55 protein-coding genes (1 of these 55 cut by a window edge) are annotated in these 48,837 nt (G+C 35.0%); 11 read left to right on the forward strand and 44 right to left on the reverse strand.

Annotation, left to right across the window (positions count from 1 at the left end; all coding sequences use genetic code 11):
* Positions 1 to 899 carry the 5' portion of an ATP-dependent nuclease gene (locus tag DRF59_RS12670; RefSeq protein ID WP_115960527.1) on the reverse strand. 757 nt of this gene lie to the left of the window's left edge, so only the first 899 of its 1,656 coding nucleotides appear in the window; the start codon lies at positions 897 to 899; its stop codon lies off the left edge, out of view.
* Positions 900 to 1,546: 647 nt separating this feature from the next.
* Entirely contained in the window at positions 1,547 to 2,032 is a 486-nt protein-coding gene (locus DRF59_RS12675; protein ID WP_115960530.1) for a GNAT family N-acetyltransferase, read from the reverse strand.
* Positions 2,033 to 2,216: 184 nt separating this feature from the next.
* On the opposite strand from DRF59_RS12675, the gene DRF59_RS12680 reads away from it, so the two are divergent.
* Entirely contained in the window at positions 2,217 to 2,660 is a 444-nt protein-coding gene (locus tag DRF59_RS12680) for a hypothetical protein (protein WP_115960533.1), read from the forward strand.
* 208 nt (positions 2,661 to 2,868) lie between these two features.
* Here the strand turns inward: DRF59_RS12680 and DRF59_RS12685 are convergent, their stop codons facing one another.
* From DRF59_RS12685 to DRF59_RS12695, 3 genes are all read right to left on the reverse strand, one after another.
* The gene (locus tag DRF59_RS12685) at positions 2,869 to 4,116 is read right to left on the reverse strand and encodes a hypothetical protein (RefSeq protein ID WP_123873686.1); all 1,248 of its coding nucleotides are present in this window, start codon (positions 4,114 to 4,116) and stop codon (positions 2,869 to 2,871) included.
* A gap of 178 nt (positions 4,117 to 4,294) precedes the next feature.
* Positions 4,295 to 5,269 carry a hypothetical protein gene (locus DRF59_RS12690; protein ID WP_115960539.1) on the reverse strand — a complete coding sequence of 325 codons (975 nt, stop codon included), beginning with the start codon at positions 5,267 to 5,269 and terminating at the stop codon, positions 4,295 to 4,297.
* A complete protein-coding gene (locus DRF59_RS12695) occupies positions 5,266 to 5,583 on the reverse strand; it encodes a hypothetical protein (RefSeq protein ID WP_115960542.1) in 318 nt (105 codons plus the stop codon). The genes DRF59_RS12690 and DRF59_RS12695 overlap by 4 nt, the downstream gene beginning before the upstream one ends.
* A gap of 203 nt (positions 5,584 to 5,786) precedes the next feature.
* Here DRF59_RS12695 and DRF59_RS12700 point away from each other — a divergent pair, with 203 nt between their 5' ends.
* Positions 5,787 to 6,272 (forward strand): hypothetical protein, encoded by a 486-nt coding sequence (locus DRF59_RS12700; RefSeq protein ID WP_115960545.1) that lies wholly within the window; start codon positions 5,787 to 5,789, stop codon positions 6,270 to 6,272.
* Positions 6,273 to 6,538: 266 nt separating this feature from the next.
* Here the strand turns inward: DRF59_RS12700 and DRF59_RS12705 are convergent, their stop codons facing one another.
* The 5 genes from DRF59_RS12705 to DRF59_RS12730 form a co-directional block, all read right to left on the reverse strand.
* Positions 6,539 to 6,913 (reverse strand): hypothetical protein, encoded by a 375-nt coding sequence (locus tag DRF59_RS12705; RefSeq protein ID WP_115960548.1) that lies wholly within the window; start codon positions 6,911 to 6,913, stop codon positions 6,539 to 6,541.
* A 519-nt stretch (positions 6,914 to 7,432) separates the two neighbouring features.
* Positions 7,433 to 7,846 (reverse strand): hypothetical protein, encoded by a 414-nt coding sequence (locus DRF59_RS12710; RefSeq protein WP_115960551.1) that lies wholly within the window; start codon positions 7,844 to 7,846, stop codon positions 7,433 to 7,435.
* Positions 7,847 to 7,848: 2 nt separating this feature from the next.
* The gene (locus DRF59_RS12715) at positions 7,849 to 8,103 is read right to left on the reverse strand and encodes a hypothetical protein (RefSeq protein WP_123873687.1); all 255 of its coding nucleotides are present in this window, start codon (positions 8,101 to 8,103) and stop codon (positions 7,849 to 7,851) included.
* Between the two features lie 982 nt (positions 8,104 to 9,085).
* A complete protein-coding gene (murI, locus tag DRF59_RS12725; protein ID WP_115960560.1) occupies positions 9,086 to 9,994 on the reverse strand; it encodes a glutamate racemase in 909 nt (302 codons plus the stop codon).
* A gap of 158 nt (positions 9,995 to 10,152) precedes the next feature.
* Positions 10,153 to 10,872: a DUF6796 family protein gene (locus tag DRF59_RS12730; RefSeq protein ID WP_115960563.1), complete on the reverse strand. Its 720-nt coding sequence runs from the start codon at positions 10,870 to 10,872 to the stop codon at positions 10,153 to 10,155.
* A 195-nt stretch (positions 10,873 to 11,067) separates the two neighbouring features.
* Here DRF59_RS12730 and DRF59_RS12735 point away from each other — a divergent pair, with 195 nt between their 5' ends.
* Positions 11,068 to 12,060, forward strand: a complete 993-nt coding sequence (locus DRF59_RS12735; protein ID WP_115960566.1) for a helix-turn-helix transcriptional regulator — start codon at positions 11,068 to 11,070, stop codon at positions 12,058 to 12,060.
* A gap of 43 nt (positions 12,061 to 12,103) precedes the next feature.
* Here DRF59_RS12735 and DRF59_RS12740 read toward each other — a convergent pair whose 3' ends face one another.
* A complete protein-coding gene (locus tag DRF59_RS12740; protein WP_167456675.1) occupies positions 12,104 to 12,952 on the reverse strand; it encodes a lysylphosphatidylglycerol synthase transmembrane domain-containing protein in 849 nt (282 codons plus the stop codon).
* The gene (locus DRF59_RS12745; protein WP_115960572.1) at positions 12,933 to 13,904 is read right to left on the reverse strand and encodes a glycosyltransferase family 2 protein; all 972 of its coding nucleotides are present in this window, start codon (positions 13,902 to 13,904) and stop codon (positions 12,933 to 12,935) included. The genes DRF59_RS12740 and DRF59_RS12745 overlap by 20 nt, the downstream gene beginning before the upstream one ends.
* Positions 13,905 to 13,990: 86 nt before the next feature.
* Here DRF59_RS12745 and DRF59_RS12750 point away from each other — a divergent pair, with 86 nt between their 5' ends.
* A complete protein-coding gene (locus tag DRF59_RS12750) occupies positions 13,991 to 15,610 on the forward strand; it encodes an ArnT family glycosyltransferase (protein ID WP_157967456.1) in 1,620 nt (539 codons plus the stop codon).
* A gap of 106 nt (positions 15,611 to 15,716) precedes the next feature.
* Here DRF59_RS12750 and DRF59_RS12755 read toward each other — a convergent pair whose 3' ends face one another.
* On the reverse strand, positions 15,717 to 17,225 hold the full coding sequence (locus DRF59_RS12755) for an amidohydrolase family protein (protein ID WP_115960578.1): 1,509 nt from the start codon (positions 17,223 to 17,225) through the stop codon (positions 15,717 to 15,719).
* A gap of 303 nt (positions 17,226 to 17,528) precedes the next feature.
* Complete coding sequence (locus tag DRF59_RS12760) at positions 17,529 to 18,365, reverse strand: cyanophycinase (RefSeq protein ID WP_115960581.1); 837 nt, start codon at positions 18,363 to 18,365, stop codon at positions 17,529 to 17,531.
* 283 nt (positions 18,366 to 18,648) lie between these two features.
* Between DRF59_RS12760 and DRF59_RS12770 the strand changes: the two genes are divergently transcribed.
* Positions 18,649 to 19,074 (forward strand): hypothetical protein, encoded by a 426-nt coding sequence (locus DRF59_RS12770; protein ID WP_115960587.1) that lies wholly within the window; start codon positions 18,649 to 18,651, stop codon positions 19,072 to 19,074.
* Positions 19,075 to 19,082: 8 nt separating this feature from the next.
* Here DRF59_RS12770 and DRF59_RS12775 read toward each other — a convergent pair whose 3' ends face one another.
* The 3 genes from DRF59_RS12775 to DRF59_RS12785 form a co-directional block, all read right to left on the reverse strand.
* Positions 19,083 to 19,847, reverse strand: a complete 765-nt coding sequence (locus DRF59_RS12775) for a hypothetical protein (RefSeq protein WP_115960590.1) — start codon at positions 19,845 to 19,847, stop codon at positions 19,083 to 19,085.
* 124 nt (positions 19,848 to 19,971) lie between these two features.
* Positions 19,972 to 21,375, reverse strand: coding sequence for a retropepsin-like aspartic protease (locus tag DRF59_RS12780; RefSeq protein WP_115960593.1), 1,404 nt, complete (start codon positions 21,373 to 21,375; stop codon positions 19,972 to 19,974).
* Between the two features lie 95 nt (positions 21,376 to 21,470).
* Positions 21,471 to 22,595, reverse strand: a complete 1,125-nt coding sequence (locus tag DRF59_RS12785) for an acyltransferase family protein (protein ID WP_115960596.1) — start codon at positions 22,593 to 22,595, stop codon at positions 21,471 to 21,473.
* Positions 22,596 to 22,782: 187 nt separating this feature from the next.
* Here DRF59_RS12785 and DRF59_RS12790 point away from each other — a divergent pair, with 187 nt between their 5' ends.
* The 5 genes from DRF59_RS12790 (at position 22,783) to DRF59_RS12810 (ending at position 26,756) form a co-directional block, all read left to right on the forward strand.
* A complete protein-coding gene (locus tag DRF59_RS12790) occupies positions 22,783 to 23,844 on the forward strand; it encodes a sensor histidine kinase (protein WP_115960599.1) in 1,062 nt (353 codons plus the stop codon).
* Positions 23,837 to 24,532 carry a LytR/AlgR family response regulator transcription factor gene (locus DRF59_RS12795; RefSeq protein ID WP_115960602.1) on the forward strand — a complete coding sequence of 232 codons (696 nt, stop codon included), beginning with the start codon at positions 23,837 to 23,839 and terminating at the stop codon, positions 24,530 to 24,532. The genes DRF59_RS12790 and DRF59_RS12795 overlap by 8 nt, the downstream gene beginning before the upstream one ends.
* Positions 24,533 to 24,908: 376 nt before the next feature.
* Positions 24,909 to 25,460 (forward strand): hypothetical protein, encoded by a 552-nt coding sequence (locus DRF59_RS12800; RefSeq protein WP_115960605.1) that lies wholly within the window; start codon positions 24,909 to 24,911, stop codon positions 25,458 to 25,460.
* Positions 25,461 to 25,540: 80 nt separating this feature from the next.
* A complete protein-coding gene (locus DRF59_RS12805; protein WP_115960608.1) occupies positions 25,541 to 26,254 on the forward strand; it encodes an ABC transporter ATP-binding protein in 714 nt (237 codons plus the stop codon).
* Between the two features lie 61 nt (positions 26,255 to 26,315).
* On the forward strand, positions 26,316 to 26,756 hold the full coding sequence (locus tag DRF59_RS12810; protein ID WP_115960611.1) for a hypothetical protein: 441 nt from the start codon (positions 26,316 to 26,318) through the stop codon (positions 26,754 to 26,756).
* A gap of 82 nt (positions 26,757 to 26,838) precedes the next feature.
* Here the strand turns inward: DRF59_RS12810 and DRF59_RS12815 are convergent, their stop codons facing one another.
* From DRF59_RS12815 to DRF59_RS12825, 3 genes are all read right to left on the reverse strand, one after another.
* Positions 26,839 to 27,639 (reverse strand): patatin-like phospholipase family protein, encoded by an 801-nt coding sequence (locus DRF59_RS12815; protein WP_115960614.1) that lies wholly within the window; start codon positions 27,637 to 27,639, stop codon positions 26,839 to 26,841.
* 230 nt (positions 27,640 to 27,869) lie between these two features.
* Entirely contained in the window at positions 27,870 to 29,258 is a 1,389-nt protein-coding gene (gene lpdA / locus DRF59_RS12820) for a dihydrolipoyl dehydrogenase (RefSeq protein WP_115960617.1), read from the reverse strand.
* Positions 29,259 to 29,484: 226 nt separating this feature from the next.
* Positions 29,485 to 29,748 carry a hypothetical protein gene (locus DRF59_RS12825; protein WP_115960620.1) on the reverse strand — a complete coding sequence of 88 codons (264 nt, stop codon included), beginning with the start codon at positions 29,746 to 29,748 and terminating at the stop codon, positions 29,485 to 29,487.
* 350 nt (positions 29,749 to 30,098) lie between these two features.
* On the opposite strand from DRF59_RS12825, the gene DRF59_RS12830 reads away from it, so the two are divergent.
* A complete protein-coding gene (locus DRF59_RS12830; protein ID WP_115960623.1) occupies positions 30,099 to 30,980 on the forward strand; it encodes a hypothetical protein in 882 nt (293 codons plus the stop codon).
* 67 nt (positions 30,981 to 31,047) lie between these two features.
* Here DRF59_RS12830 and DRF59_RS12835 read toward each other — a convergent pair whose 3' ends face one another.
* From DRF59_RS12835 to DRF59_RS12955, 24 genes are all read right to left on the reverse strand, one after another.
* Complete coding sequence (locus DRF59_RS12835) at positions 31,048 to 32,493, reverse strand: alpha-L-fucosidase (protein WP_115960626.1); 1,446 nt, start codon at positions 32,491 to 32,493, stop codon at positions 31,048 to 31,050.
* A 46-nt stretch (positions 32,494 to 32,539) separates the two neighbouring features.
* Positions 32,540 to 33,439, reverse strand: a complete 900-nt coding sequence (locus DRF59_RS12840) for a TIGR01777 family oxidoreductase (protein ID WP_115960630.1) — start codon at positions 33,437 to 33,439, stop codon at positions 32,540 to 32,542.
* Between the two features lie 85 nt (positions 33,440 to 33,524).
* Complete coding sequence (locus DRF59_RS12845) at positions 33,525 to 34,229, reverse strand: YqjF family protein (RefSeq protein WP_115960633.1); 705 nt, start codon at positions 34,227 to 34,229, stop codon at positions 33,525 to 33,527.
* A 23-nt stretch (positions 34,230 to 34,252) separates the two neighbouring features.
* On the reverse strand, positions 34,253 to 34,726 hold the full coding sequence (locus tag DRF59_RS12850) for an SRPBCC family protein (RefSeq protein ID WP_115960636.1): 474 nt from the start codon (positions 34,724 to 34,726) through the stop codon (positions 34,253 to 34,255).
* Positions 34,727 to 34,745: 19 nt separating this feature from the next.
* The gene (locus DRF59_RS12855; protein WP_115960639.1) at positions 34,746 to 35,558 is read right to left on the reverse strand and encodes a DCC1-like thiol-disulfide oxidoreductase family protein; all 813 of its coding nucleotides are present in this window, start codon (positions 35,556 to 35,558) and stop codon (positions 34,746 to 34,748) included.
* A gap of 148 nt (positions 35,559 to 35,706) precedes the next feature.
* Positions 35,707 to 36,210: a GbsR/MarR family transcriptional regulator gene (locus DRF59_RS12860; RefSeq protein WP_115960642.1), complete on the reverse strand. Its 504-nt coding sequence runs from the start codon at positions 36,208 to 36,210 to the stop codon at positions 35,707 to 35,709.
* Positions 36,211 to 36,488: 278 nt separating this feature from the next.
* Positions 36,489 to 36,950, reverse strand: coding sequence for a hypothetical protein (locus DRF59_RS12865; RefSeq protein ID WP_115960645.1), 462 nt, complete (start codon positions 36,948 to 36,950; stop codon positions 36,489 to 36,491).
* Between the two features lie 15 nt (positions 36,951 to 36,965).
* Positions 36,966 to 37,517: a hypothetical protein gene (locus DRF59_RS12870; RefSeq protein ID WP_115960648.1), complete on the reverse strand. Its 552-nt coding sequence runs from the start codon at positions 37,515 to 37,517 to the stop codon at positions 36,966 to 36,968.
* Positions 37,501 to 38,484: an RHS repeat domain-containing protein gene (locus tag DRF59_RS21220; RefSeq protein WP_317126574.1), complete on the reverse strand. Its 984-nt coding sequence runs from the start codon at positions 38,482 to 38,484 to the stop codon at positions 37,501 to 37,503. The genes DRF59_RS12870 and DRF59_RS21220 overlap by 17 nt, the downstream gene beginning before the upstream one ends.
* A 132-nt stretch (positions 38,485 to 38,616) precedes the next feature.
* A complete protein-coding gene (locus DRF59_RS12880) occupies positions 38,617 to 39,318 on the reverse strand; it encodes a hypothetical protein (RefSeq protein WP_123873688.1) in 702 nt (233 codons plus the stop codon).
* Positions 39,319 to 39,563: 245 nt separating this feature from the next.
* A complete protein-coding gene (locus DRF59_RS12885; protein ID WP_123873689.1) occupies positions 39,564 to 39,932 on the reverse strand; it encodes a hypothetical protein in 369 nt (122 codons plus the stop codon).
* A 170-nt stretch (positions 39,933 to 40,102) separates the two neighbouring features.
* Complete coding sequence (locus DRF59_RS12890) at positions 40,103 to 40,615, reverse strand: hypothetical protein (RefSeq protein WP_115960657.1); 513 nt, start codon at positions 40,613 to 40,615, stop codon at positions 40,103 to 40,105.
* Positions 40,616 to 40,617: 2 nt separating this feature from the next.
* A complete protein-coding gene (locus DRF59_RS12895; protein WP_262510634.1) occupies positions 40,618 to 41,490 on the reverse strand; it encodes an RHS repeat-associated core domain-containing protein in 873 nt (290 codons plus the stop codon).
* Between the two features lie 44 nt (positions 41,491 to 41,534).
* Positions 41,535 to 41,978 (reverse strand): hypothetical protein, encoded by a 444-nt coding sequence (locus tag DRF59_RS12900; RefSeq protein ID WP_115960663.1) that lies wholly within the window; start codon positions 41,976 to 41,978, stop codon positions 41,535 to 41,537.
* A gap of 239 nt (positions 41,979 to 42,217) precedes the next feature.
* A complete protein-coding gene (locus DRF59_RS12905; protein WP_241505586.1) occupies positions 42,218 to 43,081 on the reverse strand; it encodes an RHS repeat domain-containing protein in 864 nt (287 codons plus the stop codon).
* A gap of 132 nt (positions 43,082 to 43,213) precedes the next feature.
* Positions 43,214 to 43,909, reverse strand: a complete 696-nt coding sequence (locus tag DRF59_RS12910) for a hypothetical protein (RefSeq protein ID WP_115960669.1) — start codon at positions 43,907 to 43,909, stop codon at positions 43,214 to 43,216.
* Between the two features lie 18 nt (positions 43,910 to 43,927).
* Positions 43,928 to 44,920 (reverse strand): RHS repeat-associated core domain-containing protein, encoded by a 993-nt coding sequence (locus tag DRF59_RS21290; protein ID WP_115960672.1) that lies wholly within the window; start codon positions 44,918 to 44,920, stop codon positions 43,928 to 43,930.
* A complete protein-coding gene (locus DRF59_RS12920) occupies positions 44,907 to 45,545 on the reverse strand; it encodes a hypothetical protein (protein WP_123873690.1) in 639 nt (212 codons plus the stop codon). The genes DRF59_RS21290 and DRF59_RS12920 overlap by 14 nt, the downstream gene beginning before the upstream one ends.
* Position 45,546: 1 nt before the next feature.
* On the reverse strand, positions 45,547 to 45,960 hold the full coding sequence (locus tag DRF59_RS12925) for a hypothetical protein (RefSeq protein WP_123873691.1): 414 nt from the start codon (positions 45,958 to 45,960) through the stop codon (positions 45,547 to 45,549).
* 245 nt (positions 45,961 to 46,205) lie between these two features.
* Positions 46,206 to 46,643 carry a hypothetical protein gene (locus tag DRF59_RS12930; RefSeq protein ID WP_115960681.1) on the reverse strand — a complete coding sequence of 146 codons (438 nt, stop codon included), beginning with the start codon at positions 46,641 to 46,643 and terminating at the stop codon, positions 46,206 to 46,208.
* Between the two features lie 19 nt (positions 46,644 to 46,662).
* A complete protein-coding gene (locus DRF59_RS12935) occupies positions 46,663 to 46,914 on the reverse strand; it encodes a hypothetical protein (RefSeq protein WP_115960684.1) in 252 nt (83 codons plus the stop codon).
* A 127-nt stretch (positions 46,915 to 47,041) separates the two neighbouring features.
* The gene (locus tag DRF59_RS12940) at positions 47,042 to 47,494 is read right to left on the reverse strand and encodes a hypothetical protein (RefSeq protein WP_115960687.1); all 453 of its coding nucleotides are present in this window, start codon (positions 47,492 to 47,494) and stop codon (positions 47,042 to 47,044) included.
* Positions 47,495 to 47,959: 465 nt separating this feature from the next.
* Entirely contained in the window at positions 47,960 to 48,334 is a 375-nt protein-coding gene (locus DRF59_RS12950) for a hypothetical protein (RefSeq protein ID WP_115960693.1), read from the reverse strand.
* Positions 48,335 to 48,377: 43 nt separating this feature from the next.
* Positions 48,378 to 48,837, reverse strand: a 460-nt coding sequence (locus tag DRF59_RS12955; protein ID WP_133297273.1) for an RHS repeat domain-containing protein, incomplete at its 5' end; no start/stop codon positions are given.

The following is a 48,837-nucleotide window of genomic DNA, read 5'->3' on the forward strand; positions in this document are numbered from 1 at the left end:
TCGGGTTCTTCTAGTAATATTATATTTGCTTCTTTTGCTTTTTTATGACCTAAAGCAAGCTTTGTTTTTACTAAACATTGTTCACCTTTGCCAATATAATGAAAGGGAATGTTCTCTAAATAGGTAACTAGACTGTTTTCCCATGCATTCTTAGATGATAGTTCTACGGATAGTTCTACTTTTTTATCTGAAATTTTAGACACCGTTCTTATCTTCTCATTTATTTTTTTGATGGCTTCTGTACCCATGAAAAATTCCTTCATTTGCCTATGAGCTTGAGAAATTTCTACAACTTCATTTGAACTCAAAAATTCTTTTATAATTCTTGAGATGTAAATATCCGAGCCATTTTGAAACTTGTTACTGGCCGAGTCTATAAGAGCAGATTTTATAGGAATAGACCTAGTTGTTATTCCTTCGTCACGAGAAAAGGTTGACCATAGGATGTTATAATATTCAATTGGTAATGTTTTAATTCCTCCAATCTTTACAAGTTCTTCATATTCGTTTTGAAATTTATTATCAAAGCAAATTTTTAGTGAAAAACCGCTTGCTTTATTTGGCTTTTCTCCATGATAATCTCCCTCAAATTCTGCAATATCATCTCCTTCAATAAAAATTTCAATTACTACCTCTGGTAAGCTTTGTGCAGTGTTTCCCTCTTCTAAGCTATTGATATATTCTTCTACGACTTCATTATTAAAAATATATTGGGATAATTCGTTTTTTAAATACTTACCATTGTATAAGCCTGTTAGAGCAAGATGAATAGCTTCAATAATTGTAGATTTACCAGCCTCATTATTACCAACTAGTATATTAATCCCTTTATTTAATATTATATGAAATTCCCCTTTGAAACTTTTAAAATTTTCAATATATACTTTTCTTATGTGCATTTTTTCTCAATTGTTAATTTAAATTTTTTGGTTATTGTTTAGTTGAAATCAAATTTACAAACTTTTTTAACTTTTATCATTATCATCTATATTCGTATTACAATATCATTAAAATTTGTGACTTGGCTATCCGTATTTTTACTATATTTTATTACATAAATAGATCACATTATTCAAAGATTTTGTATAACAACCTAACAAAAAAAGCCTTGACCAGTTGTTCAAGACTTAATTATTTTGAAAAAAATATACTCATTAGTTTTTAGAAATAGCCAACCCACATGTAGCCCTCAAAATAGCCTGATTGGACTTTATAAGTGCTGTCATTATACTTTTCGATAACAATTACTTTATTATTAATTGCATATCCAGTTTGTTTGCCATTCTCAGGGTTTAGACAGCAGCGTTAATTTATAATGCCGAGTACAGGAACCATCCTTACCTTGGCAAACGTGATGCTATAATACGTACCGTTACCCGCAACCAAGGATATGGTTTCGGGCATGTGAAGCGGGGACACAACCAGGTTGCTGCGGAGACCACAATCACACTCATGATAAAACAGATTGTACAGGAAATTATTGATGGTATATGCACAAGTTCTTCCGTGTAGTTACCAGTATGATCAGTGGTTGGGGAAGGATACCCTAGGTGAGCTTATAAATAATTTCGGTGATCTCTTCTTTTCGGGCATTTGCATATCCGGAATCTGAACCTACGACTTCAAAGCCATTTTTTTCCAACACCCTTTGTGAACCATAATTATCAAATGCTACCCTTCCGAATAACGGCCTGGTTTTTTCTAAATGCAGGAATTCCTGTAAGGCCTTTGTTCCTATGCCCCTACCCCAAAAACCTTTATCCAGCCAATAGGTAATCTCCGCATCACCTTCCAGAATGAATTTTGCAATGCTTCCCACAATAACATCATCTGCCAGAATAGTCTGATTATTGATCGTAGGGTCTGCCAGCAATTTTTTGAATTTGGTGAAGTAGGCAGTTTTGTCTGTTGAGTCTTTCGAGGTAAATGCAGCCAGATGATTAGCCTCAGGATCAAGCTGAAACTGAAATAAAAGTTCCAGATCAGTCTCCCCGGTGGGTCTGAGTTTAATCTCAGGGATATTATTTTTCATTTTTTTATTTTGTTGGCTGCTACAAATATAGTTATAATCTGATTGGATATTCTTCAATAAACCACATGATATAATTGCGTGGCAGCGAAGGATATTTTACAGGATATAGTCCAGATCTTTTTCAAAAAACACTATCTTTCAAAAGAAAATTCCAAATATTCCGTTTAATTCTTAAATTTGGCTAATGCGAAAGAATCTTTATTTCACCATTATATTATTTTCCCTTACCAGTTGCTATACGTACCAGGTAAAAAAACAAGCAGATCCGGCAGCTGACAATAAGCTTGCTAATAACGCTTCTCCGCAAATGAAAAATACAGCAGGATCTCAAAACCCAAATGCACAACAGGCTCCTGTTCCTGTCAATATCCAGGAAAAACTGTCACCCAATAAAAATGTAAAAATTGATGTTGACGGCAAGAGCTATAAAATAATCGTTGACCGTTGGGAAAGTGACAGCCTGGTTGCACACCCTGTTCATCAGCCTAAAAAGATCCTGAAATTCCATAAAAACCAGATCAATGGCGAGAGAATTGCAGAAAAACGCTTCTCACAACCCATCGCTGATATTATTACGGTTGCTGCTTATGCCGGAATTGCTGCGACAGTGTGGTTCCTTCTCCGTTAATTTTAACTTTTTTCAGAATATTTTTATTAGTAAAATTTCAATCCTCATCATTTAAAAGATTCCTCTGCCTGGTCCCCGAAGCTTCCGGACCTGGAGCATGTGAAATTTATTTTTCCTTTGGGTGATTGCAGGAATTCATCAATAAAAACAAAAAGCATCATTCAAACAATGATGCTTCTTTATTTCTCAGGCTGCTACTCTATTTCAACTATTCATACTTAGAAAAATCAACGGCAAATATACAACGGTTCACCTGGCTGCCATTCTGAGCCCCGGCATTGGGTTCATATTCCGTGAGACTCCATAAATATCCGTAAGTGGCTTCATAATAGAGGGATTCCGCACCATACGGCCAACGGTAACGTACCGTATCATCAGCTCCATCGGTATACCGTGCCAGCCTTGCATTGGACCCATAAGAATTGCTTGGCGACCCGGTACAGGAAAGCCATGTCCTGTTTCCTTTCCGGAATACCCCCTGGATACCATGGGCATGGTTATCCGCAAAAAGGCTGTTTTTAGGCGCTACAGTAACAATCCCTGAATTCTGCATCATTCCGCTGGCATCCACAGGAAAGCCAAATACTTTAGGTACAATGGATGCATCAGCACTGCCGGCATAGTACTGACCCGTCCAGAGCTGTGTCCCTTCCTCATTAACCTGTATGGTGGAAAAAGGGCTGGCATTATTGATCTGCTGATATCCCGTCTGAGGCAATATATACCGGTAATTGAAGGCATATAAATTCCCGCTGGCATCTTTACCACATTTGCCACTGGTAGTGTCACCTGTGCTTACTTCAATAATTTTATCCAGATCAAATATCCTGACACCCAGGTTTGTACTGCTGAGGTAAATCTTCCCTTTAAAATAGGCAATCCCACCGGCATGCACTTTCAGTGGAGCGTAAGTACCATATTGGGTATAGGTAGTGGTACCAGTCGGAATATTCGGCTGCACCAGCAGGATATGCCGGTAGGTAAGGTAAGTAGCTGAACCTGGACTGATATCAATCAGCGTAATGCGGGAACCTTTAAATTCAGCATCATCTTTTGCATACCAGCTCACCAGCAGGTAACGCACCCCATTCCTGGTAAATCCTGCAATACCCTGCGGACGCCAGATGGATGTGGTTTCATCATCCGTATTCCAACGGATCCCCCTTACCCTGTTTTCTTCCGGGATATTGAATCCGTAGACCTCAGTATAAGAATTTCCGCCAATCGCCTGCCGGTTTTTATTGACCTGCGCAGGATTTAAAAAGCTGAAGCCAGAGCTGATATACGTACTGGTATCCACATAAGCATTAACGCTTACCTCTTCAGCCGTTCTGCCTGTATTAAGTTTTGAAGGACGTTCTTCCTCCGCTGAAACAGAAGCAATGTCATTATTCTGACATCCGGTGCCCGCTACCGTAAGCATGAGCATCCACACAAGTAATTGTTTTCGAATCATAGTTAGTTTTCAGGGGTGTAACAAGGTTGAATACATTTTGATAATTTGTCAATCGCCCACGAAACTATCGGATTCCATTTTTATTCAGATCACCTTAACATTAAATCTGTATTAAATTTATGCATTACACTTCCCTATCAGCCATCTTAACAAAGGCTCAACACCTCATGACTGCTGATCAGAAGTTGAGTAAATTGAACGTAGAGGTTAAGCCAATACTCAATCTTTTGCCAAAGCTGTCCCCACTGTCTTTAACATTAAAAATATCATTACCCTGAACCACAATTCCCAAAACAGGATTCCTGACCCCGGAAACTTTATCCTGCTTCGTTAAAAAAACGATTCCACCCACATTAGAGACCGGTTTTTCTTTTCCCATATTGTTTGCATAATAGACCGTAAAACCAATCTTGAACCTGTCTTTATTCTCTTCTTCTTCGGAAGTAAGATAGGTGTAGGCCAGCCTCAGGGGTATGGTATTGTATTCCCTGTACTCACCGGTTTTGGCATTCAGCTTACTACCGGCCTCTCTCTGACCACTGAAATCCGGACTATTCATTAAGGTAAAATCTTTTATCTCAATATCATCCAGATCATCATAATTACTGGTATTGCTGAACCCGACGATAGAGGTTACAAGATGTTTTCCTTTAAACAGCATATTATAATTAAAGGTTACAGAATGGCCTTTAAAGGTAAATTTATCTATCTGCTGGTCATAGGGATTTACCGGTTTATATAATACGTGTTTCTTCAGGGCAAATTCATATTCAACGGAATAAAAATCAAAAAAGGAACTGGTACTGTTCATCGACTTATCCGAGAAAAGCCCTAACTGATTAAATCCTAATTTATAATTGGAATTAACATTAAAATCACCCCCGGAAAATAGTTTGGACACTCCTCCGGACGGTTTTCCCTTCACCGTAAAAGTAAAGTATTCTGAAGGCAGAACACGGGTCTTATTTTTTAATGCTAAAATAGCCTTCAGCTGTAAACTTTCATCTGATGTATTGACATTTCCCAATAAAATATCATGGGTAACATTCATATTATTATTCACAATTTCCACTCCGTCTGAGGTCTGTAACAAAGACTGGGAACTGATATGGGATCCCCATAACAAAACAATAAAAAAAGCGATCTTTTTCATGACTCAAGCAGTGTTTTTATGTTATACGATATGGTTCCTATCCCATTGCTTATTTTACAGGATATATTTTTAACCGTTTTCTGATCAATCCTGATTTCGAGATCTGCTTTTGCCCCGTTTATTCCCCTGGCTATAAGAACAAAATTAATATCATGATCGGTAGGAAAATCCGGCAGACTTCTCTGTAAATACAATTGCCCGTCCGCTGTTTTTCCTTTTCCCCATAATCCTACCGGATGCCCTTCAACCGTAACCTGGCAATCAAAAATGCTTCCCCAGATCAGGATTTTTAAATCAATGTTGTGTGTTTTCATCGTGTCATTTGTTTTGGTTTACTCAAATTTACACCGCATGTGTTTGCGGGGAAATAACACAAAAGGGTACTATTTATGCCCGTGAATTTTACTTTTTGTCATTTTAAAAAGGTTATTTCCGGAATTTCCAATACATTGTCAGCCTGGAATACTGAGGGTATCCTCTTTTTAAGTATTTTTACATCACAATACAATAATAACATATGAAAAGACTCATAGTTGCAGGAATCATTACCCTGGGGGGATTTCTAACAGCAAAAGCACAGTGTAAAAGCGTCTCCGCATTAGCAGAAAATTTTGATACCTGGAAAGACATCAATAAATGCTGGACAGCCAACTCAGGAAAAGCCATGCTCTATGCCAGCGACAAAAGAATTATATTTTACTCCATGTACAGCCCCGGAGAAAATATGTATTTAGTGACTCCCAAAATTGTACCCGGAACCTACACCCTCAGCCTTGATATTTCAGACAACGGAGGTGAAACTACACTGGAAGTCTTTTCAGCAGCCAGCCCTTCTGATGCAAAATCATTTGTTACCATCGCCAAACCTTCCAAAATAACAGGAGAGAAAAAAACATTTACCATTTCTGTAAAAAAAGAAACCCATTTAGGTATAAAAGTCTTACTGAATATCGTGCATCAGGCTGTTTACCTGGATAATTTTTCATTGAACCCAAAAAAATAGATCGTTTTAATTGAGTGATGTGACTGGATTCTGTTTATTCTGTTACAAAAAATACTGATGATTATAAATGTAAAAACCACTGCTATTGGGCAATGGTAATACTCTTCTTGCATCAGCGAAATTGTTAGTTGTTCCATGACTCAATCCATTGCCCCGCTGTTTTCGTAAACTATTTAGCTTTTCCATCATTTATTACTAAAAATATAAAAATTCAAGATTCTTATTAAACATAAAAGCCACTGAATCAGCAGTGGCTTTTATTATTACTAAAAAGAAACTTCTCGAATCTCTTTTTGTTCTAAATTATCGTAAAAATAAATGGTAAAATTTTCTATTTTTATCAAGTCAATTATCTGATACATATCTGATATTAAAATAATTTCTAAAGTAGAAGTATTTATTTTAGCTAAATAAAATCCTGAGTCAAACCATCTTCTTTTAAAACAAGGGATATAAATAAATCCATTGTTATATAGTAATGGCCCACCAAACACTTCTTTTTTTATAATGTTTCCATCAATGGACAGCTTACCAACCTCAGGGCATCCTTGACAAATTTCATATGTGTTTAAATACAAAACTTCTTTTCCGTTTGGGAGCTTTATATTAACGTTAAAACTTAATGGGTTTTCTAATTTCATTGATCTTATCTGATATCATTTTAGTTGCTGCTTTTGCTACACTATTACTTCCTCACACGCACAACAACACTCTTATTTATGTATAATTATATAAATATATTGTTATAAGAATATATGCTAAAAAATTAACAAATACATAAAAAAAACTTAAATGCTTTCTTTTCAATATTATTACCGATAAAATAAAATGCAATAAAATGATAATAGAATAGAAAACCCAAATTTTATATTGATGTTTTTCACTATTATTTGCATAGCCTAATAAAAAACAGGAAAAATACCAAACAATAATGAAGATTAGCATTAGTAGCATATCAACAAAAATATATTTAAGTATTGATTTCATATTAATATTTATTGAATAACTGTAACTGTTATATTATACTTTTTCTTCATTTCTTGAATAAAATTATTAATTACCTGTTTACTACTCCCAACTTTCATAAAGGCTGATATTTTCCTGTATATGATTGCCTGAAAAACATCCGGGCAAGACACTCGCGCAAGAGAAAGGGTAGACTATGGTAATATAAGTCTATATTTATTTTGGTTTTTCAAACGATAAACATATATTTTATTTGTACTCTTTGTTGAATCAAGTTCAATCTTTATAGGAGTTTTTTTAACATAATCAATTCCGTCATCATATTCTACTGCTTTTTTCATTGGAAAAGACATGGTAAAGATATATTCATCTTTTTTATTTAGTTCATTATTTCCTTTTACATCAATTCCAATATTTTTTAAATCATAATCAGATATAATATATCCAAAACTCTCATGAAAATATGATTTTTTAAAAAGAGAATCGTTAAAAATTTTAAAATTACATTCACCTACAAATTCAGTCTCTACTTTTTTTTCTTTATTAATGAAATAGAAAATTAAAAGAACAACAAATAATAAAGTTATTACTAAAGTTAGCTTTTTCATATTTAATAATTATGTTTAGGTACAGTAAAATGTGTTTTTGGAGCATTCGGATTACTACTTTGTTTACCATTTTGAAAGTATTGCCAAACTCCGCCATAATACCACTGAGTAGTTGCCTGACCCGAACCATTAAAATTTACCTTCTTGTTTGTGCCTCTAACATATCCAACATCAGTATCCCTGCTAAACCCTCTTGCTAATGTTGTACCTTCAGTCATTGGAGCAGCATCAGGATTATTAGAATTACAAGTATTCAAAAATAATATTCCTTTTGAAATATCTGCTTTTGGATCCGGTAAATCTGAAATTTTTTTTCCTGGTGTTTGAGAACTATTAGTTTTTCCAATACAATATATTCCTCGTCTCTTATTTATAAGTTATGATTCTGTAAACTTTATCCAGATAGTTCTGTAAAAAAATAAAGTAAATAAAATAGTACTAATGATAAAATTAGCAATCGCATCTGTATTAATTATATTTTTTTTACTATAAACAAAAAGAATATATTCAATGATAAAGCAAGCAAAAATTACACTCAACCATATTTTTTTCTTTTTTAGAGAATAATAAATTGGAAGAGAGAAAAATACTATATCAAGAATTGGAAATACTAAAACTATCCATAGATAATAAAACAAATCTTTTCCATTTTTTATATGGAAAACACCCTTTAACATTGTAAAATCATTGTTTATTATCATTAAGAAAAAATAGAATATTATACATTTTGTAAACAAAAAGATGCATATATTTAAGAATGTAGGTTTTAACATATTAATTTCTTTTATAAATCGTGATGGATAATAAGAAAAATCTCGTATTGGTTGCCCTCCTGTTCTTCCTTCTCCCATTGTTGGAGGAGAATAACCTTTGATAAGAGCCGTATGGTTCCTACAAAAGAAGGTGCTTATAACCTCTAATTGTCAGGAACACTCTATAATTTATAAATGATATCCTATTAATCTTCTTTTGTTTTTTCTAACTCAGGATCTTCTGCATTTCTTATATCTTTAATTCCTTTGCCCATCTGTAGCTGCAACAATAATAACTTCTGCTGTTTTTTCTCCTGTTATTTTCCCTGCTGTCCTAACTATTCCATAAATACCAAATTTCATAGAATTAGCACACTAACATCATAATCACTTAGGTGTAATTGTTAATTGCTTTTTTTATTCCATCAATAGGATGGACTATGAAATCTCCAATCCTTGAATGTTGTGACAAAACCTTCTTTTGGTTCTAACGTTGAAGCTTCAGGTCCTGTACAACGCTAATATGCTTTGCCTTTACCGGCTGTCCGAAAAACATTCTGGCTTTAATTTCGAAATCCCCGGCATCACCTGTAGTATAAAACACAGATTCTTCGTTTCTTGAACAACAGGACTCAAGCCCGGTATGCCGGTTCAGGTATTCTTTTAAACTCCGGGCAACTAAAGGTCCCTGAGAAATAATTCTGATATGACCGGGAACAAACTTCTTAATAACAGGCAATAATAAAGGATAATGGGTACATGCCAGCACAATAGCATCAATCTGTTCTGACTGCTGCAGCAGTGCTTCTATATCTTTTTGTACCTGGTAACCGGTCTCTGCGGTATTGATTTCCCCGCTCTCTACCAATGATGCCCAACGAGGGCAGGCGTGCTGGTATACCGTAATTTCAGGATTAAACTTATTGATTTCAATGGTATAGGATTCGGACTTTACTGTTCCGGTAGTAGCCAGGATGCCTATTGAATGAGTTTCTGTATAACGATGTACAATTTCGGTAGTGGGCCTGATGACCCCGAGCACTTTTTTTCCCGGAGGAAGATCATTTTGCTGGATTGTCCGTAAAGCCCTGGCCGAAGCAGTATTGCAGGCCAGTATGACCAGATTGCAACCCAGTTCGAAAAGCTTGAATACACATTCCCGGGTATAATTGTACACCGTTTCGAATGATTGTGTGCCATAAGGAGCACGGGCATTGTCTCCTAAATAAATATAATCATATTGAGGGAGCAGCTGCCGGATCTCCTTAAATACGGAGAGACCGCCATAGCCGGAATCAAAAATACCGATAGGGCCGGGCTTAAGTTCTGCTAAAGATCGGATTTCCTCTTCTGTTACAGTATTTTCAGCGATTTCTTTACTTCCGGTTGCTGCCATATTGCTGTTGCCTGTTCAATTAGTTTTCAGACACTACAAATATAACCTGTTTGAAGAAAAAAACCTGCATTTATTCTGCATACAGCTGTGAGGGATATATTTTACCACTTAACAACAGTACCTCAGGTATTTTAAGGTACTGTTGTAATACTGATGAATCATATCGTATTGATCAGTTTTTTTCTGAAAAAGATCAGTAATGAACTGAAAAAGATCAGATAAGCAATATTAAATACCGCTCCGCCTACCCATCCTGAATAAGGAAGCGGCAGGAGATCTTTTACAGGAATTATAAGTAAGGTCAGGACAAAGGGGGTAAAGAAAGCCATCCACCATGGAAGCAGGGTTTTATTCAGAACAATACATACGGCAAACGAAATCCAGCCTATTGCCAGAACTCCAATAGCCGATCCCCACGCAATATTCAGCATTTTCATAAAGCTCTTCCCTGTTTCCAAAAGATAAGGATGCGAAACAGGATCTGTATGATAAACTGCTTTATAGATCTCTCCTACATAAAAAAATACGGCATGGCCTAAAGGAGATAAGACCGCACCTGTCAGCAAAACCCAATACACAAAAACAGCATATTTTTTTTCCTTATCTTTAAAAAACTGATATACCAGCCAGGTAGCAGGAAGCAGCAGCGGAGCGGTAAGGGCCCCGATCAAAGCCCCAAACATCAATCTCGGAGTAGATCCTTCAAGCATCAGGGTGGCAAGCTCAATATCTGCCTGGTCTGCATACGTTTGTGAAAATAACGGATAATCAGCAGGGTCCGGATCAAATCCGGCCACAAAAATGTCTCCGGCAAGCCAGCATACAGATACTGTTATTGCTGCAACAAAAGACCATTTTACTTGGTTTGAATAGTTCATAATTTCTAATAATTTATTTTGGTTTTACATTTTGGACCCAATCTCTGTATTATGAGATTACACAAGTGTTATTAAGAATCATTCTAAATAATTACTATATTTGTTGCAAAAATAACCTGCAAAACCTGTTTACAAGGTATATAAGAAGGAATAAAAAGTCCGCAAAAAGGAATTTCTAATCAAAAAAGAAAACACATGATTGTAAGTCTGCACAATGGAAGCACCAAACAGATATTCATTGAAAAAGAGTATCCCGACACTTATTTTAACAATAATGATAAGATCATGGAATGCGTTACCGATCTTAAGTCTCCTTATGGAAGCGGGAAGTATCATGAGATCTGTTTTAAAAATGTTCATATTGGCTTTGGTACCGTAGCCCTTCGTAACAAAGTGCTGCTGCATCTTGAAAGTGATTCCGACAGCGTAGAGATGCATTTTACCCTTAAAGGGAAGACTACGGCTGTTTCCGGGAACTTCCACAAAACAGTGCATTTTGACAATGCCCAGCATAATATAATCTATGCTCATCAGATGTGCGGAAGCATGGAGTTTGAAGGTCCTGAAATGCAGTTTCTGGAAATCAACCTGTCCCCTCATTTTTTCAAAAGATTTCTTCCTGATCATTCAGAAATATTCAATACATTCAGAAATTCAATCGAGAAACAGCGCTCCTGTCTGATCCATCCGGAACATCACCGCATCAGCTTTGAAATGTACCGGATTTTAAATGATATTATAAATTGCAGCAGAACAGGAATTTTTAAAAAAATATTTCTTGAAGCCAAAATTATAGAGCTCCTCCTGCTGCAGCTTGAGCAGTTTTTTAAGAATGAGCGCCCAAAGCCATTCCTTTCTGGAAAAGATCAGGATAAAATATATGCCGTACGGGATTATCTGGTTCAAAATATTGACCAGTACCGATCTTTAACTGACCTTGCCCATCAGGTAGGAACCAATGAATTTACCTTAAAAAAAGGCTTCAAGGAAATCTTCGGGACCACCGTATTTAATTTCTGGAATACCATCAAAATGGAACAGGCAAAGAAAATGCTTTTACATACAGATCTTAATATCAGTGAAATTTCAGAGCTGACGGGATACAAAAACCCAAGGCATTTCTCAGCGGCATTTAAAAGACAATATCATGTTATTCCCAGTAAATTTAAAAATAACCGGCTGACTTAACCTATTATATTAATTATGGAATGTATGTATTGGATCATTGACTTTATATGCTACACTCTTTTACATCATTCTTTCCGAACATGAACAATAAACCCAAAATAGAAAAAAAAGCAGTAACAGCCGTAAACAGTAAGGAAGTCGAAACCGAAACTGATACATGGAAATCAAAATATTTCGATGCCTGAAGAAACAGAAACTCCCTTATTCCTATACCTGCAAAGGAAAGTAAACTTAACACTGAACTTCCTAAAAAGATAATAAGATAAATGGTGAAATTTCCGCTGACATCCAGACTTTCCAATAAAAAAAGAAAGCAAATACTCTGCAGCCCCTGGATTAAAACTGAAATAAAAAGTGTCTTTAAGAGAATCGGCTGATACACTGGAAATAATTTTTTAATGATCAGAAACACCAGCAGGACTCCTGCCAAAATAAATATAATGGCTCCGGGAATCCATTGAACAGGGATCAGAAACATAATAAAGATGAGCATTAAAACACCTATAGCCAGTAAACCGTTCAGACGGTCATTGAAGATAGATGAAGTAAGTTGCCTTGCATTCCAGCTGAATTTTTGATTAAGGATGTAAATCTTATAAGCATCCCCTCCTATTCCCCCGGGGATAAAAAAATTATAGAACATTCCCAGAAAGTACAGCTTTACATTATTTTTAAAATCCAGGTCAAAATTATTGGCCTTTAAATAAAATTCCAGCCTTTTGGCAGACAGCACCTGTGAAACCAGAAAAAAGACTGCTCCGGCAATAACATACCCAACATTGACCCCAGACCAGGTTTTTGCAATATCATGAAATGGTATTTTCCTGAAAACAAAATACAGAAGAGCAACACTGACCAAAACTTTCAGAATATTAACACATATTTTCCGCATGCTCTTTTTTCTTTCTGAAGCTGGTGATCTTTCTGATACTGAAGGGTCGTTTACTTTGAGACTCATAATAGGTTTTCATTAACATATCAATGATAATTCCTGTTGTAAAAAACTGGATACCAATAAATACCAGAGGAATTCCTAAAGCCAGCAATGGTCTCCCCCCAATATCATGCCCCATTACTTTTTCTATTAAAAGATATCCGTTAATAAACATTCCTATCGTAAAAGCAATCAATCCTATATTCCCGAACAGATAGATCGGCTTGCTAAGATATTTCTGGTTAAATAAAATTAGAAGCAGATCATTAATAACTTTAAAAGTCCGGTTGATCTTATATTTGGAAACCCCGGATTGCCTTGCGTGATGCCTGACAGGTATTTCCGCTATACGGGCACCGTTCAGATGTGCCATAAGGCTGATAAAACGATGATTCTCACCATATAGGTTCAGATCTTTTGCTGTTTCATACCTGAACACTTTCAAGGCACAGCCCTGATCTGAAATATCAAGCTTTGTTGTACTTTTAATAATAAAATTTGCTATTCCGGAAGGGACCGTCTTGAGCAGGGAATCCTGGCGGTTCTGGCGTTTTCCGACCACCAGATCATAGTTTCCTTCTTCAAGTAAACCGATCATAGCCGGAATATCAGCCGGATCATTCTGGAGATCCCCGTCCAATGTGATAATATAATCTCCCGAGGCGTAGTCGAATCCGGCCATCATTGCAGAACTCTGGCCGTAGTTTCTTTTCAGCTGGATCAAAACTACATCAGGATCATTTTTCTCTGTAATTTCCCTGACAGTCCTGTCCCTGGAATTATCATCAATAAGAATAAGCTCATAATGAAAACCGTTCATCGTTTCCCGGATCCGGTCTATTATGAGTGCAGCATTCCCCTCTTCGTTATACATAGGGACAACCAAAGAGTAAAATTTGTTATAATCCATTATTATTTGTTTAACAGATTTTATTTAAATTTGCTTTGCGGGCTTTAGTAAAATTATCAAAAAAAAGATCCTTCAAGATGAACAAAATGTTACTATTACCGCCTCCTCAATTACGTTTTCTTTACATTGGGTTTTCTATAGTATATCTCTCAGGCCTGTTTATTCCGCTTATGGAAAATGACGCTGCCCAACATGCTTCTATGGCTATGAGAATGACTTTAAACCATGACTTTTTTAATATCTATAAGGGAGATGACCCATACCTTGATAAGCCTCACCTGCATTTCTGGCTGGCTGCTATTTCAATGAAGATTTTCGGAATCAACCATATCGCCTACCGGATCCCTGCTCTTTTGGCATTACTCCTGGGAGCTTTTTCTACCCGGAAACTGACGGACCTGCTGTACAATAATGAAAACATGGGACATATAGCTTCCCTTATTTTCCTTTCAGCCCAAACCATTATTCTTTCTGCTCATGATGTAAGAACAGATGCCGTTCTTACAGGCTTTATTATTTTTTCCATCTGGCAGTTTGTAAAGTTCGTTAAAACTCAAAATAACCTGAGTATACTTCTTGCAGGACTGGGAGCTGCCCTGGCCTTCTCTTCAAAGGGATTGATGGCTGTAGTGATCATAGGATTCTGTATTTTTTCCTATTTGTTGTACTCCGGAAAGTGGAAGCAGTTTTTCAATGTAAGAATTATTTGGGGAGTGATCAGTTTTGCTGCCGGAATCTTTCCGGTTTTATATGCTTACCATCAGCAATTTGGAGCAGAAGGAATACGATTTATTTTATTTAACCAAAGTATGAACCGGCTTACAGCAAGCGGCTTTAAAGAGACAAGCCCGGATTACCTGTTCTTTTTTCATACGCTCTTATGGGCATTTTTACCATTCTCCCTGGCTTTTTATTTTGGAGTTGCCGGGAAAACAGCCTTTTTTATAAAGAATAAATTCAGAAAAATACAAGGAGTTGAATTCTTAACTTTGGGAGGATTCTGGCTGGTGATGCTCCTTTTTTCAGCCTCAAAATTTAAGCTGCCCCATTACCTGAACGGATTAATTCCTATTCTCTCTATCCTTACAGCATCTTACCTGTTCAATATCTATAAAAAAAACAGGATCGGAGAATTAAGAATTCTCTATATTATTCAGCTGGTGGTAATCTTTGCAGCCATTCCTGGTTTAGGTTTACTGACCTGGTACTTTACCGGAATAGAAAATATTCTTTTTTTTATTTTATTTTCAGCGGTTTACCTTTATCTACTGATCAGGATTTTCAGCAAAGAAAATATGTTCAGCAAATATGTTTTTATTTCGTTGGTATTTTCAATAGCGGTCAATATTTACCTGAATACCCAGTTCTATCCGGTTCTTACCCGGTACCAGGGAAGCCTCCGGATGGCGGAATATGTCAACAAAAAAAATATTGATAAATCCAGAATCTTTATGCTGAATGGTTACGAAGCCTGGGCATTTGATTTCTATACCCGCCGGAATACTCCGAGAATTAATGAAAATACACTGCAAAAAGGGGATTACCTTGTCATTTATGATGAACATTTAGCTGGTCTTAAAAGAAAATATACCTTAATTGACAAAGAGAATCATTACCGGATTACCAGGCTTTCAGTAAAGTTTCTAAATCCCGGTACCCGCTCAGCACAATATGAAAAAATATCCCTGATCAGAATTATGGAATAAAACATTTCCTTTTGCTCCCTGGACATGATACAATAAAAACAGCATCATTGCTTTAATGATGCTGTTTTTTGTACAGACATGAGTCTTTATTTTTCCGGAGTATTTATTAATTTAATTCCCGGTTTGTTTTTCTGATAAAGTCATCCCATTGCCTGTTCAGATAAGCAACAGCCTCTCTTTTTTTGTTTTCATTAAGGGAAGAATAGTTAACCGAATTAAAAACAAGTTTTTTTAATGCTTTTACATCCAGTTCCCAATACACAAAAGCAACCCAGAAGTCATAGCTGAGACCTTCATATCCATATACTGACGGGTCATCACTGTTGATAGAACATTGCACACCATTACTTAATAAGACTCTTGCAGGATGATTCCTCATATCACTCACATAGCCCAGGATCTGGTTGCTGACCGGGCTTACTTCTACCAACTTATCCTGTTTTTTTATCAGCTCCATTGCTTTTGGAAAATAAACCAGATTCAGTCCGTGCCCGATTCTTTGATTATTCAGTAAAGCAAGATCCAGTACATTTTTATTAAAAACAGAATTGCTTTCTCCGGCGTGTAGAAAAAGAGGCATTTCTACCCCGTATTTTTTAGCAAGTCCATTTAGTTTTGTCCAGCTTTCCTGGAAAGAATAGATGCTGTTTCCGGCAGCCTCATCTGCAACCAGGTCAAAGCCAGAGATCATATCCGGAAATTCCTTTTTAAGTTTAAAAGCAATATCAAGTTGCTTATCTATATTTTGCGGATCAAAAAATTTAAAGCTTGAATAGATTAATTGCAAACTAAACCGGGGATCTGTCTTGTGTACTTCTTTCAGGACATCCTGCAAATCTGTAATGGAGGTCTTCAACGGGTATTTTCCATGCTGAAAATCGTACAGTTCGTCAAAGATAAACCTGATTTCCACGTGCTGTACTTTATCTTTTACCAGATCCTGAAAACCTTTCAGATAGTATTCCTTAAAAAAAGGACGATAAGGCAGCAATAAGCTGATCCGTTTAAAACGTTTCTCAAATTCAATCCAATAATCTGTGTAATTACAAAGACGATCTCTTTTTAGTGTCAGAAGCTCCTGTAATTTCTTCTCAAAATCAGGATTGGAGACCAGTTTCTGATCAAGACTGACAAATCCTTCGGGAACTTTCCCTTTTTCAAAAAAAGCCAGCTGGCCAAAAATAAACTGGTCATGATCCTCATGATCATAGACATAGCATTCTTTATATTTTCTTGCTGCTGTAATCAGCCATTTTATATCGGTTACTCCTCCACTGTGTGTATGCAGTAAACCTCCTTTAGGCATCTCTTGAATCACACTGAACAATTTACTGCTTTCTATCAGTGGCTTAATTTCATTAAAAGAGCTGTTAAATAAAGAAATCTTCTGTTTTTCAGTATCTGTAAGCAACTGTTTCCTTAATTGAAATAATTTTTGATCCAATATCTTCTCAGATTCAGACAATTGGATATCAGCATCAAAAGCAAGCAATTCATTTTCGTGTTCCAATAATTTCCAGCTCTGCTGGTAACCGGACTGGCCGGCAACTCTGCTTTGAGATCCAAATAGAGGAAATCCTAAAAGCAAAATGTAGGTAAAATATTTTTTCATCATAATCTCTGGCAATCGGTGAATACTCAACCATTAAAAAAATACTTTACTGAACAGGAGGCCTGTATCAATAAAGTTACTTCAAAATTATAACTAATTTTCTGGAAATGGAATTAAATCAGGAAAAACAAGTTATAAAAAAATAATAATGAAGAGATTGTGTGCCCCTATAACAAAATCACCATTAAACTTAATTGTTGAGCATATCCGTATTAAACCAGTCGGATGGAAGCCGGAAAATAAAAAAGATTCCGAGAATTTTTCTTTTTCATTATTGAAGTTAATATCATCTACAACACCGCTAAATTATTGCCCTTTAAATGTCCCTTTCTTAAGATCAATCTTACAGTTATCCGTCAGGATATGGATTTTAAGATTTTCGGCATAGACAGGAGTCCCTTTCTTTACAGTTTTGACATTGGTCTGAGCTATATTTTCCGCATTGACAAGCCATACCATACCTGAACCTTTGCAGATTGCATGTCTACCCTCTTCGATCAATAATGCTGTGTCTTCACCCAACCCGATTCCCCAACATTCAGGATGTAAAATCGCGGCATGTGCAAGTCTTCCAAATCTTGCCCTGTGAACAAAATGAGTATCTACAATACAATTATCCATAAAACCCAACCCCGGAGCCAGCTCTATATCATTTTCCAGAATAGCTTCTCCGTTTATGGCTTCAAGAATTACTATTTCAGGCATACACATAGCTCCGGCACTTGTTCCTGCAATCGTAAAACCTTCTTCATTGATGTATTTATCGATCAGCAGATCTTTTAAAACCGAGTGTTTCAGGATATCACATATCTTTTCCTGATCTCCTCCGGTAAAAAAAATACTTTTTGCAGCCTTAATCCTTTTTAACTGGTAATCAGAATGCTCCCTGTCATCACAAATATCAAGGAAATCAAAATTCGAGTAACCTATTTCTGAAAATGTTTTTCCATACATTTCATGCATGCTTTCAGGTTCGCTGGTTGCTGCTGTAATCACCTCAATACGGTCATCCTTTGACTGAGCTAAGAGCTTCAGGATCTCATGAGGTGAGAAATTACAGTTTTTCTTTTCCATTTCTCTGTTCTCATCATCATCTCTGTCTTCTTTACCTCCGATTATTAATAAGCGTCCTTTGGGATTCATAATATATTCTTTAAATTAATACATAGCCTGCTTTAAGCAATAATTTATAATCATTCCTTAATACTTTGGATATCCGTATCTGCACCTCTTATAATTAACAATCTGCCTTTTGGGATCATCGTCTCATGGGGTTCAGGATATTTATAATTCAAACTTAGACAATACGACTCCTGATTCTTATGATGCTGATCACATTCATTTAGTTTGAAATCTGATATAACCTGAGCCATAAGAAAACTCAGCTTAATAATGTATCTTTATCTTATGATAAAACAGAGGAATAATGAGTACAGTAACAACAAGCAGGTTCAAAAGGCTTCTCGGAACCTGGAACACATCAGGTAAAATCATCACTAAAGAAGGGAACATGGAACTCCGGGGTACAGACTCCTATGAATGGATACTTGACGGAAATTTCATTCTACATAAAGCCCATGTTATGATGGGTGACGAAAAAGGGGAAACCCATGAGATCATTATACCAGACAGTATACCCGATACAGCACAAATGCAATATTTTAATTCGAAAGGGGAACATGGAATCATGCGCGGAGAATTAACTGAAAATACATTTATAATCAGAGGGGAAGGAATCATATTTGAAGGCATCATCAACGAGGATGATACCCAAATCACAGGGCATTGGTATCTTCAGTCAGAACATGATACCCGTGAGCTATTTATTGAATTAAAATTAGAGAAACGATGAAAGAACCTTTAATTCGGGAAAAAACTCAGATCAGCACGGTAGATCATTGTTTCACTCACAACAGAACGGATGGCTTTACTTTTTAAGCTCTTTTCAAATTCAGCAACTTTCCTGTTAAGATCTTCGCTTATTGCATATTCTCCCCAATTATCAAAACCAAGCATCAGGATGACCTGGCTGGTATCTCCGCCGTCAATCACCTGATAAGTTTTAAAGAACCTGATCTGTTTTGAAGTATAATAATCTTTGAGTTTTTCACTTACTTTAACAGCCTGTTCAGGATCGTCTGTTGTAAGGGTGACCCATCTGGCTAACCTGGCTTTCATTTCATTGTTACTGCTGGCCCCTGGAACACCCGCTACTTTAAAAATAGCCTGTACATCAGCAAAAGGGAAAACATGCAATTTGTTATCTGCCATATCATCTGAAGGCTTTACGGCTTTATCAAAATCGGACCAGCTATGATCAAAAGTAGCATCTGCAAATTGTCCGTACCGGGGTCCTGAAATAAAAAACCAGCCATACCACCCCCATTGGTCTCCATTGGTTTTATGCCAGTTAAGATGTTGCTTATAACCTTCTTCAAAACTCTGCAGCTGCCCATCTTTGGCTTTCCATATCGCAAATTGTCCGATATTGGAACCCTGGCCATAGGTACAATGGGTAAAGAAAATCAAACCAAAAACTAATAACCTGTAAAGAGGAGTCATTCTCTGCAGATATTTAAAACATGCTGAATCTTTAAAAAGAATGGTCTTTTGTCTATTTTTCATACTCTATTATGATATTATGTTTAATTGGTGTTTCCGGTATCTGTGCGGTCAAGAGGAAACTACAGCAGATAACAGTTTAATATTATTTAAATGTTTGCGATTTGTTTTTCTTCCTATGATAACTTTAATCGAATTTGATAAACATATGATCAAAGTTCAGGGTCATTTTTTGGAACTGGCGAATAACATCCTGTCCAATATTCCCATACACCGTTTCTTTATTTATTTTTGTTTTCAGCAGACTTATATTTTTAAGCGGTACCTGCTTATCCAGAATATGGAAGGTGTGGTTCACTTTAAATCCTTCATGCTCAACTTTTCCGCCTGCCCCTCCCATACTGATCTTAACCGGCTGGTATTTCTTATCAATCTCCTTTTTATTTTCCAGATAGAAAGGCTCATAAAGAATGGTGTGATCTGCCCCGGTGTCAAAATTAAAATGCTTACCATCAATCAAAACAAGAGGAGTAAGCCCGTCAATAGCCATATTTGATGAAGCCTTTATTTGCGTTTCAGTCCCGGGAACAATAAAATAATCGTCCTGTGTGAGCTGTACTTCATTTAGTGCCTCGATCACCGGAAACCCCAGAATACCATTGATCTGATAACTGATCTGCGGAAAACTGAGCGCATTATCCGCAAAAACCAGAAATACGGCATTCTCCACGATAATATTACCCAAAACCAGTTTTTTGCAGACGGCGAGGTCTGCTTTAACAGAAATCCCGGTAATAGCATCAACATCAATTCCGGCTGGAATAATCTTCATTTTTAAACGTTTCGCAGCAGAGGCTGAAATTGTGGAAATATTGGCTCCCGTATCAAAAATAAAATTCATAATATCCTCTCCTACCCCGATTTTCAGGTTTTTTAATCCTGCTGCATCTTTTTCCATTTTAAGACGTGTACCTCCGTTCATCATTACTTTCTGCCGAGGTTCATTTTCAAGGGCAGTCCATATTTTAAGGTTATTCCTCAGATCCTTTTTCTCCTCTTCCGTAAGCAAAGTATTATAGTGATCAAGGGTTTCCTGCACGGCCTTTTTAGCTCCGGCATAATCATATTGCTTCATACAGTTATCTTCTCTGATATGTGATATTTTAAGCCTGAGTGAATCCGGAAGTCTGGTTTTTGCACCCTCAAGCTGTAAAATTTTCTGATTGGATTCTTCAGGTTTGTTAAACGCATTATCTAGAATCGCTTCTGTAAAATACTGGTATTCCGGTGATAATTTTGTACCGGGCTGATGATAGATTCTGTAGGCTTCAAAAAAATTCTTCTGCTTCACCTGGCTGTAAATATTGTTAAATGTGGAATCCGAAGCCTGGCTGAAACCCGTGGCGGATATCAGGAGCATGGCAGAAGTCATTGCTGTTCTTATCATTTTCACCGTTCCAAACGGTTGCCTTTTTACTGTCTTTTGAACTTTAACACCGGTATTCATCATAGTCATACTGTTAATTATTTGAATGGTAGCAATTCGTGTTGCTAATTTATCAAATCCTGTCTTGCCCTGCGATATAATCATCAAAAAAATGATAATTTATGGTATTATGTACAAAATCATGTAATCATGTGAATATATTTTAATGGTTACTACAATAAATAAAACATCAAAATTTTTTATATTTTTCTGTTGTTTCTGTATAAAAGATTATCCTTAAGTTTAGAAAACGGTTTTTCAATTATAATTCTGTAAACCAGACCTCCTGCAATGCAAGACAGCAGGCAAATAAACAGACTTATATTGCCCGACGTTTCCATTCCCAAGTACTCCATTCCAACCTGTACCATATGAATAATTCCCTTATGGGAAAGATAAACCGCGTAAGACAGAACGGCCAGCTGCGCAGTGAAATAGGAACGGTAACGGGAAAGGAATGAGGAGGATGAAACAGCAGACAGCACAATAAATCCATAACTGAAAGCCACCAGGGTAAATCCGAATACCGATGCTCTTTCTGTAGCCGGATCATTACAGATTCCAAATGAAATTCCTAACAGCAGTATTCCCAAAAAGAAAATCCGGTTTCCATAGCGATGAACATTTTTTTTAAACCATGACGAGTATTGCATCAGGTAACCTGCCAGCACACCAATACCCAATCCATCCAGTCTGGTATAGGTAGGATAATAGATTTTCATATACCATAATTTCCAGAATTCCAGAGAATTATCATTCCCTGATATCAGAAATTCATTCCATACTATCCAGCGGATTCCGCTTGAAAAAATAACTAGGAGCAAAATGAGACCCGGCAGGTGTTTAAGCCTTCTTATCTGTTTTAAAAACAAAAGAAATAGAGGAAGAAAAAGATAAAACTGTTCTTCTATACACAATGACCATGCATGTGAAAAAGTTCCCTCATCAATAACATTCAATCCAAAATTCTGGGTAAACGTAATAAATTTCCATAAAGGAGGTAATGCCTCCCGTTCACGGAAAAAAGGAAATGTAAAGTAAAGAAACAGCGTAAAGGCATAAGGGGGAATGATCCTGAAGAACCGTTTGATATAAAAAAACCTCAGGTTTATCTGTCCTTTTTTCTCCGTTTCTTTAAACAACTGGCCTGATATTAAATAACCGCTTAAAACAAAAAACAGGTCAACTCCCGTCCAACCAAATTTCCCTGCATTTTCAAGCCATAACGGATGCTTAAACATGCGATAATGATACATTAAAACCAAAATAATGGCCAGAGATCTTAAGTGATCCAAACCGTGAAGTCTTTCTGAATGTTCTGTCATTTTATTTTTGTTGCAAATATTGACGGAAAACCAGATCCCTTTTTGAATATAATCCATACGGCATGAAATGCAGTACCAATGATGAAACAGGTCACCGGCCTGTCATATCATGTGATTCATCATTATTTTACAGGCTTTGACATTATATTCACCCGGGATGCTATAAGTTTTTATATTTTTGGGGATTATGAAAAATAGTCCGGATACTCATTTCAGGCAAAATATTTATTTCCAGCTGCTTTTTTGGACTGCCCTATTTCTGTTTGGTACCGTACGGATTTATGGAGAATATAATGGTGAAGGGTTTCAAAAAACGGTTATTTATAATTTCTGTCACTGGATCTTTCAGATTATCGGGGCCAATTTCATTTATTTTATTCTTATCAGACACTTTTTTGACCGGAAAAAATATCTGAAATTCGCACTGTATCTTATTATCAGTCTGTATGTTATTTCAGTCATCAACAGGTTTTTCATTGTGTATATCGCTGAGCCTCTTTTCATTAATGAATCCAGGGACAGCATCATCAGTATCTTTACAGATCTCAGGTACCTTTTAATTCATTATACTTTTCCCATTATAAGTGGAGCTTTTATCTTTATTTCAATGATGTTCATGATCAGGTATAAAGATGAAAAAGAAACTACAATCCGGCTGCAGAAGGAAAAAGCAGAGCTGGAACTGAGATCATTGAAATCACAGCTAAATCCTCATTTCCTGTTCAATACTTTAAATAATATCTACTCCCTTTCCATTAATAATTCTGAAAAAACTTCCCAATCGATCAGTCAGCTTTCCGATATCCTTGATTATATTTTATACAAAGGAGAAAAAAAATGGGTTTCTGTTTCGGACGAGCTGGACGTTATTGAGGATTATATTGCCCTTGAAAGTCTTCGTTACCAGCATAGCAGAGTAAAAGTTAACAGACAGATTCTGCTGCGTGCTCCCAATACCATACCTCCGCTTCTGTATCTTACCCTGGTAGAAAATGCCTTTAAGCACGGTGTTGGCAAAAATGCCCGTCAGACAACCATACAACTGCAGGTGGAAACCAATGATAAACATTCAGTTTTCAGGATAGAGAATACATACAGTGACGATATTGTGCAGCATGAAAACGGAATTGGTCTTCAAAATATAAAAAAGCAACTGGAATATCATTATCACACAGATTTTATATTCAGAATCTGCCGGGAAAACAATATTTTTAAAGTTGAAATAATCACTCCTTCACACTATGATTAATTGTATTATTGTAGATGACGAACCTTTAGCAGCAACACTTCTGGAAAGCCATATTTCCAAAATAGATCATTTAAAGCTGACCGGAAAGGCAGAAAACGCCATGGAAGCCTACCAGCTGATCCGGACCCGGTCTGTGGAGCTGATGTTCCTGGATATTCAGATGCCCCACCTGAACGGAATTGATTTTTTAAAATCTCTTCCCGTAAAACCTAAAACCATATTCACTACGGCCTATCGTGATTTTGCCATTGAAGGATTTGAGCTTGAAGCCGTAGATTACCTTTTAAAGCCCATTACTTTTGAACGTTTTTTCAGATCTGTAGAACGGATACTCAGGAATATCCATAATCCGGTCCAGGATTTTATGGTCCTCAGAACAGAGGGCATGAACCGGAAAGTATTTCTTTCTGAAATTGTTTATTTTGAAAGTCAGGGAAATGACATCAAAGTGGTTCTTGCTTCGGGGGAAAGTTTTATTTCAAAAAGCAAAATAACAGATTTACAGGCTACTTTAGCTTCCAGGGGATTTATAAGGATACACAGATCCTATATGATTAATTCAGTTTTTATCACGGCTTTTAATAACAATGAAGTTGTTCTTGGCACCTATCAGATTCCTGTGGGAAGAAGCCATAAACAGGAATTCGATACTTTCGTATCGGCCATTTCAAAAAACAGGCTTCTGTAAAAGACTGCAAAAGATTAACACGCAAAATACAATTCTGTTTAATTATTTCACTTTCCGCATTAAGGTTTAACCTTGCTTTAAGTAATTTTTAATTTTGGTAATTCATAAAATAATTTTCCACCTGTTTTTCAGCAGATTAGAAGATTCACCTGTTTTTAATTCCCTTTATGACGATTAATAAGCCTGATAAACAAAATCCGTTAACAGATTAATAAACAAACAATTAAAACCAAAAATCACTCATTAACCGCATTATAAAGCCTTCTGACGGATTTCAAAAAAAAGTATTACTTTTGTTTTGACTAATAAAAATTGTCCCTTAATTTTTTTATAGTAATTTAGATACACCAATTTATAAAACATTAAAATTCACTCCATGAGAAAAATAATTCTACTTATTATATGTATGTTCAGTATTTCAGTTTTCTCACAGATTAAAGTGCTGAAAAATGAAAGCCTGGTGGAAATTGGTAAAGATAATTCCGTTGGTTTATATAAAAAAGAAGATAAATTTACCATCAATTACCAGGATCTGAATACCAGCAATCTGAATACGATCAGGTCTTTTTCTTTTCAGAATCTGAACGGAGACGTATCAGGGCTTTATAAACTGATCACAGATGGTTTTGTATCGGCTGTTCCTGATGAGAATATCATCCTGGAACTTCCTAATGACATCATTGAGCTTCATTATGAAAAAAACTATGGCCAGCAGACTGTACAGTTCATCCAGATCATTAACAAAAACCGGAAGTATATCGGGAAGTCCCAGTTCCTGACAAGAAAACAGGTTGATAAAATTTTTGGAAGAACAAACGGAAAGTATGCTTTATATGATAAAGCTGCTGCGGTAAATCCTAAGCCTCTGTCTAATACTGCCTCTACAGCAGCCCCAGCAAACAGTGGAAAGAAAAAGTCAAAAAAATAATTATATTTTCAAAATATTATAAAACTCATTCCGGCGAATGAGTTTTTTTATTTTATTTTTGCAAAAAGACATTATTTATTATGCCGCTTCAGATAATCAATTTGACTAAAAAGTTTGGTGAGCAGACTGCCCTTAACAATATCAGTATTTCCATGGATAAAAATGAGATCATCGGTCTTCTGGGTCCTAATGGTGCCGGAAAATCGACCCTGATGAAATCCATCGTAGGAGCATTGAAGATTGATCAGGGGGAAATCATTTTCAATGGTCAAAATATTTCTGAACATGAAACCGAAACTAAGAAAAAAATCGGTTTTCTACCCGAAAACAACCCGCTGTATCTGGAAATGTACGTAAAGGAATACCTGCAGTTTGTGGCTAATATCCATAAAATTCCGGAAACCAGAATTGATGAGGTTATAGAACTTGTAGGAATTACCCCTGAAAAATCTAAAAAAATCAGCCAGCTATCCAAGGGATATAAACAACGGGTGGGACTGGCCCAGGCCATTATTCATCAGCCGGACCTCTTAATTCTTGATGAGCCTACCAACGGGCTGGATCCCAACCAGATCATTGAAATCCGGAATGTAGTGAAAGAAATCGGACAACAAAAAACAGTTCTGCTGTCTACCCATATTATGCAGGAAGTAGAAGCCCTTTGTTCCCGGGTCATTCTTATTCATAAAGGGAATATTCTTCAGGACTGCCCCATTGATGAATTCAAAGGTAAATTCAGCAGTCTGGAGGAAGCTTTTTCCAGCTATACCATGCAAGTGCCTGTGAAAGATTAAAATCCATATACAATGGCTTCATATTTGATGAAACCTTAGCGTTAACCAATAACCAAAAAATATGATCAGGATTTTTTTATCAGGAGCACTTTGTATTGCCCAGTTTTCTTTTGTAAGTGCCAAAGAAATTTCAGATATTCCCCTAACCTCTGATGTGGTCTGTTATTCTGCTTCCCAGAAAGTTCCCAAGACCGTGATCATTAAAACAAAAAAGTTTAAAATAAGAATAGACAGGCAGCCTAACGGTAAATATCTTTACCAATCATGGAATGCCAAATCAAAGATTACAGCGAAGCCAAGCATGATCATCAGTGATGGAGAACTTGTTCCTGATGGTACGGGAGGAAATTATTATTTTACTTTCAGCAACCAGGGGTATACTTACCAGGTCTGGAGAAATTACCTTACTGATTCTGCCAGCAAAGCTCCGTATACCCTGACGGTAAGTGATGAAAATGGACAGGAAATTGTACGTGAGGACGGACAGGTCATTAAATATTAAAGTACAGGGCTTAAAGACATCTGCTGCCGGATTCGTATCCTTACAATAAAAAAACTGCAATTATAAATTGCAGTTTTTACGTTTATGTACCTGACTTTTTTAGTTCTGTAAGAAAATGACTGGCTTCAAAGCTTTCTTCAGCTGCTTTATAACCAATCTCAAAAATTTCTTCCAGCCGGTCTTTTTTTCTTTCAAACATACCATATGTAGATAGTTTCTGTGAAGAAATAAACCAGTCACAATGATCGAACTTTATTCTTTCTATTCTGTATGACAGGAGATCATAAGAACGGGAGACAATCGCTTTAATGGATTTTAAGTCATTGATATTGGTATCATGAGGTGGTGATACAAAAACCCCGATCAGTTTATCACATTCATCCCTGATGATATCTGCCGGAAAGTTATTAAGGACACCCCCATCACAGTACATTTCGTCACCAATAATGTAAGGGGTGGTAATTCCCGGTATTGAACAGGAAGCAATAATGGCATCCACAATTTCAAAGTCTTCATCAAAGATCTTCTGAGTTCCTGAAACCAGCTCAGTGGCCACAATCTTCACTTCAATGTCAAGATCCTTCAATTTCATATTGCGGAATATAGGCCTGAGGTAATTCCTGAAAATGACAGAGGAAACCAGCCCCGGCTGATTGAATGTAAAATGCTTCCAGTTGAAAAAATAAATGGAGTTAAAAAAATCCAGGATCTCTTCCGGGCTTTTCCCGACCGCATGAAGACACCCCACAATAGATCCTGCACTGCAGCAGGAAAGGATATCGATCTCTATATTTTTTTCTTTCAAGAATTTTAATACTCCTGCATGGGCGATCCCTTTGGTTCCGCCTCCTGATAAAACAAGCCCTACTCTTTCAAAATTCATAGAATAAATGTAAGAAAAACACCTTGAAAAACCAGATTAAATTTTATAAATATGTTGATTTTAAAATTATTTTAATAAAAATCCAGTTTATAAGAATCAATTATTAACCTTACAGGCAATTAAAAAAATCTAAATAATAATAAATTCAATTTGGAACGATTGGTTTAAATTGTAAAGCTAAAAAGCCCGGATTTCTCCGGGCTTTATTATATAAGATTCTGTATTTCAGATTAAATATGAATCACCTCACCGTAAGCTGCAGCTGCAGCTTCCATAATAGCTTCAGAAACTGTTGGGTGCGGGTGGATAGATTTGATGATCTCGTGGCCTGTAGTTTCTAGTTTTCTCGCTACAACAGCTTCCGCAACCATATCAGTTACTCCATCTCCGATCATATGGCATCCTAACCACTCTCCGTATTTAGCATCGAAAATCACTTTGATAAATCCGTCTGTATTTCCGTTTGCAGTTGCTTTACCACTTGCAGAAAGAGGGAATTTACCTACTTTGATTTCGTATCCTTTTTCTTTAGCCTGCTTTTCAGTAAGACCTACAGAAGCTACTTCAGGGTGGCAGTACGTACATCCCGGGATATTGCCGTAGTCAATCTTTTCAACGTGCATTCCTTTGATTTTCTCAACACAGGTAATTCCTTCTGCAGAAGCAACGTGAGCCAATGCCTGAGTCGGGATGATATCTCCGATCGCATAGTAACCCGGTACTGAAGTTTCATACCATTCGTTTACCAATACTCTACCTTTATCTGTCTGGATACCTACTTCTTCCAATCCGATGTTTTCGATGTTCGCAGCAATACCTACAGCTGATAACAGGATATCAGCTTCAAGAGTGATATTTCCGTTCGCTGTTTTTACATTAGCTTTTACTCCTTCACCAGATGTATCAACACTTTCTACTGAAGCATTTGTCATGATTTCGATACCGGATTTTTTCAGAGATTTCTCTAAGTGCTTAGAGATTTCTTCATCTTCTACAGGTACAATATTTGGCATAAATTCAACAATAGTAACTTTAGTTCCCATTGTGTTATAGAAGTCAGCAAATTCTACCCCGATAGCTCCTGAACCTACAACGATCATAGATTTCGGCTGTTCAGGAAGAGATAATGCCTGTCTGTATCCGATTACTTTTTTGCCATCCTGCGGTAAGTTCGGCAATTCTCTTGAACGGGCTCCTGTTGCAATGATGATATGGTTCGCTGAATATTCAGTTACTTTACCTTCTTTATCTGTAACAGAAACTTTTTTGCCTTTCTGAACTTTTGCAGTACCAAGAATTACGTCAATCTTATTCTTTTTCATTAAGAACTCGATTCCTTTGCTCATTTTGCTGGCAACTCCACGGCTTCTCTGGATCACATTAGGAAACTCAAAGCTGGCTTCCACCTTGTTCAGACCATAATCTTCAGCATGGTTAATATAATGAAAAACCTGAGCAGACTTCAACAGAGCTTTAGTTGGAATACATCCCCAGTTCAGGCAGATTCCTCCTAAGTTTTCTTTCTCGATAATTGCGGTTTTGAAACCTAACTGTGCTGCTCTGATCGCAGTAACATATCCACCAGGACCACTTCCAATGACAATAATATCGTAATTCATTACTTTAAAAATTTTTATGCGAATTTAAGGAAAAATATTGGATGTTTCATGTTTCTTTACATTCAGCCTCAAATGTATCATTAAACCTGTTTTATTGGTTTTTATACAAAAAAAGAGAACGTAAAAAACATTCTCTTTCAAAAAACTATTTGATATTTAAAATATTCTCAATTACTATCTGCCTTATTTCAATGGTTTCAGCAATAATAACTTTAAAAATCTTTTATTATTTCATTTTTTTAAGCAATTGTTTTTCCTTTCTGTATTTATTGTCTAAATCCTGTAACTGAGCCCTTTTCATTTTTTTGCTTAAAAGCGGATGGTTCAGAATCAGCTTCCTTTCGGTATTGTACTTTTTATCAAGTTCATTTCTTTTATGGTTTATCAGTTCGCTTTTTGACGGATGAGGAGGAAGCGGCGGGCGTTCCTGGGCAGAAACACTCACTGACAAGCCAAATACAAGCATTGTTAAAATTAAAAAGTTTTTCATGATATACACATTTTAAATATTCATAATCCGTTCATTATTAACCAAATCCATTCAGATTTATTATTAAATTGCAGATATTATACCAATATGAATATATTTAATACTTTAATATCCAGATTGTTTTTTATGGTATAAAAATTCTCAACAATTAATCCCTGAACGGTTATTTATATCAATCCTTTATTGTCCGAAGCAGCGTTTTCAAGAGCTTTTTTGCAAACTGCCTGATCTTTTAATATTTTAAACATCACCATTATAAGATATACATAATAAAAACATTATAAAATATTAATATAAAGACATTTACATATGCTTTTTTTTTATACTTTTATCCTACAAAAACAAACAAAATGAAAAAGTATATTTCGATTCTCTTATTCGGGGGACTGACCCTGAATGCACAAGTAGGTATTAATACCACCACTCCCAACAGTACCTTAGCGATTAACGGATCTTTAAGAGCCGGATATAAAGAAGTAACTGCTACTTCATATACCATTACGGATACGGATCACTATATCACGTATAACGGGACAGGCAATACGACCTTTACACTTCCGGTCATAGGAAGCGGAACCTCAAGCTATACGGGCAGGATTTATAAAATAAAAAACATCTCTACCTCTAATCTCACGATTCAGCCTTCCAGCGGAAATACCCTGAGGATAGACAATACTCCGGTTTCTTCTTTTGTGGTTCCTGTGGGTGCTTATGCAGAAGTTGTCAATAACAGCAATACGACGGGCGGTACATGGGATCTTTCTTTTACAGTTCTTCCAAAGCCAAGTAATGTGGAAATATATGGCGCACAGCTGTCTATTCCACCCCATGGCAACGGATCGCCAGGTGTTGCCGACTGGACCAACCACTCCAATACTTCTTATGATACAGGAACCGGTACAGACCGGTGGTGGGTAGTCAGTAAATCATCAGTAAATTATGCACATACCTCAACTTATTCAAATACCAGCAGAATGACTGTTGTGTATGAGTATCAGGGCACTCCTTTTAATGTCACCAATATGTATCCCATTCTTACTGCCGGGAACAATTCCAGTTTCCCTGATGTATTTACAGCATCTTTTGTAAGCCTTACCAACAGCGGAACAGGAGGCAGAACCAGACTTACCGTTTCTGTTTCCCGCGTAGACTTTATCGGAGCTAATGGAACCAATAACAGTAACTGGACAGGAACATTCCTGCTAAACCTTTTACTGGCCAGAAAATATTAAATTAAATTATTACTTATTTTTTATAACAAAGACAGAATATTATTTTCTGTCTTTGTTTGTATATAATTTATAATGTTATCTGGATTACTGCTGCATATTTAAGATCAGCTTTTTGCTCCGGAAGTTTAACCTGAATGGTATTGCCTTTCTTTTCCCACCGGACATTAGCAGAAATTCCTAATACTTTCAGTGATTTTGGATGAAGGGTTTCAGGAACTGTAAAAGCGAGGGTTTCAGGTGCATGGTATTCGGCTCCTTCATTAAGATGGAAAACATTTAAGGTATGGCCGTCTTTACTTTGGGTATAGTAAAAATCTTTTTCATGATAAGGGGCAATGCTTCTGGTAGAAAAAACAGCAGATTGGTTTTTATCCATCCATACTGAAATTTCATTTAGTCTCTCATAGACTACCGGATCATAATCTCCATCTGGTCCCGGAGCTATATTCATCAGGTAATTTCCACCCCTTGAAATAATCTTAACCAGTGTTTCAATAATTTTCTGAGCTGATTTATAATTGTCATTGGGAATATAGGAAAATGAATCGCCCATCGTTATACAGCTTTCCCATGGAACTGAAAGGGCCGTTTCAGGAACCGCCTGTTCAGGGGTCACATAATTTTCCCATTTTCCGGGAACAGTACGGTCTACAACAATAATTCCCGGCTGATTTTTCCGGACCATATTTCCGATCTTATCCATATCAATGGACTGTTCTACCCTGATGGTTCTCTGCCATTCAACTGCCGGATCAATAGTATGAAAGGGGCGCACCCAGCCTCCATCCAGCCAAAGAATATCAATCTTGCCATAACCGGAAGTAATTTCATTCAGCTGATTGAATGTAAACTGCTTAAATTTTTCCCATTTTTCAGGATATTTTTCCGGGTCATAATTTACGTTCCTGTCTTTCGGCGGAAAATAGGACCACCAGTAATCATCAGAATGCCAGTCCGGCTTTGAAAAATAGGCGCCGATTTTGAATCCTTCTTTCCTGAAAGTGCTGAAAATTTCTTTTGTTACATCAGCTTTCGGATTTCTGGAGAAAGGAGTTTTGGAAGAGGTGATTTTATAGTCAGACTGCCTGGTATCAAACATGGCAAATCCGTCATGATGCTTTGTGGTGAAAACAACATATTTCATTCCTGCCCTTTTAACCGCATCAGCCCATTTCTGTGGATTGAACCGGACCGGATTAAAGGTAGTCTGAAGATTTTCATAATTTTTAACGTACTCATAATAAGATTTTCCATGTTCCGGTTTTCTACGGGTCCATGATTCATCTTCAGGGCATAAGCTCCAGCTTTCCACAATTCCCCATTGGCTATAGGTTCCCCAATGCATGAACAATCCGAATTTCAGGTCCTGCCATTGTTCCAGATTCCTGGCTACAAGAGGGTCTGAAGGCTTTTCATATCCGCGTGAAACATCATGTGCCTGCGAAAAAAGGCCTGCACTGATGATAACCGATGAGAGAAGAAGGGTTTTCGTTTTTTTTAATCTGAGAAACATAGAAAATCGTTTCTGCTAATTTAATTATCTTTCACAGAATGGCAATTCAGGTTTTCAAAAGATGGGATAAGGCTTTATCCAGATCCGGACAGGAAAACTGAAACCCGCTTTTAAGGAGATGTTCGGGAAAAACATTCCGGCTTTTCAGCAACAGTTCAGTCTCTGTCCTTAGAAATACAGAAGCCAGCTCCAGCTGCCAGACAGGAGCATTCATACCGAAAGGTACTTTCAGATGTCTCCTGAGTTTCCGCATCAGCTCTTCATTGGGGACCGGAGCAGGCGCTGTTATATTGATCGCCCCTTCGATATTTTCATGAGTGATCACCCAGTCCACTGCCTTGCAGAAATCATCAATATGAATCCAGCTTACCCGTTGATGACCACCTCCCTGCTTTCCACCAAGCCCCAGTTTTGTAATCAATTTCAGCTTTGGAAAAGCACCTCCGTTATTTCCCAGGACAATTGAAGTGCGAAGGGCTACTTTTCTTGTGGCCTTGTCTTTAACCTTAAAAAACTCTTCTTCCCAGCTTTTACAGATGTTCATGGAAAAATCGTCACCTATAATTCCGTTTTCTTCGGTATTCAGGTGTTTTTCCGAATGGATATAAATAGTAGCTGAACTTCCGTTAAACCAGATCCTGGGTTTATCCTTACACTGTTCCAAAGCTTCCTGTAAAACCCTGGTGCTGTTAATCCTTGACGTATAAATTTCCCGTTTGTTATTTTCATGGTACCGGCAGTCCACTGATTTTCCGGTAAGGTTAATCAGAACTTCTGTTTTTTCAAGAATATCCTTCCAGTCTCCCACAGTTTCAGCATTCCAGCAGATCTCATTTTTACGCCTCGGCTTACGGGTCAGGATATATACCTCATTTCCTTTTTCTGTAAAGTATCTTTCTAAGTTTTCACCGAGAAATCCGGTACCGCCGGCTATGACTATTTTCATTGTTTATTGTTTTTTTAGTTTAAATAATTCAGGATGAAAGATCAATACGGAGCAGATGATGGCATCATCAACTTTTTTATTATAATTATACAAGGTATTTCTTTGCTTTTACTATAATTTCAGAACCTTCCGCCAGCATTACAGAAATCGGATCCCGGGTATTTAATCCTTTAAAATCCTGTCCGTAAATCCTGTTAAAATCAATTTTCAGCTGATAATCCTTTACCTTGTAACAGTCCCATTTCGGATGGCAGACTTCGTATTCAGAGGTTTTATTATCTTTTCCGGTGAACCCGAAATAATGCTCTGTAATGAATTCGAACTCTGAATCTGTTTCCATAGGCTGTTTTTGGTTTTCCGCAGTAATCTGAACGGAATGCCAGCTTTTCTCTTTCCAGGAATAGGTAATCAGCAATTCATCATCCCTTTCATGGATCAGGTTTTTCATGGGCATTGTATGGTAATTTTCCTTGTAGATCGTGTTCGCTACAAAACTTAATGCAGGCTTAGGCACAATTTCCTTAATGAAAACCACTCCTCTTTTCCATAGGTCATTCTCTTTCCTTTTCACATAAAACCTGAGATTCACTTCTTCAAAATTCCGGTGAAAAGGGATAGCAAGGCCCAATAACTTTGTGTTTAGAAACATAAAACCTACAAGGTTTACATAACATTTTCCCCGGTAAAAGTCCAGTTCTGTCCCTTGCGGTAAATATTTCACCAATACTTCGGGATCTATTTCATAATTGATAATGGCTAGCTTCCGCCATTCGGCTTTCAGGAAATTCATAATTGTCTGTATTAAGGTTGAATTCAATGTTTAGCGGTATGAACTCTGACAGATTCTGCAGTGGCTTTTATGAGTTCAATTCTTCTGATCAGGAAATTTCTGAGATAACGGGTAAGAAAGATATCATTGAAAAGCTTTCCTACAATCCAAAGCGGGGATTCAAATTTAAAAATATCCGTCATCAGTGTTTTACCTTCGGTTTCGCTGAAGAGATGCTGATGGTGCATTGATCTAAAAGCTCCTTTCTGCATGACATCTGTAAACTGAAACGGTTTTTCCATGCTGATAATTTTTGTGGTAAGAGTTTGGTAAATGCCCAGGTGTTTCGCTTTCCAGATCACCGTTTCATTATTTTCAATTAAACCGGATGTACGGCCTGCTATTGCCCTTTCATCAGTTCCGGAAGTGGACTTCTGGTGCAGATCGATATCCCGGGCAAGGTCAAAGACTGTGTGGATATCAGCATCAATAAGGGTTTCAAGATAAATTTCAGACATGATCAAAAGATTTTGTTATTTAAAAAGTTGTCCAAAGAATAATTGCCAGCGCTGTTATCCTGAAGAGTAACCAGGAAACGGTGGGGAAATAATTTAACTTCAAGATTTTGCATCTTCTTATATGCTCAAGGAACATGGCGAAAACCACTATTCCAAAGTAAACCCAATAAAAGCCGGAATTAAGATTCAGCCATACGACAGGAAGCAGAAGTAAAGTTCCCAGTAAGGAAACAGTCATCATATTTCCGAGATACTCCCATATTTTATCTTTCAGGTAGGTTCTCAAAAAGAGGATCTGCCAGACAATCTGACCGGCACAAACAGCCATTTCCCTTCCAAAGTTCCGTGGCAAGCCCAATTCTGCTTTTACGGAATACAAACTCAAAATGTAAGCAGAAAAAACGGCAACAAAGATGATATATACAATCCTGTATTTCAGATTAAAATCCGGGGTACAGGAGTTTTCAGCAGAACTTTTTACCGAAGGAATAATCTGTTTCCGGTTATAGGAAACAAAAGAATATAGTTTTTTGAAAAACCAATACACAGGCTGTATTCTGGCCAGCTTTTCCAATAAAGGAAATGAATTCCCGATGATCAAAAGAAGACTGTCTAAACCATAGGTTACTTTGCTCCTGCTGTGATCTACCAGCGCAATTTCATTTTTTGCCCGGTTAAAATCAATCAGGTTTTTATTGGTAACCGAAAGTTCTGTAAAGGCTTCCCTCCCGTTCCCGTCCAGCATTCCGCTTTTTATAAATCCATTGGAATACAGGGCACACATCGGACAATCACTGTCATAGATAAGGGTATGATTTTTTAATGTTTTCATGATGGTTATTTTTATTGGGTTCTTCTCTTACTGAAATACAGGATCAGAAATATATGTATAATAATATTTTTCATAATTATTATCTATTTAAAACTTTCAATAAATTTTGAAAACAAAAGAGAAATAAAAAAGGATTTTCATCCTCTTATTATTTCAGCAGATTCGTTATTTTCCCTACCAGCCAGTGATCATCACTTTTAATCGCCAGATCCATAATATTATTGATCTTTCCGGTTACTGAGCTGAAATCCTCCATCAGCTTAATAAATTCTCTTGCTCCTTCCGAATCTTTATCTTCAATATCTTTTAAGTCTTCAAGAAAAGCAATTACAGGCTCTATTTCTCTTTTTCTGCGTTCTTTGGTAATCTGCTTGAACAGATACCAGACATCTTTCTCCGCAACAAAGTATTCCTTTCTGTCTCCTTTAATCAGTTCTTTTTTAACAATACCCCAGTCCATTAACCCACGAAGGTTCATATTGGCATTTCCTCTTGAAATTTCCAGCTGTTCCATTACCTCATCAGTGGATAACGGCTTTTCACTGGCCAGTAACAATGCATGAACCTGCGCCATAGTACGGTTAATCCCCCAGTTGGTGGCAAATGTACCCCAGGTCTGAATATATTTTTCTTTGGCCTCTGACAGTTTCATGTGTATTACCTTTTAAATTTCTGATACAAATATAATTGTATTTTTTGAATTTTCAATAATTTTTGAAAATAAATTTTAAGTGATTAATCTATATTCCGTTCCTCTCCTTCTAAAATCAGCCATATACATTTCTTCTCGCTGTACTTATAGTTATAAGTAAACTCATAAGATACAAGGTTACTTATCATCTGCCACACAATGCAATCGTTTGTGAGCAAAATTTTGTTTTTATCTGCTTACGGATTATAAAGCTGAGAAAACAATTATACCTTAATTAATTATCCTCCCCCATATTTATAAATGTCATTTAATTTTATTTTTTCCTGTTTAATAAAATTGATTTTTTTATTACTACTTGTTAATACAAACGTACCTAAATAATTTTTAGGAGGATACTTTAACCAAAAATTTCCAATCAAATGTAAATCTCCCGTTTTTTTGTTTAGGGAATACCAAGTTCCATCACAATCAATAATTATGTAACTTCCTACATCCTCATAAAGATAACTATTTGCTCCTGTACCATTATCATCTTTTAACCTTACTGACTCTATTTCATTATTATCTTTAGAAGAAATCACTAAATATCGCTTATATTCTCTCAAAAATGAATTATTCTTTTCTAATTTCATCTCAATATTAAAATTTATCGCCGATAATTTATATACATTCTGCTTACTTTTCTCACATGAAAACAAAATAAGAAAAAGTAAAAAACTTAAATAATATATCCTTTTCATATAAATATATTTTAATTATTCATCAAATTCTAAATTTTCATATTTATAGTCTGTTAAGACTAATACTCCAAAATATTCCCATTCAAATTCGTCTTGATAATTTATTTTTAAAATGAGAACCTTTTTTGTTTTTTGGAGAATTTCAATAGATTTAATTATTTGAATATGTGATGGATATTTACCATATGGAGAAGAAGCAATAAAATTTTTAGAGTCTTCTTTAGTTAAATTAAATTCATGAAAGATTCCTAATTTTATTTTTTCTTTAGATTTAAAATTCTCTGATTTGAAACAAATTATTTTTTGAAAAGACTTGCTCTCATTATCATATTTAAATACACTTTCTTCATCTGAATCATATTTTAAATATTCATACTTCATCTTAGAAGTATCTTGTTTAAAATAGTCAAAAATTCCCAAGTCTACCTTTTCCTTATTTAATACTTTTGGTAGATAACTTATTACAATTGGCTTATAAAATTCCAAAATTTGACCTTTCATTTTATTTGTACCGCAACCTATGAGTATTATGTATAAGAGTATTATAAAATTATTTCTTTTTATCATTTTTTCTATTTTTATTTTCTTCTTCTCTAACTTTTAAAAGTTGATTTACAATTATATCTGAAGGAGATCCAGTAGCACGTGGGGATAAGAGTTTAAATGCATCAGCTCCATATTCTACGTAACCTGCATCAGCATCACCAGTTGAATCTTCTATGTGTGATTTTACTTCGTGATGAATACTTTCTGCCAAATCATAATTATTATAACCTATACTTTTTTGATTTCCTTCGTCATCAGTATTTGTTACAGTATATCTTTCAGCATTATTATCTTTAAAATAATTTTCATTTAAAGCCACCAAATGAATCTTTTTATCTCCTGATTGAGACACATCTAAATTATCAAAGACGGATGCATTTTTATATACTTCTGGAATTTTTATTTTTCCACCTTTTACAAATCCCATAGAGTTAACATCATCCAATGTTGTTGCGACAGTTTTAGAATTAGGGCCAAAATTTTTAGAATTTATATATATATCATCTGTCTTACTTGTACCGTATTTATCCCAAAGTCTTTTCCCTTCAGGTGTCTTATATAACAAATCTTTTGAAGCTTTAAAAGATCCATTTGCTGTTAATATAATAATATCTTTTCCCTGCCTCCCATCCGGATCAATAAACCTTATTGGATTATTAAAAGCATAATTGTATGGTGACCATCTTCTCATTTTTTCCGCTAGCGGATCTACTACTCCCCATCTTCCTAGATCAGCCATATACATTCTCGCTCCATAATCATACATTCCTGTTTCTTGTAACTCCTTGCTGTTGTATTTGTAGTTTTTATAACTACCACTACCGAAGTAAGAATTTCCTGTTTTCAGGTGGTTCATTCCAAATGGATAATAATCATTGGCATCGGTGATTTCAAGAGCGTCTGCGCTGTTTTTTCCAAAACTTACCCTTACATTGCCCAAATGATCTTTGTATAAATATAGTTTTCCGTAATTCTGTAAAATGTTCAAATGCCTAGATATATCGCATTTGGAGTTCTATTTACAATAATATTGCTGTTTTAACATAAAAACCACTGCTAAATAACAGTGGTTTTTTTATTATTATTTCACCACGAGAGCGAGGAAATTACCTTACAGGATTTATTTTCCAAATTTTAAAATATTTAAATTATTTATACAATCGATAAACTCTTTTTTCTTTTCTTCTTTAAAATACGGAATACCTATTACACCATCTTTGATATCGGTATATTTTATTTGTATAGATTCATAATTAAATAACTTCCCCCCAGAAAAAAAATAATTTTTAGCATATATAACTGATTTAGGAGTGTAATGGTCTATTGCCAGACATTTATTGAAATCTTCAACTTTATTTTGAATAACCAGTTCATATCTAAAGTACTCATCAGGATATTTTTTTTTGAATTCCTCTTTAGGCACCTTTTTCGTATAAAAAACAAAATTATTTTCTTTAATTCTATTATATGAAAGACTATCCATTTGTAATTTATATGGACTAGTTGTTATTTCACAAATATTCTTATTATCCATTATAATCATCCCATTATAGAACCCTTTTTCATCATGGAATCCATCTTCTATATAAATGTTAGGATATTTTTTATCAGGATTAATATTGCAGGATTTTAACCCTGATAACCTATACTTTGAGAGCGTATTTTTAATTCCTTTTACTGTTACTGGGTCTTTATAGGTTACATCATAATATATATGATTATTCTTAAGTAAATCGTCGTTCATTTCTCTAAATGATATTTTATTCTGTGAGGAACAACCGATAGATAATAATAAATTTAGGAATAGTATAAAATTTTTCATATTACAATTTTTAATATCCTTTACTTTTAAACTTTTGCCAATGATAAAATGCTGCTGAACCATTATAATTAAACCTATTTGTAATATATTATTATTTACTTTAATAATTTCTTCAATACTAGGTGTAGGGGAGATAGCATTTCCTTGTATATTATAATATATACTGCCCCCACGCTATCAATTAAACGACCTTCAGTATTTGGAACACAATGAGAATCAATGCAAGTGCTCCCATAATGTGTCCTTTATGGAAGACCAGTTTCGGCTCTAACAATATTTTCAACATGAGTACCAAAAATTTCTGCAGTTGTACTTTTAGGGCCAAATCTATTTTCAGGTTGAGATATCTCTCCTAAAGCAAAATATCCATAAACATGTCCCATTTCATGAGCAATAGTTGTATATAATGGAGTGCTTTCAATATCCCTTCCTGCTGTTGTCCAAACTCCTTTTGTTGACAATGTATTTAAATCTACAATATTACTTATCCCATATTTTACTTGTGAATCTCCATTTGTATAGTTAAAGTATATATCTCTCATTTTGCCATCTTTACCCTGCCCCTGATCAAAATAATTAATCATTGTATTTCCAATAGAAGTATTTTTATCCAAATAATTTAATCCGGCTACAGCTTTTACTACATAATCAGATAGCTTAGTAGATTCATCAACATTTGTCCATTTCCCATTACCTGATGTTGAGTTGCCCCATTATGATACATATAAGAACCACCCAATTGCTCAGGTGGCTCCACTGTGATACAATTTACATAATGACCTAATTATTGTATAGCTTTTCTATTTTCATTTAATACAAATGAACTTATTTTAAGCTTTTTATTTTTTAAAAAGTCATAGAGGTAGAATGGCATACTGACTTCCGAACTACTAAACGAATCCCGTAATTGCAATAAATATTCTTCGTTCCCTTTTAGATATTCATCTAGAATATAAAGAAATTCTTTATATTCTCTGGTATTTAGTTGGACAGAATTAATTTCCTCTAAAGTTGTGACATCGCTGATATTAATTTTAAAAATTTTTTTCTCTTTGGTGCCTGGATTGTATAATAATGCTATTCCTTTTAAATTTTCAGTTGCAAGCATACTCTTATCCCAAGAAACGATCAGTATTGGTTTTCTCTCGCTTTTATTAAGAATCGATTTTAATGCTGTGAATTTCTTATGAGATATTTCTTTTCTATAATTATCCGTTTCTAAAACCTTATACTGTTTTAATAGTGGATTGCAACTTACAAAAAATAGTAAAATTAAAAAACTAAGATATTTTTTCATATTTATTTCTTATTATTAAGCATTTTATTATAAATTACTTGTACACTTGCAGGCATAGTAAAAACTCGTCTTTCTACATTTGAATTTATACCACCGTTAGTTTTATTTATTGCAGGGCTCCTTACAATAGAGTTTACTAATGTTGAAGCAGATGCCGCATCGGGACTATAACTTGTTCTTATAGGTAGATTTTGTTCTGAACGAAGAAGATTTTCAATATAAGATGCAGCTATTTCAGACTGTTTAATACTTCCCTCCAAATTATACTCATCACCATCTACCCAAACTTTCCCTAGTTCTTCCTTAGATCCAATCTGGTTTAGCCATGTATGGCCTAATTCATGAAATAATGTAACATGAAAAGGAGAATCACGTCTTTTTGAACTTTCACCAAACATAGAAGTATAGATATTTACTTCTTGATTGAAGCCGGTATATATATCATTGTTTAATGTGAAATTTTTACCTCTAAATCTTTCAAGTTGAAATCTTTTACTATCCTGAATCGTCGCATTGATATCATCATTTTCAAAGAGACCAAGGAATTTGCTTCCGAAGGAATCACTATTACTCCCTGTCATTGACTGCAGTGCAGAAAATATTTGTCCAACATAACTATTACTATCAACTGTCGCTTCAACATCCCATTTTTTTGTCTCCGAATTTTGTGTGTATAATTTTCCACCGTTATAACGATAAGTAGTATCACCATCTTTGATGTCAATCCACATTCCATTGGGATCAATATATTTAATCGGATTGTTTGCAGCAAAAGAATAAGGACTAAATGGATAATACATTTCTGATAATGGATCAATTGCTCCCCATCTTCCTAAATCCGCCATATACATTCTTGCTCCATATCTAATAAACAATAGGTTATCTCAAATTGAGATAACCTATTACTTTAATATTTATTTTACATGTTTATAGTAAATGTTTTTGCACTCCGAATAAATACAGAAAGCTTCTCAGTTTTTATATTATAAAGCAATATTTTATATTTTCCATTTGTATAAAGTTTAGATATTCTTCCAACATGTTTTTCCAATAAATATTTTTCTTTATATCCTCTTTTCTCCCAATAATTATTTAAAAAATTATCCACTTCATTACCCTCAACTTCTAACAGTTTCCAATCATTAGATTCTTTTCCTTCATTCTTATAAGCAGAATATATGTATATCATTTGTTTATCCTTATATTCAAAGAAAAAATTATTATTGCTCCTCGTCCAATTTATTATACCCTTAGGTAAAATTATTGAAAAATTAGTTGTAAAATATAGTTCGTGATCTGCAGAGACATTTACTTTATTTATATACTTAAATTTATTTTCACTGTTACCATACTCAAGTATCATACTATTATTATTTATGCTATTTTTGGGTAAATCTATATATGAAGTACAAGAACTCATTAATAATACTAGTAAAAAAAAGATTAAATATTTCATAATTATTTGTTTATTTTTCCCATTGCTTTTTTAAATGACGAATAGTCTATTGTAATAATCGAACCACTAGTATTATAAAATCCTACCGTAGGAGTATATGTATTTGGAGAAGGTGTTCCTCCTATTTGACCAGAAGGTAATGATCCTTAATTTTCAGTCCATCCCAAAACCATTGATGGCTGTGTATTACTAGACATATTCTTAGGGTCTTTATCTGTATTTGAAGGAGAAGGAGCTCCATAACTTGTCACATTACCCTCACTGTCATAATGCAAAGGGTGTAAGTGTGCATCAGAAGCAGGCTTATCTCCTTTTTCTTTTAAATCCTTTTTTGCATCTGCCCATTCTTTAGGTCCTACTTCTCCAGCTTTTTCTCCAGTGACTGTTTTTGAAGATTTGCCACCTTGACCAAAGAAAAATCCTTTTTCAGTAGCTGTTTTATCTGTTTTAGCAAAATCATATATATCATCAATTTGTTTTAATTGATCATTAGATACCTGATTAATAACATGCCCTGCGCTAATAGCGGCATCAGTATCAGCTTCTTTTTTACTGGTAGTTAAAACTATTTTTTTATCAAGTTTTCCATCTTCAACATGTTTTGTGAGCTGCCCTTTTAAATTATAATAATCCGTAAAAGGACTTCTTCCATCCGGATCAATAAACTTCAAAGGATTATTAAAAGCATAATTGTACGGTGACCATCTTCTCATTTTTTCCGCCAGCGGATCCACAACACTCCATCTTCCAATATCCGCCATATACATTCTGGCTCCGTAATCATACATTCCACTCTCCTGTAATTCCTTCCCATTGTATTTATAATTCTTATAAGTATCCCGACCAAAGAATGCATTACCGGTATTGAGGTGGTTCATTCCAAACGGATAATAATCATTGGCATCCGTGATTTCAAGAGCGCCTGCGCTGTTTTTTCCAAAACTTACCCTCACATTGCCCAAATGATCTTTGTATAAATATAGTTTTCCGTAATTCTGTAAAATGTTCAAATGCCTAGATATCGCATTTGGAGTTTTATTTACAATAATATTGCTGTTTTAGAACATAGAAACCACTGCTAAATAACAGTGGTTTTTTTATTATTATTTCACCACGAGAGCGAGGAAATTACCTTACAGGATTTATTTTCCAACTTTTAAAATATTTAAATTATTTATACAATCGATAAACTCTTTTTTCTTTTCTTCTTTAAAATACGGAATACCTATTACACCATCTTTGATATCGGTATATTTCATTTGTATGAGTTCATAATTCTTTAACTTCTTATCTGCAAAATAATAACTTCGAACATGAATTCTTGGCTTTGGTGTATATGGGTCTGATGCAAGACATTTTTTTAAATCGTTCACTTTATCCTGAACTACAATCTCATATCTAAAGTATTCGTCAGGATATTTCATTTTAAAATCTTCTATTGATGTTTTTTTTGTATATAATATAAAATTACCATCTTTAATTTTAGTATAGGAAAGACTATCAACATTTAATTTATATGAACTGGTTGTTATCTCACATACATCTTTGTTATCCATAACAAGAATTCCATTGTAATACCCATACTGATCATTGAAACCGTCTTCTATATAAATATGCGAATATTTTTTATTAGGTATAATATTACAGGATTGAGCTCCCAATAATCTATGTCTTGTTAAAGCTTCTTTCATGCCTTTACTCTCAATAGAGTCCAATTGACCAAAAGATATAAAATTATTATTCAATAAATATTCATTCATTTGTTGAAGGGATATCTTTTCTTGAGATTGACAAGAGTAAAACACAATTATAGTGAACAATACAATAATTTTTCTCATAAAATAACATTTAATTTATTAATGACCCAAGTTCTTAAATTTTTGTAAGTGATATATAACAGCTCCACCATAATAGTTGTATTTGTTTTGTAGTATGCTATTATTTACCCTAAGTACACTTTCAAGACTTGGAATAGGAGTTATCTGATTACCAGATGAATTATAAAAAATACTATTTCCAACACTATCTATTAATCTACTACCATTAGCAGGAAACTGCTTGCCAACACCATCTATAATTGTTTTATAGTGGGTTCTCAATGGAAGCCCTGTCTCTGCTCTTATGATATTCTCAGCATGTGTACCAAAAATTTCTGCTGTGGTTGATTCGTCTCCAAATCTTTCATCTGATTGAGCTATTTGACCTAGTGCAAAATATCCGTAAATATGTGCCATTTCGTGCCCAATTGTCGTATATAAAGGAGAATATTGACCATCTTTTCCTGCTGTTGTCCAAACTCCTTTTGTTGACAATGTATTTAAATCTACAATATTATCTCTCATTTTGCCATCTTTACCCTGCCCCTGATCAAAATAATTAATCATTGTATTTCCAATAGAAGTATTTTTATCCAAATAATTTAATCCGGCTACAGCTTTTACTACATAATCAGATAGCTTAGTAGATTCATCAACATTTGTCCATTTCCCATTTACCTGATGTTGAGTTGCCCCGTTATGATACCTATATTGAGTACCGTCTTCGTCATTAATATATATCCATTCACCATTAATATCAATAAATTTAATTGGATTTCCAGCAACATAATTATAAGGTGACATAGAATTATAATTCTCACTATAATTATCCACTACTCCCCATCTACCTAAATCAGCCATATACATCCTTGCACCATAGTCATAGAAACCGGATTCCTGTAATTCCTTGCCATTGTATTTATAGCTTAAGTAACTTCCTATATAACCTTTTATTCCTCCTATGTGGTTTAATCCGAATTTGTTTAGTACAAGTATCGTGTCATAAAAAGTCCCAACATCAATACAAACCAAGGACTTTTTTTAAATAATCATTAACAAGATTCTTTTTCTCTTTATACATATATGGTGTATGTGATTTACTTTCAGGATCATAAAGTATAACTTCAGAATATTTAACCCTAAATAAATACATCGGTTTTTTAACAATTAACTTCTGTTTCAAAAATAGAGACATCATTTGTGTATTCTTATCGATATATAATGAATCTATTTCCGAACCTTTATTTTCTAAATATTCATTTTGTATTTCATAATTATATCGAATTGAATAATTGCCTATGTGACTAGGATTAATATTTTTGTTTCTCTCGAACCAAGGTAAAAATATATTACGATCACTCTGTCCAACAGTATATGTTATTTGTAATGTGTTATTTTTCATTGCGGTCAATCCTAAGCCCATATAAGGAGCAATAGTAACTTTTTCTTTAAGATTCCCTTTAGTATCGAATAATTGAATTGACGGTGCTCCTTCATCTGTTGTATATCTAATACGTACTATCTCTGTTTTTCCTGCAAGTATTTGATAAGAAAAACCGGGACCTTCCAATTTATCGAAACTGGAGTTTCCACATCCTATAATAGATAACAATAGTAATAAAAGTAAACAAATATTTATTATTTTCGATCTCCCCATATTATTTGCGTTTTTTGATTATTCCTTCGGCTGTCGTCACATTTTCATAGCCCAACCGCTGAAATAGATTTGAGTTAAAGTTTTCACCATAAGTTGGGAAACCTCTTTTTAATGCTTCATTTTTCCAATACGAATTGTTAAAAATTAGCCCCATTTTACTATTCCCTGATAGATTAAATCCTCCTGCGTTCAACATGAAATCCATTTTATTTTGTCCTGTTATTGAAGCTGCCCTACCTGCTGCAAAGTTTCCAACATCTCTGGCTGAAACGTATACCCCTTCTGCTATTTGTGAGCCAGCGTACAACCCGCCACCATTTTGTGTCTTATAATCAAACTTATTTCCATTACCTCCATTCCAGGCGTAACCCATTCTTGCAAAAAAAGCTCCCTTGAATTCGTTACCATCAGACATTGCTTTACTGAAATCTGCCAGCCAATCTCTAGCCTGGTAAGAACCAAAATTTATTTTACCAGCTTCCTCACCACTTTATCGTTGTCCATTTTAAGATATAAATGATAATTAAAATATGGTGATGGTAAACCATTTTGAATTGAGGATAATTTGTCTATTAATTTTTATTATTGATTTCCTGTAAGCAGGAAACCAATAATAAAAAAAACGATAGTGCTAAAATTTGATTTCTATAATTAAATCCGTTAATTTTCCTTTTTATTCTCGCCAAAGAATTTGCCTCTAGAGTTTATTAAGACAAAAGTAGAAGGTATTTCTCTATAACTACGAGCTTGTAATAAAGTATCCTTTTCTACAATTATAAATGCACCAAGTTGCTCCATAGTCGACACTGTAGGCTTCTTTGGAACCATTTTAAACCGATAATGATGAAACGCCTTTATTTCTTCTAACACCTCTAAATCCGGCTGTCTATAATTATTTTTTGTATAATAATTATCTTTATAAGAAAGCACTACAATAGTGTCTTTCCTTTGATTTAAGGCTTCTATTTTAAATACATAATCATATTCTTTGAGACTTAAAATTAGACAATCACAAGTTGTATTATTTTGCACCAGTTTTTCAGTAGAGCAAGACGTGAATATCATTAACAGCAGGCTGTCTATTATTATAGTTCTCATTTATTAGATAAATCATTTATTAGTAGTTCGACATTAATTCCTGGATAATTGGGTGTGGTTTGTTAATATATAGTTTTCCATCTACCGGGTCTTGTGATTTAACAGGAGCAATATGTCTTGGATCAATTCGTTCAGTTTCATTATGAGCTTTTTCGTACGCTTTAAATTCCGCAGTAGTCTTATCAAAAGTTGGAATACCACTACCAGGAGAATTTACTCCACCAAGATAGGATTCGATTACTTCATGCAACACAGAGACACCATTCGGCATACCATAAAATTCATCAATCTTCTGAGTTTGTTCAGGATTAACCGTTTGATTAGTCTATTTTCCACTTTTCAAATAGACAAGGAAGTCTCTACAGGTACAATATTAAATGAATAATCGGTTCCTATTTTTATTCAGGGACGTTTTGATGTTCTATATTTGTTACTTTACCGTTATAAATATATATATTTACATAATATGGCTCTCCGATATTAGGGAAATAAGTTTCACTTCTAAAGTACTTGTGATTATTGCACAATAATAACTCCTCGTTTTGGAAATATGTTTTATAAATTTTTTGTTCAATTAACAATGGCGTAGTGTTAACCATTTTTAAATAATATTTATCCTTTTCATACACAGGTAGTCCATATGCTATTCCAATTAAAGAGTCCTTTTCTACAACATCAGTATAAAGATACAATACGCTTCTACTTTTGTTAGTTGAAGTTTTAGCTACCATTTCTTCGGCCTCTTTTGTAATAGCTTCACTAATATTACTTTTTCTTTTACATGATAAAAGCATGCAGGTGACAAGCATAAAAACAATTTTATTTTTTAACCTCATAATTTGAAGAATCATAGATTACGGTTTCATTTGAATGGGGTAAACAACGCGATCTGAGCAAAGTGATCCTATATAAGTTGTACTTATCTTACGTTACTTTTAAGCCAGATACTATCAATTGTTGATAAACTGTTATTTACAATAGCAAAACGAGCATCTTCGAAAACTTTGAAATGTACATTATTCGAAGAATCTTTACCAAATTGTATGGTTTTAATTTTTTTTCTAATACTTACATGTCTATTGCTTTTTGTGGAAGAATTGAATTGAATTTTTGACAAGTTCAACTTAAGGTTTTCTTTTTTATAACAAATTACTGTAGAGTCTAGTTTTGCCTCATTTTCGACTAAATAGATAATACTGTGGTTATTATTTAGAAGCCTAACCTGATAATTATCTTTAAAAATATATTCAGAATAACTATTGCAAGATATTAAACTTAACGAAAATAAAACCATAAAATTTTTTTCTTTCATATAATTAATTGGAATTAAATTGTGTCTCAGTTATTCCCTCTGGAGGATATAATGGAATAATACCATAAAAACCTCTTGCTTGGTGAGGTACACCAACATCGTTAATCATTTTTGAATTAATACTACTAATATTTAAAATGGATGTAGCCGGAAAAATACCATTTTTAAACAAATTTTGATTTAAAGGATTCCCTTGATCCTTAATATTGTGTGAATTATAGATAAACTTCCCATCGTATGAGTATTGTGCTTTATACGCATCAACTTCATCATTAACACCGTATCCCTGACCTGTTGAAATGTTGTATTCCCCTCTTGCATTTTGTCCACCATGCCTTACTTCATGGAGAGTTAATCCAGTATCGCTTCCAACAAACATTGTAACTACACCCTCACTTGTAGAGGTTGTATTGTATGTTCCTTTAATCTTTATTTACATCTTCTTTTCCTCCTGCCTTACCAAACACATATTCTGTGGCTTTGTCATTTCGCATATCAGAAATATCTTGTTTTGACTTTTGCAATTCAACAATTCTTTCATTGTTATCACCCCCCTTACTTTTTTCTAACTTTTTTATCTGATTATCTAATTTTTTCTCAAGTTTTCTGGCCATCTCTTCAGCTTTTTTACCAAAATGTTCTACTCCACGCCCATCTGGATCGGTATATTTTATTGGATTATTTACAGTGTAGTTATACGCCGAATACCTTCTATATAATTCCGCTAGCGGATCAATCACTCCCCATCTTCCCAGGTCAGGCATATACATCCTTGCACCATAGTCATAGAAACCGGATTCCTGTAATTCCTTGCCATTGTATTTATAGCTTAAGTAACTTCCTATATAACCTTTTATTCCTCCTATGTGGTTTAATCCGAAT

It is taken from the genome of Chryseobacterium flavum (assembly GCF_003385595.1).
Taxonomy (GTDB): Bacteria; Bacteroidota; Bacteroidia; order Flavobacteriales; family Weeksellaceae; genus Chryseobacterium; species Chryseobacterium flavum.

What these genes read in the sequence shown, in the direction of transcription:
- DRF59_RS12755 (WP_115960578.1), bottom strand. Translation starts at nt 17,225, where the DNA reads ATGATGAAAAAATATTTTACCTACATTTTGCTTTTAGGATTTCCTCTA.
- lpdA (WP_115960617.1), bottom strand. Translation starts at nt 29,258, where the DNA reads ATGAATTACGATATTATTGTCATTGGAAGTGGTCCTGGTGGATATGTT.
- DRF59_RS12745 (WP_115960572.1), bottom strand. Translation starts at nt 13,904, where the DNA reads ATGGATTATAACAAATTTTACTCTTTGGTTGTCCCTATGTATAACGAA.
- DRF59_RS12695 (WP_115960542.1), bottom strand. Translation starts at nt 5,583, where the DNA reads ATGAAAACACACAACATTGATTTAAAAATCCTGATCTGGGGAAGCATT.
- DRF59_RS12925 (WP_123873691.1), bottom strand. Translation starts at nt 45,960, where the DNA reads ATGTCTGATGGTAACGAATTCAAGGGAGCTTTTTTTGCAAGAATGGGT.
- DRF59_RS12735 (WP_115960566.1), top strand. Translation starts at nt 11,068, where the DNA reads ATGATTGTAAGTCTGCACAATGGAAGCACCAAACAGATATTCATTGAA.
- DRF59_RS12920 (WP_123873690.1), bottom strand. Translation starts at nt 45,545, where the DNA reads ATGGGGAGATCGAAAATAATAAATATTTGTTTACTTTTATTACTATTG.
- DRF59_RS12705 (WP_115960548.1), bottom strand. Translation starts at nt 6,913, where the DNA reads ATGAAATTAGAAAACCCATTAAGTTTTAACGTTAATATAAAGCTCCCA.
- DRF59_RS12910 (WP_115960669.1), bottom strand. Translation starts at nt 43,909, where the DNA reads ATGAGAAAAATTATTGTATTGTTCACTATAATTGTGTTTTACTCTTGT.
- DRF59_RS12840 (WP_115960630.1), bottom strand. Translation starts at nt 33,439, where the DNA reads ATGAAAATAGTCATAGCCGGCGGTACCGGATTTCTCGGTGAAAACTTA.
- DRF59_RS12845 (WP_115960633.1), bottom strand. Translation starts at nt 34,229, where the DNA reads ATGAATTTCCTGAAAGCCGAATGGCGGAAGCTAGCCATTATCAATTAT.
- DRF59_RS12805 (WP_115960608.1), top strand. Translation starts at nt 25,541, where the DNA reads ATGCCGCTTCAGATAATCAATTTGACTAAAAAGTTTGGTGAGCAGACT.
- DRF59_RS12710 (WP_115960551.1), bottom strand. Translation starts at nt 7,846, where the DNA reads ATGAAAAAGCTAACTTTAGTAATAACTTTATTATTTGTTGTTCTTTTA.
- DRF59_RS12700 (WP_115960545.1), top strand. Translation starts at nt 5,787, where the DNA reads ATGAAAAGACTCATAGTTGCAGGAATCATTACCCTGGGGGGATTTCTA.
- DRF59_RS12810 (WP_115960611.1), top strand. Translation starts at nt 26,316, where the DNA reads ATGATCAGGATTTTTTTATCAGGAGCACTTTGTATTGCCCAGTTTTCT.
- DRF59_RS12825 (WP_115960620.1), bottom strand. Translation starts at nt 29,748, where the DNA reads ATGAAAAACTTTTTAATTTTAACAATGCTTGTATTTGGCTTGTCAGTG.
- DRF59_RS12680 (WP_115960533.1), top strand. Translation starts at nt 2,217, where the DNA reads ATGCGAAAGAATCTTTATTTCACCATTATATTATTTTCCCTTACCAGT.
- DRF59_RS12890 (WP_115960657.1), bottom strand. Translation starts at nt 40,615, where the DNA reads ATGAAAAAATATCTTAGTTTTTTAATTTTACTATTTTTTGTAAGTTGC.
- DRF59_RS12860 (WP_115960642.1), bottom strand. Translation starts at nt 36,210, where the DNA reads ATGAAACTGTCAGAGGCCAAAGAAAAATATATTCAGACCTGGGGTACA.
- DRF59_RS12800 (WP_115960605.1), top strand. Translation starts at nt 24,909, where the DNA reads ATGAGAAAAATAATTCTACTTATTATATGTATGTTCAGTATTTCAGTT.
- DRF59_RS12865 (WP_115960645.1), bottom strand. Translation starts at nt 36,950, where the DNA reads ATGAAAAGGATATATTATTTAAGTTTTTTACTTTTTCTTATTTTGTTT.
- DRF59_RS12900 (WP_115960663.1), bottom strand. Translation starts at nt 41,978, where the DNA reads ATGATACTTGAGTATGGTAACAGTGAAAATAAATTTAAGTATATAAAT.
- DRF59_RS12685 (WP_123873686.1), bottom strand. Translation starts at nt 4,116, where the DNA reads ATGATTCGAAAACAATTACTTGTGTGGATGCTCATGCTTACGGTAGCG.
- DRF59_RS12770 (WP_115960587.1), top strand. Translation starts at nt 18,649, where the DNA reads ATGAGTACAGTAACAACAAGCAGGTTCAAAAGGCTTCTCGGAACCTGG.
- DRF59_RS12930 (WP_115960681.1), bottom strand. Translation starts at nt 46,643, where the DNA reads ATGAGAACTATAATAATAGACAGCCTGCTGTTAATGATATTCACGTCT.
- DRF59_RS12855 (WP_115960639.1), bottom strand. Translation starts at nt 35,558, where the DNA reads ATGAAAACATTAAAAAATCATACCCTTATCTATGACAGTGATTGTCCG.
- DRF59_RS12775 (WP_115960590.1), bottom strand. Translation starts at nt 19,847, where the DNA reads ATGAAAAATAGACAAAAGACCATTCTTTTTAAAGATTCAGCATGTTTT.
- DRF59_RS12785 (WP_115960596.1), bottom strand. Translation starts at nt 22,595, where the DNA reads ATGACAGAACATTCAGAAAGACTTCACGGTTTGGATCACTTAAGATCT.
- DRF59_RS12950 (WP_115960693.1), bottom strand. Translation starts at nt 48,334, where the DNA reads ATGTTTGTTGGAAGCGATACTGGATTAACTCTCCATGAAGTAAGGCAT.
- DRF59_RS12675 (WP_115960530.1), bottom strand. Translation starts at nt 2,032, where the DNA reads ATGAAAAATAATATCCCTGAGATTAAACTCAGACCCACCGGGGAGACT.
- DRF59_RS12880 (WP_123873688.1), bottom strand. Translation starts at nt 39,318, where the DNA reads ATGAAAAATTTTATACTATTCCTAAATTTATTATTATCTATCGGTTGT.
- DRF59_RS12730 (WP_115960563.1), bottom strand. Translation starts at nt 10,872, where the DNA reads ATGAACTATTCAAACCAAGTAAAATGGTCTTTTGTTGCAGCAATAACA.
- DRF59_RS12835 (WP_115960626.1), bottom strand. Translation starts at nt 32,493, where the DNA reads ATGTTTCTCAGATTAAAAAAAACGAAAACCCTTCTTCTCTCATCGGTT.
- DRF59_RS12780 (WP_115960593.1), bottom strand. Translation starts at nt 21,375, where the DNA reads ATGATTATATCGCAGGGCAAGACAGGATTTGATAAATTAGCAACACGA.
- DRF59_RS12935 (WP_115960684.1), bottom strand. Translation starts at nt 46,914, where the DNA reads ATGCCGAATGGTGTCTCTGTGTTGCATGAAGTAATCGAATCCTATCTT.
- DRF59_RS12690 (WP_115960539.1), bottom strand. Translation starts at nt 5,269, where the DNA reads ATGAAAAAGATCGCTTTTTTTATTGTTTTGTTATGGGGATCCCATATC.
- DRF59_RS12750 (WP_157967456.1), top strand. Translation starts at nt 13,991, where the DNA reads ATGTTACTATTACCGCCTCCTCAATTACGTTTTCTTTACATTGGGTTT.
- DRF59_RS12740 (WP_167456675.1), bottom strand. Translation starts at nt 12,952, where the DNA reads ATGCGGAAAATATGTGTTAATATTCTGAAAGTTTTGGTCAGTGTTGCT.
- DRF59_RS12830 (WP_115960623.1), top strand. Translation starts at nt 30,099, where the DNA reads ATGAAAAAGTATATTTCGATTCTCTTATTCGGGGGACTGACCCTGAAT.
- murI (WP_115960560.1), bottom strand. Translation starts at nt 9,994, where the DNA reads ATGGCAGCAACCGGAAGTAAAGAAATCGCTGAAAATACTGTAACAGAA.
- DRF59_RS12760 (WP_115960581.1), bottom strand. Translation starts at nt 18,365, where the DNA reads ATGAATCCCAAAGGACGCTTATTAATAATCGGAGGTAAAGAAGACAGA.
- DRF59_RS12790 (WP_115960599.1), top strand. Translation starts at nt 22,783, where the DNA reads ATGAAAAATAGTCCGGATACTCATTTCAGGCAAAATATTTATTTCCAG.
- DRF59_RS12850 (WP_115960636.1), bottom strand. Translation starts at nt 34,726, where the DNA reads ATGTCTGAAATTTATCTTGAAACCCTTATTGATGCTGATATCCACACA.
- DRF59_RS12940 (WP_115960687.1), bottom strand. Translation starts at nt 47,494, where the DNA reads ATGATTCTTCAAATTATGAGGTTAAAAAATAAAATTGTTTTTATGCTT.
- DRF59_RS12870 (WP_115960648.1), bottom strand. Translation starts at nt 37,517, where the DNA reads ATGATAAAAAGAAATAATTTTATAATACTCTTATACATAATACTCATA.
- DRF59_RS12815 (WP_115960614.1), bottom strand. Translation starts at nt 27,639, where the DNA reads ATGAATTTTGAAAGAGTAGGGCTTGTTTTATCAGGAGGCGGAACCAAA.
- DRF59_RS12795 (WP_115960602.1), top strand. Translation starts at nt 23,837, where the DNA reads ATGATTAATTGTATTATTGTAGATGACGAACCTTTAGCAGCAACACTT.